45 protein-coding genes (1 of these 45 running past the window's edge) are annotated in these 57671 nt (G+C 61.0%); 22 read left to right on the top strand and 23 right to left on the bottom strand.

Annotated elements, in window-relative coordinates:
* Positions 1–1209, bottom strand: part of the annotated coding region (locus ACW9HX_RS19860; RefSeq protein ID WP_457381912.1) for a DUF6531 domain-containing protein (this coding region is incomplete at its 3' end). The annotated region extends 574 nt beyond the left edge of the window; 1209 of its 1783 annotated nt are in view.
* Between the two features lie 247 nt (positions 1210–1456).
* Between ACW9HX_RS19860 and ACW9HX_RS19855 the strand changes: the two genes are divergently transcribed.
* Entirely contained in the window at positions 1457–2152 is a 696-nt protein-coding gene (locus ACW9HX_RS19855; RefSeq protein WP_039769963.1) for an HAD-IA family hydrolase, read from the top strand.
* A gap of 76 nt (positions 2153–2228) precedes the next feature.
* Here the strand turns inward: ACW9HX_RS19855 and ACW9HX_RS19850 are convergent, their stop codons facing one another.
* Positions 2229–2975 carry a 3-oxoacyl-ACP reductase family protein gene (locus ACW9HX_RS19850; RefSeq protein WP_457381911.1) on the bottom strand — a complete coding sequence of 249 codons (747 nt, stop codon included), beginning with the start codon at positions 2973–2975 and terminating at the stop codon, positions 2229–2231.
* Positions 2976–3100: 125 nt separating this feature from the next.
* Between ACW9HX_RS19850 and ACW9HX_RS19845 the strand changes: the two genes are divergently transcribed.
* Complete coding sequence (locus tag ACW9HX_RS19845) at positions 3101–4042, top strand: LysR family transcriptional regulator (protein ID WP_457381910.1); 942 nt, start codon at positions 3101–3103, stop codon at positions 4040–4042.
* Here ACW9HX_RS19845 and ACW9HX_RS19840 read toward each other — a convergent pair.
* The 3 genes from ACW9HX_RS19840 to ACW9HX_RS19830 form a co-directional block, all read right to left on the bottom strand.
* Positions 4011–4739: an aspartate/glutamate racemase family protein gene (locus tag ACW9HX_RS19840; RefSeq protein ID WP_085711883.1), complete on the bottom strand. Its 729-nt coding sequence runs from the start codon at positions 4737–4739 to the stop codon at positions 4011–4013. The genes ACW9HX_RS19845 and ACW9HX_RS19840 overlap by 32 nt on opposite strands.
* A 54-nt stretch (positions 4740–4793) precedes the next feature.
* Complete coding sequence (locus tag ACW9HX_RS19835) at positions 4794–6338, bottom strand: NCS1 family nucleobase:cation symporter-1 (protein WP_457381909.1); 1545 nt, start codon at positions 6336–6338, stop codon at positions 4794–4796.
* Between the two features lie 479 nt (positions 6339–6817).
* The gene (locus ACW9HX_RS19830; protein WP_085711886.1) at positions 6818–7552 is read right to left on the bottom strand and encodes a phosphoadenylyl-sulfate reductase; all 735 of its coding nucleotides are present in this window, start codon (positions 7550–7552) and stop codon (positions 6818–6820) included.
* Between the two features lie 162 nt (positions 7553–7714).
* Here ACW9HX_RS19830 and thrH point away from each other — a divergent pair, with 162 nt between their 5' ends.
* Positions 7715–8332: a bifunctional phosphoserine phosphatase/homoserine phosphotransferase ThrH gene (thrH, locus tag ACW9HX_RS19825; RefSeq protein WP_457381908.1), complete on the top strand. Its 618-nt coding sequence runs from the start codon at positions 7715–7717 to the stop codon at positions 8330–8332.
* Positions 8333–8373: 41 nt separating this feature from the next.
* Here the strand turns inward: thrH and pabB are convergent, their stop codons facing one another.
* The 4 genes from pabB to rloA form a co-directional block, all read right to left on the bottom strand.
* Positions 8374–9717 carry an aminodeoxychorismate synthase component I gene (pabB, locus tag ACW9HX_RS19820; protein ID WP_457381907.1) on the bottom strand — a complete coding sequence of 448 codons (1344 nt, stop codon included), beginning with the start codon at positions 9715–9717 and terminating at the stop codon, positions 8374–8376.
* Between the two features lie 255 nt (positions 9718–9972).
* Positions 9973–10959: an alpha-L-glutamate ligase-like protein gene (locus ACW9HX_RS19815; protein ID WP_457381906.1), complete on the bottom strand. Its 987-nt coding sequence runs from the start codon at positions 10957–10959 to the stop codon at positions 9973–9975.
* Positions 10959–12494, bottom strand: a complete 1536-nt coding sequence (gene rloB, locus ACW9HX_RS19810) for an osmotic stress tolerance membrane protein RloB (RefSeq protein ID WP_096822529.1) — start codon at positions 12492–12494, stop codon at positions 10959–10961. Before rloB ends, ACW9HX_RS19815 begins: the two co-directional genes overlap by 1 nt.
* A gap of 5 nt (positions 12495–12499) precedes the next feature.
* Entirely contained in the window at positions 12500–13036 is a 537-nt protein-coding gene (gene rloA / locus ACW9HX_RS19805; RefSeq protein WP_096822528.1) for a retropepsin-like aspartic peptidase RloA, read from the bottom strand.
* A 298-nt stretch (positions 13037–13334) separates the two neighbouring features.
* On the opposite strand from rloA, the gene ACW9HX_RS19800 reads away from it, so the two are divergent.
* The 6 genes from ACW9HX_RS19800 to prpD all read left to right on the top strand — a co-directional run bounded on the left by ACW9HX_RS19800 (position 13335) and on the right by prpD (position 21966).
* Complete coding sequence (locus tag ACW9HX_RS19800; RefSeq protein ID WP_169432611.1) at positions 13335–14057, top strand: GntR family transcriptional regulator; 723 nt, start codon at positions 13335–13337, stop codon at positions 14055–14057.
* Entirely contained in the window at positions 14054–14944 is an 891-nt protein-coding gene (gene prpB, locus ACW9HX_RS19795; protein ID WP_007951973.1) for a methylisocitrate lyase, read from the top strand. Before ACW9HX_RS19800 ends, prpB begins: the two co-directional genes overlap by 4 nt.
* A gap of 43 nt (positions 14945–14987) precedes the next feature.
* Positions 14988–16115, top strand: coding sequence for a bifunctional 2-methylcitrate synthase/citrate synthase (gene prpC, locus ACW9HX_RS19790; protein ID WP_457381905.1), 1128 nt, complete (start codon positions 14988–14990; stop codon positions 16113–16115).
* Between the two features lie 218 nt (positions 16116–16333).
* On the top strand, positions 16334–18928 hold the full coding sequence (gene acnD / locus ACW9HX_RS19785; protein ID WP_457381904.1) for a Fe/S-dependent 2-methylisocitrate dehydratase AcnD: 2595 nt from the start codon (positions 16334–16336) through the stop codon (positions 18926–18928).
* Positions 18929–18983: 55 nt separating this feature from the next.
* Positions 18984–20174 carry a 2-methylaconitate cis-trans isomerase PrpF gene (gene prpF, locus ACW9HX_RS19780; protein WP_457381903.1) on the top strand — a complete coding sequence of 397 codons (1191 nt, stop codon included), beginning with the start codon at positions 18984–18986 and terminating at the stop codon, positions 20172–20174.
* 307 nt (positions 20175–20481) lie between these two features.
* Positions 20482–21966: a 2-methylcitrate dehydratase gene (gene prpD, locus ACW9HX_RS19775; RefSeq protein ID WP_457381902.1), complete on the top strand. Its 1485-nt coding sequence runs from the start codon at positions 20482–20484 to the stop codon at positions 21964–21966.
* Positions 21967–21986: 20 nt separating this feature from the next.
* Here the strand turns inward: prpD and ACW9HX_RS19770 are convergent, their stop codons facing one another.
* From ACW9HX_RS19770 to ppsR, 3 genes are all read right to left on the bottom strand, one after another.
* On the bottom strand, positions 21987–23309 hold the full coding sequence (locus ACW9HX_RS19770) for an ABC transporter ATP-binding protein (RefSeq protein ID WP_457381901.1): 1323 nt from the start codon (positions 23307–23309) through the stop codon (positions 21987–21989).
* A gap of 14 nt (positions 23310–23323) precedes the next feature.
* Entirely contained in the window at positions 23324–25069 is a 1746-nt protein-coding gene (locus ACW9HX_RS19765) for an ABC transporter permease (protein ID WP_457381900.1), read from the bottom strand.
* A 295-nt stretch (positions 25070–25364) separates the two neighbouring features.
* The gene (ppsR, locus tag ACW9HX_RS19760; protein ID WP_011333245.1) at positions 25365–26183 is read right to left on the bottom strand and encodes a posphoenolpyruvate synthetase regulatory kinase/phosphorylase PpsR; all 819 of its coding nucleotides are present in this window, start codon (positions 26181–26183) and stop codon (positions 25365–25367) included.
* A 174-nt stretch (positions 26184–26357) separates the two neighbouring features.
* On the opposite strand from ppsR, the gene ppsA reads away from it, so the two are divergent.
* The 8 genes from ppsA to ACW9HX_RS19720 all read left to right on the top strand — a co-directional run bounded on the left by ppsA (position 26358) and on the right by ACW9HX_RS19720 (position 34531).
* A complete protein-coding gene (gene ppsA, locus ACW9HX_RS19755) occupies positions 26358–28733 on the top strand; it encodes a phosphoenolpyruvate synthase (RefSeq protein WP_457381899.1) in 2376 nt (791 codons plus the stop codon).
* Positions 28734–28826: 93 nt separating this feature from the next.
* Positions 28827–29816, top strand: a complete 990-nt coding sequence (locus ACW9HX_RS19750; RefSeq protein ID WP_457381898.1) for an alpha/beta fold hydrolase — start codon at positions 28827–28829, stop codon at positions 29814–29816.
* A 226-nt stretch (positions 29817–30042) separates the two neighbouring features.
* The gene (gene rraA, locus ACW9HX_RS19745) at positions 30043–30534 is read left to right on the top strand and encodes a ribonuclease E activity regulator RraA (protein ID WP_457381897.1); all 492 of its coding nucleotides are present in this window, start codon (positions 30043–30045) and stop codon (positions 30532–30534) included.
* A gap of 24 nt (positions 30535–30558) precedes the next feature.
* Entirely contained in the window at positions 30559–31554 is a 996-nt protein-coding gene (locus ACW9HX_RS19740) for a zinc transporter ZntB (RefSeq protein WP_457381896.1), read from the top strand.
* Positions 31555–31617: 63 nt separating this feature from the next.
* Positions 31618–31866: a CrfX protein gene (locus ACW9HX_RS19735; RefSeq protein WP_085700244.1), complete on the top strand. Its 249-nt coding sequence runs from the start codon at positions 31618–31620 to the stop codon at positions 31864–31866.
* Positions 31867–31868: 2 nt separating this feature from the next.
* Positions 31869–32693: a mechanosensitive ion channel family protein gene (locus ACW9HX_RS19730; protein WP_065259736.1), complete on the top strand. Its 825-nt coding sequence runs from the start codon at positions 31869–31871 to the stop codon at positions 32691–32693.
* Between the two features lie 90 nt (positions 32694–32783).
* Positions 32784–33374 (top strand): RNA polymerase sigma factor SigX, encoded by a 591-nt coding sequence (gene sigX, locus ACW9HX_RS19725; RefSeq protein ID WP_011333251.1) that lies wholly within the window; start codon positions 32784–32786, stop codon positions 33372–33374.
* A 107-nt stretch (positions 33375–33481) separates the two neighbouring features.
* Positions 33482–34531, top strand: a complete 1050-nt coding sequence (locus ACW9HX_RS19720; protein WP_457381895.1) for an OmpA family protein — start codon at positions 33482–33484, stop codon at positions 34529–34531.
* A gap of 75 nt (positions 34532–34606) precedes the next feature.
* Here the strand turns inward: ACW9HX_RS19720 and cobA are convergent, their stop codons facing one another.
* The 8 genes from cobA to ACW9HX_RS19680 all read right to left on the bottom strand — a co-directional run bounded on the left by cobA (position 34607) and on the right by ACW9HX_RS19680 (position 46286).
* Complete coding sequence (cobA, locus tag ACW9HX_RS19715; protein WP_457381894.1) at positions 34607–35359, bottom strand: uroporphyrinogen-III C-methyltransferase; 753 nt, start codon at positions 35357–35359, stop codon at positions 34607–34609.
* 13 nt (positions 35360–35372) lie between these two features.
* Positions 35373–38087, bottom strand: a complete 2715-nt coding sequence (locus tag ACW9HX_RS19710) for a nitrate reductase (protein WP_457381893.1) — start codon at positions 38085–38087, stop codon at positions 35373–35375.
* Complete coding sequence (gene nirD, locus ACW9HX_RS19705; protein WP_007951992.1) at positions 38087–38404, bottom strand: nitrite reductase small subunit NirD; 318 nt, start codon at positions 38402–38404, stop codon at positions 38087–38089. The genes ACW9HX_RS19710 and nirD overlap by 1 nt, the downstream gene beginning before the upstream one ends.
* Entirely contained in the window at positions 38401–40854 is a 2454-nt protein-coding gene (nirB, locus tag ACW9HX_RS19700) for a nitrite reductase large subunit NirB (protein ID WP_457381892.1), read from the bottom strand. The genes nirD and nirB overlap by 4 nt, the downstream gene beginning before the upstream one ends.
* Positions 40855–41163: 309 nt before the next feature.
* Entirely contained in the window at positions 41164–42834 is a 1671-nt protein-coding gene (locus ACW9HX_RS19695; protein WP_457381891.1) for a protein kinase domain-containing protein, read from the bottom strand.
* 7 nt (positions 42835–42841) lie between these two features.
* Positions 42842–44053 (bottom strand): nitrate/nitrite transporter, encoded by a 1212-nt coding sequence (locus tag ACW9HX_RS19690; RefSeq protein WP_007952035.1) that lies wholly within the window; start codon positions 44051–44053, stop codon positions 42842–42844.
* Positions 44054–44483: 430 nt separating this feature from the next.
* On the bottom strand, positions 44484–45059 hold the full coding sequence (locus tag ACW9HX_RS19685; protein WP_457381890.1) for an ANTAR domain-containing response regulator: 576 nt from the start codon (positions 45057–45059) through the stop codon (positions 44484–44486).
* 15 nt (positions 45060–45074) lie between these two features.
* A complete protein-coding gene (locus ACW9HX_RS19680; RefSeq protein ID WP_457381889.1) occupies positions 45075–46286 on the bottom strand; it encodes a CmpA/NrtA family ABC transporter substrate-binding protein in 1212 nt (403 codons plus the stop codon).
* A gap of 222 nt (positions 46287–46508) precedes the next feature.
* On the opposite strand from ACW9HX_RS19680, the gene ACW9HX_RS19675 reads away from it, so the two are divergent.
* Positions 46509–47528, top strand: coding sequence for a quinone-dependent dihydroorotate dehydrogenase (locus ACW9HX_RS19675; protein WP_457381888.1), 1020 nt, complete (start codon positions 46509–46511; stop codon positions 47526–47528).
* Positions 47529–47666: 138 nt separating this feature from the next.
* On the opposite strand, the gene rmf is transcribed toward ACW9HX_RS19675, so the two are convergent.
* Complete coding sequence (gene rmf, locus ACW9HX_RS19670) at positions 47667–47882, bottom strand: ribosome modulation factor (protein ID WP_003223300.1); 216 nt, start codon at positions 47880–47882, stop codon at positions 47667–47669.
* A 530-nt stretch (positions 47883–48412) separates the two neighbouring features.
* Between rmf and rlmKL the strand changes: the two genes are divergently transcribed.
* Together rlmKL and ACW9HX_RS19660 are read left to right on the top strand one after the other, a co-directional pair.
* Positions 48413–50683 (top strand): bifunctional 23S rRNA (guanine(2069)-N(7))-methyltransferase RlmK/23S rRNA (guanine(2445)-N(2))-methyltransferase RlmL, encoded by a 2271-nt coding sequence (gene rlmKL, locus ACW9HX_RS19665; protein ID WP_457381887.1) that lies wholly within the window; start codon positions 48413–48415, stop codon positions 50681–50683.
* A 145-nt stretch (positions 50684–50828) separates the two neighbouring features.
* Positions 50829–53213, top strand: a complete 2385-nt coding sequence (locus ACW9HX_RS19660) for a sensor domain-containing diguanylate cyclase (RefSeq protein ID WP_457381886.1) — start codon at positions 50829–50831, stop codon at positions 53211–53213.
* A 126-nt stretch (positions 53214–53339) separates the two neighbouring features.
* On the opposite strand, the gene dacB is transcribed toward ACW9HX_RS19660, so the two are convergent.
* Positions 53340–54800, bottom strand: coding sequence for a D-alanyl-D-alanine carboxypeptidase/D-alanyl-D-alanine endopeptidase (gene dacB / locus ACW9HX_RS19655; RefSeq protein ID WP_457381885.1), 1461 nt, complete (start codon positions 54798–54800; stop codon positions 53340–53342).
* Between the two features lie 233 nt (positions 54801–55033).
* Here dacB and ACW9HX_RS19650 point away from each other — a divergent pair, with 233 nt between their 5' ends.
* Positions 55034–55378 (top strand): YggL family protein, encoded by a 345-nt coding sequence (locus tag ACW9HX_RS19650; protein ID WP_011333263.1) that lies wholly within the window; start codon positions 55034–55036, stop codon positions 55376–55378.
* Between the two features lie 61 nt (positions 55379–55439).
* Here the strand turns inward: ACW9HX_RS19650 and ACW9HX_RS19645 are convergent, their stop codons facing one another.
* Entirely contained in the window at positions 55440–56630 is a 1191-nt protein-coding gene (locus ACW9HX_RS19645) for a benzoate/H(+) symporter BenE family transporter (RefSeq protein WP_457381884.1), read from the bottom strand.
* Between the two features lie 224 nt (positions 56631–56854).
* Here ACW9HX_RS19645 and ACW9HX_RS19640 point away from each other — a divergent pair, with 224 nt between their 5' ends.
* Positions 56855–57619, top strand: coding sequence for a GntR family transcriptional regulator (locus ACW9HX_RS19640; RefSeq protein ID WP_064378756.1), 765 nt, complete (start codon positions 56855–56857; stop codon positions 57617–57619).
* Positions 57620–57671: the final 52 nt, after the last annotated feature.

Genomic DNA, 57671 nt, shown 5'->3' with positions numbered 1-57671 from the left:
CGCCGGATTGGGCACCGTCAGTACCAGCGAGTCGGCCGTGCGAATCTCCAGCGCAATGGCAGGTGTCGGCCGCAACGGTGCCGGACGTGCATTGACCATCAGCGGTTTCAAAGCGCTCGCATGCCGGGTCAGATCGGGTGCCGAAGTCAGCTCTGCCACCCGCAACGCCGACGCCGCCAGCCATTCCCGGGCGCGCGGCGACTTGATCTTGCCGAGTGCCTTGGTGCTCAAGCGCAGCGGTACGCCCATGCCACCCGACACACACATCAGCAAAAAACTGATCAGCAATTCGGCCCGGACTTCAGCGACCACCTCGGCCAGGTATTGCGGCGGCAGCATCTTCAGCCAACTGGTGAAGGCCGCCAGATAAATGAACAGCAGCGGCTCGTCGCTGAGCATCAGCAAGCCATTGGCGATAGTCTCGGAGGAGGCTTGGAGCAAGGCCTCCAGCTCGGCGGCGGACAGGTAATGCAGAAGTTTTTCACTGTTGACCTGCAAGTCGGCGAGCAGGGCAAACAGTTGCTTCACGTCATCCCAGACGCCGTTCAGGGCTTTTTCGAAGCTGCGCCAGTCGGCCTGTTGCAACTGACCGTAACGCTCGGTGAAGCCGGCGCTGGAAAACGTTGTCCATTGCGGTTGAAAACCTTTCCATTCCTCCCGCAGCCAGCTTTCGAGGCCCTCGATCAGTCCTTGATATGAGGCGTACAGCGTCTGGATATGCGAAGCGGAAACATCGGGAAAGAAGGTGATTCGATAACGCTGGCCCCGGTCGCAGTCACTGACCTCGAGAATGCCGCTGGGGCCGATGGTGTAATGCCGCGGTTCGCCGAATTCCAGGACACCGTCGACATCGGAAATGACCGGCTCCAGGGTCACCGGCGTATCGCCGATCGGGACGAAGCGCGCGGCTTCGAACATGTGTACCAGTGTCAGGGGCCCGGTGGCGGGACACATGGCCACGGAAGTGCTGACGGGCTTTCGACTGCCAACCGGCGCACTGAGCTGGACCTCGTTGCCGACTTTGAACACCTGGTCGACATCCAGCGCGGTTCCTGTCCAGAACTGCTCGGCCCAGTTTTCATAGTTGTTGAGGCAGAGGCGGAATTCCTGAAGCAGCGTTTCGACGTCAGGCTGGTCAGGATTCAGCGCAGCCACCACCAGCAAACCAATGCTGTTGTTCAGGGACAGGAGTCGATCGGATGGAAGCATTCGCAGTCACTCGCGCGCATCAGTGGAATGGCGCGAAACTTTGCGGGGGATCAAACAGGAAAGAAGTCAGGCAAGTAGGCGATGTCTGTAGGGCAATTCTTTAAATGTGCCTGGCAGCGTTCGGCTGGCAACCGACATTGCCCGTTGCTCAACCTCGGCTGCGCTCGTTATGCTGCTGAACCCTTTAATCAGATCCGAGCAGCGGCACCTCATGTCGCCTGGGATGTTTTTGATAACGGATCCGATGATGAATGCACCGCTGAAGGCGTTCGGCCCGATCAAGGCCGTGATTTTCGATATGGACGGTTTGCTGCTGGACACCGAGGGCATCTACACCGAGGTCACCTCACTGATTGCTGCGCGTTACGGGCGCACCTTTGACTGGAGCATCAAGCAGAACATCATCGGCCGTGGGGCTGGCGATCTGGCGCGCTACGTGGTCGAAGCACTGGATCTGCCGATCACCGCCGAAGAGTTTCTGGTGATCCGCGAGCCGCTGATGCGCGAGCGTTTTCCCACCGCGCAAGCCATGCCGGGCGCCGAGGAACTGATCCGCCATCTCAAGGCGCACAATATTCCGATTGCGGTCGGTACCAGTTCATCGCGCCAGTCGTTCGGTCAGAAAACCACGTTGCACCGCGACTGGTTTGCGTTGTTCGACTTCATCGTCACCGCCGACGACCCGGAAGTCGGCGCTGCGAAGCCTGCGCCGGACATTTTCCTCACCGCCGCTCGCCGTCTCGGTGTGGCGCCGGAAGATTGCCTGGTGTTCGAGGACTCGCCGTTCGGCGTGACGGCGGCGAAAGCAGCGGGCATGACCGCCATCGCGATTCCCGATGCAGCCATGGCCGATGAAAAATACGCACACGCTGACGGGATTCTTCGTACGTTGAAAGCGTTCACGCCGAGTGCTTGTGGTTTGCCGGCGCTGGACTGGGCCTGATCAAACTGCCGACATAAAAACGCCGCCCCTCTGTTAAAGGAGGGGCGGCGTTTTTCGTTATCGACAATCTGATCAATCAGGCGCCAAAACCACCGTCGATGGTCAGGCTGGCACCAGTGATGTAGCCGGCTTCCGGGCCTGCGAGGTAAGCCACGAAGCTGGCGATCTCTTCGGCTTTACCGTAGCGACCCACCGCCATCAGCGGGATCAGGCTTTCGGCAAAATCGCCGTGTGCCGGGTTCATGTCGGTATCGACCGGGCCGGGCTGTACGTTGTTGATAGTGATGCCGCGTGGGCCGAGGTCGCGGGCCAGGCCTTTGGTCAGGCCGACCAGCGCGGATTTGCTCATCGCATATACGCCGCCACCGGCGAAGGGCATGCGGTCGGCGTTGGTGCTGCCGATGTTGATGATGCGCGAGCCTTCGCCCATGTGTCTGGCGGCTTCCTGGCTGGCGATGAACACGCTGCGCACGTTGATTGCCAGGGTCTGGTCGAAGTCTTCCAGTTTGAAGTCTTCCAGCGGGGCGACAGCCAGCACGCCGGCGTTGTTGACCAGGATGTCGAGGCGGCCAAAGGTCTCGACCGTTGCGTTCACCGCGTTGCGGATGGCACTGGCATCGGCGCTGTCAGCCTTGATCGCCAGGGCTTTGCCGCCGGTCGCGGTGATGCTGTTTTGCAGTTCCTCAGCCTTGGCGGCCGAGCTGACGTAAGTAAAGGCAACCGCGGCGCCTTCAGCGGCCAGGCGTTTGACGATGGCGGCACCGATGCCGCGAGAGCCGCCTTGAATCAGAGCGACTTTACCGCTGAGGTGTTGAGTGGTCATGTTCGATCTCCAGAAGTTTCAAGGCAGGCTGCCTTGGTGTGGTGCCGAGTATCTGCCCCTCGCCAACAGGCGGGTAGACCGTGGTTGCTATAGTCTGTGTAAACCAAAAGTTTAGAGTGGCGGCCATGGAAACCTTCAGCAGTATCGAATGCTTTGTGCGCAGTGCCGAAGTCGGCAGCTTTGCCGAGGCCGCGCGCCGCCTGAGCCTGACACCGGCCGCGGTGGGTAAAAGCGTGGCGAAACTGGAAGTGCGCCTCGGCGTGAGGCTGTTCCAGCGTAGCACCCGCCGGCTGACCCTGACGGAAGCGGGGCAGCTGTTTCTGAGTGAGGTCAGTGGCAGTCTCACCACCATCCAGAACGCTGTGAACAATCTGGCCAGCGCCGGTGGTCAACCCGCTGGCACGTTGAAGGTCAGCATGGGTACGGTGTTCGGCCGCTTGTACATCGTGCCGTTGCTGGGGGAGTTCCTGACAAGGTTTCCGGCGATCAACCCGGACTGGCACTTCGATAACCGACAGGTCGATCTGATCGGTCAGGGGTTCGATGCGGCGATTGGCGGTGGCTTTGAGCTGCCCCAAGGCGTGGTGGCGCGCAGGCTGACGCCGGCGCATCGGGTGTTGGTGGCTTCCAAGGATTATCTGGATCGCCACGCGCCGATCAGCGAACCGGACGACCTCAAACTGCACGAGGGCATCCTGATCCGCTCTCCGCAGACCGGACGCATGCGTTCCTGGCAACTGACGCATCGCACGCAACAACACAGCCCGCTGACCCTCAAGGCGCGAATGACCATGAGCGATTCCGAAGCTGCCTGCGCCACGGCGGCGCAGGGGTTGGGGATTGCGTTGGTGAGTATGCCGTTTGCCGTCAGTTATCTTGAGGCGGGGACGTTGCAGCGAGTCTTGCCCGACTGGTACGTCGATGACGGCAACATCTCCATCTATTACGCCGAACACAAATTGCTGCCGGGCAAGACCCGGGCGTTCGTCGATTTTGTCATCGAGCAGTTTTCAGCCCAGGGTCTCGCCGAGCGGTTCAACGCGCAAAACGTGCTGGCCAGCCGATGATGGTTTTCGGTCGTGGCGTCGCATAAGTCCGCACTTTGGATGTCGACAGCCCTAGTCGAACCAGCGATTCGGCGATAGTTACCGCGGCGGTTACGCCATCGATTACCGGCACCCCGGTGCGCTGGCGGATTTTCTCGTCGAGCCCGGCCATGCCGCCGCAACCGAGGCAGATAACTTCGGCTTTATCCTGAGTGACCGCCAGTTCGGCTTGATGCACGATCGCTTCCAGCGCTCGTTGTGGTTCGTGTTCCAGTTCCAGTACCGCCAGACCACTGGCTCGCACCGAGGCGCAGCGATCCCACAGGCCGGAGAGTTTCAGGCGATCCTCGATCAGCGGCACGGTGCGATCCAGCGTGGTGACCACCGAATAGGCGTGGCCCAGAAACATCGCGGTGCTGGCGGCGGCATCGGTGATGTCGACCACGGGAACGTTGAGCAACTCCTGCAAACCTTCACGACCGTGCTCGCCGTAGCCGGCCTGGATTACCGCGTCGAACGGCTGGTCGTAGGACATCACCCGGTCCATCACGGCGATAGCCGCCAGATAGCTTTCGAAATTACCTTCGACTGAATCAGCGCCGAAGTACGGCGTCAGACCGACGATCTCCGTACCGGGGGAAGCCACAGCCTGTGCCGAGCGGGCGATGGCCTGGGTGATGGATTCGGTGGTGTTGACGTTGACCACGAGAATTCGCATGGGAAGTCCTTATTACGGTTGGTTCTGCGGCCCCTCGAAGGGCCGCCAAAGGATTCAGTGGCTGACGTTGTCGACGGCGATGGCTTCACCATCCACGTCGGCGTAGTGCGGCTGACGTTTGGCGATGATCAGGTAGAGCATCCCGGCAATGCCGGCACCGATCAGCCAGGAGAAGGGCGAAACGCTGTGGAAGCCCGGCACCAGCGCCAGGACGATGGCGATCAGCGCGGCCGGAATGAACGCCGCGACGGCTCGCAGATTGACCCCGCGGCTGTAGAAATACGCGCCGTTCGGATCTTCGCTGTACAGCTGCGGCACGTGGATCCGGCCTTTGCGGATCAACCAGTAGTCGACCATGATCACGCCGTACAACGGGCCGAGCAGGGCGCCCAGGCCGGACAGGAAGTACACGATGACCAGCGGGCTGTTGTAGAGATTCCACGGCAGGATCAGCACGGCAATCGTTGCGCTGATCAGCCCGGCGCGGCGGAAGGTCAGGTACTTCGGCGCCAGGTTGCTGAGCACGAAGGCCGGGGCGACGAAGTTGGCCATGATGTTCACCGCCACGGTGACGATCAGGAACGCCAGGCAGCCGAGCACCAGAAAGAACGTGTTGGGGATCGAAGCGATGATTTCGGTCGGGCTTTCGATGATCCGCCCGTTGATCTGAAATTGCGCACCGCACAGCAGGACGGTGATCCCGGCGAACACCAGAATATTCACTGGCAGGCCCCAGAAGTTTCCGACCTTGATGGTTTTGCGGCACGGCGAAGAACGGGCGAAGTCGCAGAAGTTGAGGATCAGCGTGCCGTAGATCGCCAGCCACAAGGCGCCGCCGGCAAAAATGTTGCGCCACATTTCGCCGCCGGTCAGCGGTTCGCGGATCGACCAGGCAATCGTTGCGTTGGCCTGGGTGTACATCCACACGGCGAGGCAGGCGACGGTCAGCAAAATCACTGGCCCAGCGAAGGCTTCGTAGCGGCGGACCATTTCCATGCCGTAGGCCAGAATCCCCAACTGCACGAACCAGATCGCCACGAAACACACCCAGCCCAGGCTCGACAGGCCGAGGATCGAGTTGTGGTCGTACTCGGCGAAACCGGGGTGGACAGCCGTGAGCAATACGCGAAACACCACCGACGCCAGGTATGTCTGAATCCCGAACCAGGCGATGGCGATGACTGCCCGGATCAACGCAGGAATCTGCGCCCCGTGAATGCCGAAACTGATCCGGCTGATCACCGGGAAAGGCACCCCGGTTTTTTGCCCCATGTAACCGGACAGGTTCATGAAGAAATACACCAGCGCCGCGCCGATCCCCAGCGACAGCAGAATCTGCCAGCCGCCCAGGCCCAAGGCGTACAGACCGATGGCAAACGAGTAGTTGGCGATGTTGTGCACATCGTTGGTCCACAGGGCGAAGATGCTGTATTTGCCCCAGCGCCGTCCTTCGACCTTGGTGGGCGCGAGGTCGCTGTTGTGCAGGCGCGGGCTCAGTTGCAGCGGTTCGGCGATGCCGTCACCGGGCACGGTGTGATCGAGGGTTGAGGAGGAGGGCAGATTCAGCGCGATGTTGTTGTTCGAAAGACTCGTACGCATTCCGGCAGGCTCCTGATGTTCGGGCCGCGATGACTGTGCATGAGCGCTCGGGCTCGGCAGATCTTCGTCGCGACGCTGAAACATCACTGGTTACGGGGCATCTGCAGCCTGTACGGGATAGGGCGCTTCAGGCTTGCGGATCGAAAGTGTGGGTTCATGTTTTGCGGTTTTGTATACAAAACATGTATGCACTAAAGCCAGATCTGTGCCAGTCAGCGATCTATGAAAACCACCGCTGATTTCGAAAAGTTATTGAACAGCGCTAAGTCGCTGAAAATCAGGCGATATAAATTGACCGTTTGAACAGGTATTTATTTTTCGGGAGGGATTTTGGCGGACGCCGTCAGGGATCGCTTTGGGAGTTGGATGTAACTTTTCAGGGCGCGGAAATGAAAAGTGCACACATAAATGGCACTGATGGTGACATTCGTGTGTACACATTTTTCATGTCTGGCAGAGACAACTGTGGGCCGAATGGTTTACGCCTTGCTGATGATATTCCCCGCGTGCAACCCGCATTCTTTCTGGGTGGCTTCTTCCCACCACCAGCGGCCTTCGCGCTCGTGCTGGTTTGGTAGCACAGGGCGGGTGCACGGTTCACAGCCGATGCTGATGAAGCCGCGCTCATGCAGGCTGTTGTACGGCAGCTCCAGCATGCGGATGTAGCCCCAGATTTCCTCGCTGGTCATCTGCGCCAACGGGTTGAATTTGTACAACGTACGCTCCGGGGTGGAGAACGCGCTGTCGATTTCCATTACCGCGACCGCGCTGCGGGTGCCCGGGCTCTGGTCGCGGCGCTGGCCGGTGGCCCAGGCTTTGACGCCGGACAGTTTGCGGCGCAGTGGCTCGATCTTGCGGATCCCGCAGCACTCGCCATGGCCGTCCTTGTAAAAACTGAACAGGCCTTTTTCTTTCACGAACGGTTCGAGTTTCGTGTAGTCCGGCGAGACCAGTTCGATGTCGATCTTGTAGTGCTCGCGCACCTGATCGATGAAGCGGTAGGTCTCCGGGTGCAGGCGGCCGGTGTCGAGACTGAACACCTTGACGTTCTTGTTCAGCTTCCAGGCCATGTCCACCAGCACCACATCCTCGGCGCCGCTGAAAGATATCCACAGGTCATCGCCGAACTCGGCGAACGCGAGTTTGAGGATGTCCTGGGCGGATTTGTTGGCATAGGTCGTGGCGAGTTCCACGACGTCGAACGTTGGGCTCATCAGGGCGGCTTCCTACAGGTCGGTGGCGCTGGGCGCTCTATATGGCGGCGATATTAACAAAAAGCGGCGCAGGCCGGGGGGCACTCTGCGTTGCGTGGCCCGGAACGAGCCGCTAGAGTTCGGGCTCGCTCGACTCAATAAACATTACAAATGGAGTGTCCTGTGGAAATTGCCTGTCTTGATCTTGAAGGGGTGCTGGTACCGGAAATCTGGATCGCCTTCGCCGAAAAAACCGGAATCGAATCGCTCAAGGCCACCACCCGGGACATTCCCGACTACGACGTGCTGATGAAACAGCGCCTGCGCATTCTCGACGAGCATGGCCTCAAACTTTCGGACATTCAGGAAGTGATCGCCGCGCTCAAGCCGCTGGACGGCGCGGTGGAATTCGTCAACTGGCTGCGCGAGCGGTTTCAGGTGGTGATTCTGTCGGATACTTTCTACGAATTTTCCCAGCCGCTGATGCGTCAACTGGGCTTCCCGACCTTGCTCTGCCACCGTCTGATTACTGACGAAAGCGGGCGGGTGACAAACTATCAGTTGCGTCAGAAAGATCCGAAGCGTCAGTCGGTCCTGGCCTTCAAGAGCCTGTATTACCGGGTGATTGCGGCGGGGGATTCCTACAACGACACCAGCATGCTGGGCGAAGCGGATGCGGGGATTCTGTTCCACGCGCCGGATAACGTGATTCGGGAGTTTCCGCAGTTTCCGGCGGTGCATACGTTTGCCGAGTTGAAGCAGGAGTTTCTCAAGGCTTCGAATCGCGAATTGAGCCTGTAAGTCATGCTGTGGCGAGGGCGCAACCGCCGTCGCCACACTCGTCAGAGGTTCTGCAGGGTTTCGAGCAGGACTCTGACCTTGGTGATCGACTCCTGATACTCCGCCTCCCAGTCCGAATCGGCCACAATCCCGCCACCGCCCCAGCAGCACACCTGCCCATCCTTCACCAACAGACTGCGAATGGCGATGGAACTGTCCATCTCTCCGCGCACGTCCAGGTACAGCAACGAGCCGCAATACAAACCGCGTCGAGTCGGTTCCAGTTCGTCGATGATCTGCATCGCACGAATCTTCGGCGCGCCGGTGATCGAGCCGCCGGGGAAGCTGCCGGCGATCAGGTCAAGGGCATCGCGATCCTCCGCCAGCTCACCGGTCACGCTGCTGACCAGGTGATGCACGTTCGGATAGCTTTCCAGGCTGAACAACTCCGGCACCCGCACCGAGCCGATGCGGCAGGTGCGGCCCAGGTCGTTGCGCAGCAAGTCGACGATCATCAGGTTTTCCGCGCGATCCTTGGGGCTGGCCAGCAGTTCGGCGGCGTTGGCGGCGTCTTCGGCCGGGTTCGCGCCACGGGGGCGGGTGCCCTTGATCGGACGGGTTTCCACCTGACGCTGGCTGACTTTGACGAAGCGCTCGGGCGAGAGGCTCAGCACCGCGTTGCCGTCGGGCAGGCTCTGGAACCCGGAAAACGGCGTCGGGCAGGCTTCGCGCAACTTGCAGTAGGCCAGCCATGGATCGCCCTCGCACGGTGCACGGAAACGCTGGGCGAAGTTGACCTGATAGCAGTCGCCGGACTGAATGTAATGCTGGATGCGTTCGAATGCCTGACGGTACGCGTCGGCTGAAAGATCAGCCGCCATCGGGCTGTTGAGCTTGAACGGGGTCAGTCTGGCGACCGCCGGTTGGCTGAACACATCGATCAGCCGTTGTTTTTCGCTGTCGCTGACCGACGGGTGAAACACCAGTTGGCAGGTGGCCGATTGGTGATCGCTGATCAAGGCCCAGTCGTACAGACCAAAACGCGCATCCGGCAGTTGCAGATCATCCCTGGCCTGACTCGGCAGGTGTTCCAGATGCCGACCGAAGTCGTAGCTCAGGTAACCGATCAGGCCGCCGGCGAACGGCAGATCATAGGCGTCAGGCAATTGCGCTTTGCCCAAACGCGTCAGATTTTCCCGCAGGCGTTGCAGGAAATCGTCGCCGCGCTCGTCCGGCAGCACCGCCAGTTGTTCCAGCGGCCAGGCGCTGAGCAAGTCATAACGGCCACGGTCGGCATTCGGCCGGCCGCTGTCGAGCAGCACGGCGCCGGGCGCATGGCGGACGGCCGCAAAATAGTCGGCGGGGTTGGCGCGGTAGGGCAGCGGGTGTACGGAACAGGTCAACATGGGCGGGGCAGATCGGCCATCGAGGCGGGGTGGGGATTGTAGTCCTCTCCTTGGATTGCTCCTAGATCAAAATCAAGAGCAACCCCCTCACCCCAGCCCTCTCCCCCAGGGGGGCGAGGGGGAAAGGGGGCAGATCGGGGGCTTTTCAAGTCCTGAGTTCGACTCCGGATTTTCAGGTCGATGGAGTGGGAACATCCAACTCGGTCAGTTCCCTCTCCCTCGGGGAGAGGGCTAGGGTGAGGGGCTTTTCAGCTTTTAGCCTTCAACAGCCGGAATATGCCCAAACAACTCCTGAGCAAACGCCACCCGCTCTTCAACCGACTCAGTCACACCACGCGCCTTGAGATCCTCCAGATGCGCTTCCACCGCATGGGTACGTGACGTCAGCCCACAATCATTGGCAATCTGGATATTCAGCCCCGGCCGCGCATTCAGCTCGAGAATCAGCGGGCCTTTCTCCTGATCCAGCACCATGTCCACGCCGATATAACCCAGCCCGCACAGTTCATAACAACCGGCCGCGAGCTTCATGAAACCGTCCCAGTAGGGCAGTTGCACGCCGTCCACCGCGTTGGTGGTGTCCGGGTGTTTGGCGATGATGTTGTTCAGCCAGGTTCCGCGCAGGGTCAGGCCGGTGGCCAGGTCGACCCCGACGCCGATGGCTCCCTGGTGCAGGTTGGCCTTGCCGCCGGACTGCCGGGTCGGCAGACGTAGCATCGCCATCACCGGATAGCCCATCAGCACGATGATGCGGATGTCCGGCACGCCTTCGTAGCTGATGCTCTTGAAGATCTGATCGGGAGTCACCCGGTATTCGATCAGCGCCCGGTCGCGGTGGCCACCGAGCGAATACAGGCCGGTGAGGATGCTGGAGATGTGATGCTCGAGCTCTTCGTGTGTGAGGATCTTGCCCGACACCGTGCGATAGCGACCCTCGAAACGGTCAGCGATCACAATGATGCCGTCACCGCCGGCACCCTGGGCCGGCTTGATCACGAAGTCGTTGCGCCCGCCGATGATCTCGTCGAGCTTGTCGATTTCCTTCTCCGTGGAAATCACGCCATACAGTTCCGGCACATGAATGCCGGCCTTGATTGCGCGTTCCTTGGTGATGATCTTGTCATCGACGATCGGGTACAGGCTGCGCTTGTTGTACTTGAGCACGTAGTCCGCGTTACGCCGATTGATGCCCATGATGCCCCGGGCTTCCAGGGCCTTCCAGGTCTTCCAGAAACCGAACATCAGGCGTCAGCCTTCTTCAGGAAAGCCTTGAAGCGCACCAGTTCGGTCAGGCGATAACCGCGATAGCGACCCATGGCCAGCATGAAGCCCACCAGGATCAGCAGGATCGCCGGGAAGGTAAACACGAAGTACACCAGCTCCGGAACGGTCATGATCAGGTGCGCCAGGGAGGCTGCGAACAGCGTGCCGATCGCCACTTTCAAGGCATGGCTGGCGCCGCGTTCTTCCCAGGTGATCGACAGGCGTTCGATGGTCATGGTCAGAATCACCATCGGGAACAGCGCCACCGACAGGCCACGTTCCAGACCAAGCTTGTGACTGAACAGGCTGATCGCCGCAATCAGCACCACCACGAACGTCAACACCACCGACAGACGCGGCAGCATTTGCAGCTTCAGGTGTTCCAGATACGAACGCAGCGACAGCCCCAGCGCCGTAATCACGGTAAACAGCAGGATGCCGAAGCCCAGTTGCGTCTCGCGGAAGGCCAAAGCGATCAGCACCGGGGTGAACGTGCCGAGGGTCTGCAGGCCGATCAGGTTGCGCAGGATCAGGATCACCAGCACGCCGATCGGGATCATCACCATGATCATGAAAGTCTGCTGGGTTTGCAGCGGCAGGCCGTACAGCGAGTATTCGAGGAAGTTGGCGTCGGTGTTTTCGTCGGTCAGCTTGGCCAGACGAATCGCGTTCATCTCGCTGTTGTTCAGGCTGAAGGTCACGTTGGCTTTCTTGCCGCCGTCGACGGTGATCAGGTTTTCATCGCCGCTCCACCACAGCAGGCGATCGGTCGGCAGGCCTTGTTCGCCGGTTTCCGGGTTGAAGTACAGCCAGTCGGTGCCATTGAAGCTGCGCAGCCACAGTTCAGGGGTTTGCGGCTGATCGGCGACGAGGCGGATGGTGTGGACCTTTTCCACCGGCACGTGGGCGATGGACAGCAGCAGTTCGACGATTTTCGCTTTGTGCGGCGTCGACGGATCGCCGGCCAGCAGCAGTTTCACGTTGTCGTCGTTGACGTTGTTGACGCGTTTGATCGCCTCGCCAATGAAGGTTTCGACGTCGGCCGAGTGTTGGCGGATCGGCGCGAGCAGGGCTTCGGCGGCGATTTTTTCCGGACCTTCGATGGCGATGCTGTCGCGGAAGGTCGGGCCTTTGATCTTGGTTTTTTCAGCGGTGTAGCGCTTGGTCAGCACCAGACGGTAATAAAGAGTCTGGTTGCCCTTGGCCCGACGCGCCGACCAGGTGACCTTGCGGTTGCCGTCGACACGGTTGACCGCCACGCCGTAGTTATTGGAGATGAAGCTTTCATTGAGGCTGACGTAATCGCGGCTCAGGGGCGGCACGAACATCTGGATCTTCACCGGATCTTTGGTGCTGGCGACGAACTCGACCTTGGCGTCGATGTTCCACAAGTCGTCGGTGGCGTCTTCGGTTACCGGAATACCGAGCACGAAAATCTGATAGGCCGTAACCGAAACGCCCAGGAGCACCAGAATGGTGATCAGGATTTTCAGGTGGAAGGTTAGAGAACGCATGGAAATTACTCGGCGGTATGAGCGGCGATGGCGCAGGCGGGTTTGCCGGCAGCGTATTTAAGACTGGGATCGACCAGCGCATCGAAGCGTTTCAGCGCCTCGGAGCCGATCAAAAGCGGGTATTGGAACGCACTGCGGTCGGTCAGGTTCACTTCGATGCTGCGCATCGCCGTGCCCATGCAGATATCCAGTTCGATCACCGGGCGCGCGGTGTACTTCTTGCCTTCTTCCGGGTCGTAGTCGCCGGCGCGGCGTTTGATCTTGCTGACCCGGGCCAGCGGCCGTTCGATCGGGTGCGAATGCGCGGCGTCGATGGCCAGGTAGAAACGTACCCAGGATTCGCCGTTGCGCTTGAAGCGTTTGATGTCACGGGCGCTCAGGGAGGCGGTTTTCGCCCCGGTGTCGAGTTTCGCCGCCACTTCCAGGTTGATCCCGTCGAGGGCGGCGTATTCGTTGAGGCCGTACACAGTCTTTTCCCCCGCCACAGCCAGGCTGGGCAGGCAAAACAGATAGAAAAAGGTGGGGAAGGGCTTGAGTCTCATAAATCCTGGCGAGCAGCGGTCCGTTCTCGGTTCAGGGCCACGGCATCAGGAGATCCTGCCTGCGCGCGCCTTCGTGTGCCTATCAGCTTTTTATGACAAGCCGTGCAAGTGACTGGCAAATGCGGGCGGCATTCTAGCACGGTGGTTTTATGGCGCCAGCGCCCGAGGGGGTCTATAACCCTTGGGGTTGATGCTGAGGGTTATTAGACGATTGTCGACAATGTCTATTTATCCTTTGACTGATGCGGGCTGATTCGCTAGTTTTTGCCGCATTGGATTTAAAGGTGTCGACAATATGCTGGATCAACTCGATCCCCCGGTCATCAGCGGCGACGATTCGGAAACCCTGTCCGAAAACGTCTTCCGGCGCATCCAGGCCGCTATCGTCAAAGGCGAGATCGCCCCGGGCAGCAAGATCTCCGAGCCGGAGCTGGCGCGCACCTACGGCATCAGCCGGGGCCCGTTGCGCGAGGCGATCCACCGGCTCGAAGGCCAGCGCCTGCTGGTGCGCGTGCCGCACGTCGGTGCGCGGGTGGTCTCGTTGAGCCACGCCGAACTGCTCGAACTCTACGAAATCCGCGAATCCCTCGAAGGCATGGCCTGTCGTCTGGCGGCCGAACGCATGAGCGTCGAAGAAATCGACGAACTGCGCCGGGTGCTGGAAACCCATGAGCGCGATGCCGCGTTTCAGGCCGGCGTCGGCTATTACCAGCAGGAAGGCGATTTCGACTTTCACTACCGGATCATCCAGGGCAGCGGCAACCGTACCCTGACCCAGATGCTCTGCGGCGAGCTCTATCAACTGGTGCGCATGTACCGCATCCAGTTTTCCACCACGCCCAACCGCCCGCGCCAGGCCTTTGCCGAACACCACCGGATTCTCGATGCCATCGCCGACCGTGACGGCGAACTCGCGGAATTGTTGATGCGCCGTCACATCGGCGCCTCGAAACGCAACATCGCCCGTCATTACCAGGACGGCGCCGACAATAAGACAGCCACTGAACGAGGTGAGTCATGAGTTCCAACAAGAGCACTCCAGGCCAGCGTTTCCGCGATGCGGTCGCCAGCGAGCATCCATTGCAGGTGGTCGGCGCGATCAACGCCAACCACGCGCTGCTGGCCAAGCGCGCCGGTTTCAAGGCGATTTACCTCTCGGGTGGCGGGGTGGCTGCCGGCTCCCTCGGCGTGCCGGACCTGGGCATCACCGGCCTGGATGACGTGCTGACCGACGTGCGCCGCATCACCGACGTCTGCGACCTGCCGCTGCTGGTGGACGTGGACACCGGTTTCGGCGCCTCGGCGTTCAACGTGGCTCGCACCGTGAAGTCGATGATCAAGTTCGGCGCGGCGGCGATCCACATCGAAGACCAGGTCGGCGCCAAGCGCTGCGGTCACCGTCCTAATAAGGAGATCGTGACCCAGCAGGAAATGGTCGACCGCATCAAGGCTGCCGTCGATGCCCGCACTGACGACAGCTTCGTGATCATGGCCCGCACCGACGCGCTGGCCGTTGAAGGTCTGGAGTCCGCACTGGATCGCGCCGCCGCGTGCATCGAGGCCGGCGCCGACATGATCTTCCCGGAAGCCATCACCGAACTTGAGATGTACAAGCTGTTCGCCAGCCGCGTGAAAGCGCCGATCCTGGCCAACATCACCGAATTCGGCTCGACGCCGCTGTACACCACCGAGCAGCTTGCTGGAGCGGATGTGTCGCTGGTGCTGTATCCGCTGTCGGCGTTCCGCGCGATGAACAAGGCGGCGGAAAACGTCTACACCGCGATCCGCCGCGACGGCACCCAGCAGAATGTCATCGACACCATGCAGACTCGCATGGAGCTTTACGATCGCATCGATTACCACACCTTCGAGCAGAAGCTCGACGCGTTGTTTGCGGCGAAGAAGTAAGCCGCAACCGTACTCCCTAACAAATTCAAGATTGGAGACAACAATGGCCGAAGCAAAAGTACTCAGTGGCGCCGGACTCCGGGGCCAGGTTGCCGGGCAAACCGCACTGTCCACCGTGGGCCAGGCCGGTGCCGGGCTGACCTATCGCGGCTACGATGTGCGCGAACTGGCGGCAGACGCACAGTTTGAAGAAGTGGCGTACCTGCTGCTCTACGGAGAGCTGCCGACCCAGGCACAGCTCGCCGACTATCAAGGCAAACTGAGCAAGCTGCGTGACCTGCCGCAAGCGCTCAAGGAAGTGCTGGAACGCATCCCTGCCGACGCCCACCCGATGGACGTGATGCGCACCGGTTGCTCGTTTCTGGGCAACATCGAGCCGGAGAAAGACTTCTCCGAGCAACGCGACAAGACCGACCGCCTGCTGGCCGCGTTCCCGGCGATCATGTGCTACTGGTATCGCTTCAGCCACGACGGCAAGCGCATCAATTGCGTAACCGACGAGCAGTCCATCGGCGGCCACTTCCTGCACCTGCTGCACGACAAGAAGCCGAGCGAACTGCACGTCAAAGTGATGAACGTGTCGCTGATCCTCTACGCCGAGCACGAGTTCAACGCCTCGACCTTCACCGCTCGCGTGTGTGCGTCGACCCTTTCCGATCTGTACTCGTGCGTCACGGCAGCCATCGGCTCGCTGCGCGGCCCGCTGCACGGTGGCGCCAACGAAGCGGCGATGGAAATGATCGAGCGCTTCTCGTCGCCGGAAGAGGCGATCAAAGGCACCCTCGGCATGCTCGAGCGCAAGGACAAGATCATGGGCTTCGGCCACGCGATCTATAAGGACAGCGATCCGCGTAACGAGGTAATCAAGGGCTGGTCGAAAAAACTCGCCGACGAGGTGGGCGACAAGGTGTTGTTCGCGGTCTCGGAAGCCATCGACAAAACCATGTGGGAGCAAAAGAAACTGTTCCCCAACGCCGACTTCTACCATGCCTCGGCGTACCACTTCATGGGCATCCCGACCAAGCTGTTCACCCCGATCTTCGTCTGCTCGCGCCTGACCGGCTGGGCGGCGCACGTGTTCGAACAGCGCGCCAACAACCGCATCATCCGTCCAAGCGCCGAGTACGTCGGCGTCGAACAGCGCAAGTTCGTGCCAATCGAACGTCGCTGAATGGTGGAGGCTACCCCGCAAGTTGCTGAATGAACCGGAAACCCATGTGGGAGCGGGCTTGCTCGCGAAGACGGACTGACATCCAACATTGATGTCGACTGATATATCGCTTTCGTCGGATCGCCGCCCGGAGCAAGCCCGCTCCCACATTTGACCGAGTTCATTCAGTACTGGTGCCGCGCCTACCCCTTGTTATCACCGTGACCGAGTCCTGACCGATGAACACAGAATTTCGCAAGAACCTGCCCGGCACGCCGCTGGACTTTTTCGACGTCCGTGCGGCTGTCGATGCGATCCAGCCGGGCAGCTACGACACCCTGCCGTACACCTCTCGCGTGCTGGCGGAAAACCTCGTGCGTCGCTGCGACCCGGCCACGCTCACCGATTCCCTGAAGCAACTGATCGAGCGCAAACGCGATCTAGACTTTCCGTGGTTCCCGGCCCGCGTGGTGTGCCACGACATTCTCGGCCAGACCGCGCTGGTGGATCTGGCCGGCCTGCGCGACGCGATTGCCCAGCAGGGCGGCGACCCGGCGCAGGTCAACCCGGTGGTGCCGACGCAACTGATCGTCGACCACTCGCTGGCGGTGGAGGCGGGCGGTTTTGACAAGCAGGCGTTCGAGAAGAACCGCGCCATCGAAGACCGTCGCAACGAAGACCGTTTCCACTTCATCAACTGGACCAAAAAGGCGTTCAAGAACGTCGACGTGATCCCGCCGGGCAACGGCATCATGCACCAGATCAACCTGGAGAAAATGTCTCCGGTGATCCAGGTACGTGACGGTGTGGCATTCCCGGATACCTGCGTCGGCACCGACAGCCACACCCCGCATGTCGACGCGCTGGGCGTGATTGCCATTGGTGTCGGTGGCCTCGAAGCCGAGAGCGTGATGCTCGGCCGTGCGTCGTGGATGCGCCTGCCGGAAAGCGTCGGCGTCGAACTGACCGGCAAGCTGCAACCGGGCATCACCGCCACCGACATGGTGCTGGCGCTGACCGAGTACCTGCGCAAACAGAAAGTGGTCGGCGCCTGGCTGGAATTCTTCGGCGAAGGCGCCTCGGCGCTGACCCTCGGCGACCGCGCGACCATCTCCAACATGGCTCCGGAATACGGCGCTACTGCCGCGATGTTTTACATCGACCAGCAGACCATCGATTACCTGAAACTCACCGGTCGCGAAGACCAGCAAGTGCAGCTCGTCGAGCAATACGCCAAGCAGATCGGTCTGTGGGCCGACAGCCTGAAAGGCGCGCAATATGAGCGCGGCCTGACCTTCGATCTGTCCTCGGTGGTGCGCAACATGGCCGGCCCGAGCAACCCGCACGCCCGTGTGGCGGTGTCGGATCTGGCGGCCAAAGGCATCGCCGGCCAGTGGGAAGACGTGCCGGGGCAAATGCCCGACGGCGCGGTAATCATCGCCGCCATCACCAGTTGCACCAACACCAGCAACCCGCGCAACGTGATCGCCGCCGGCCTGCTGGCGCGCAACGCCAACAAGCTCGGCCTGACGCGCAAACCGTGGGTCAAGTCGTCGCTGGCGCCCGGTTCGAAAACCGTGGCGCTGTACCTCGATGAAGCGGGGCTGACCACGGAGCTGGAGCAACTCGGTTTCGGCGTCGTCGCCTTCGCCTGCACCACCTGCAACGGCATGTCCGGCGCGCTGGATCCGGTGATTCAGCAAGAGATCATCGACCGCGATCTGTACGCGACTGCCGTGCTGTCCGGTAACCGCAACTTCGACGGCCGGATTCACCCGTACGCCAAGCAAGCGTTCCTCGCCTCGCCGCCGCTGGTGGTGGCCTACGCAATTGCCGGCACCATCCGTTTCGACATCGAAAAAGATGTGCTGGGCGTGGTCGACGGCAAGGAAATCCGCCTGAAGGACATCTGGCCGAGCGACGAGGAAATCGACGCTGTGGTGAAATCCTCGGTCAAGCCGGAGCAGTTCCGTCAGGTCTACATCCCGATGTTCGCCATCCATGAAGACACCGGCCCGAAAGTCACGCCGCTGTACGACTGGCGCGAAATGAGCACCTACATCCGCCGTCCGCCGTACTGGGAAGGCGCGCTGGCCGGGGCCCGTCCGCTCAAGGGCATGCGCCCGCTGGCGGTGCTGCCGGACAACATCACCACCGATCACCTGTCGCCTTCGAACGCGATCATGCTCGACAGCGCCGCCGGCGAATACCTGGCGAAAATGGGCCTGCCGGAAGAGGACTTCAACTCTTACGCGACCCACCGTGGCGACCACCTGACCGCGCAGCGCGCGACGTTTGCCAACCCGAAACTGTTCAACGAAATGGTCGTGGAAAACGGCAAGGTCAAGCAGGGCTCGTTGGCGCGTGTGGAGCCGGAAGGCAAAGTGATGCGCATGTGGGAAGCCATCGAAACCTACATGGAGCGCAAGCAGCCGCTGATCATCATCGCCGGCGCCGACTACGGCCAGGGTTCGTCTCGTGACTGGGCGGCCAAAGGCGTGCGTCTGGCGGGTGTGGAAGCGATTGCCGCCGAAGGTTTCGAGCGCATTCACCGCACCAACCTGGTGGGCATGGGCGTGTTGCCGCTGGAATTCAAACCGGGCACCGACCGCAAGACACTGGGCATCGACGGCAGCGAAACCTACGACGTGATCGGCGAGCGCACGCCGCGCGCCGACCTGACGCTGGTGATCCATCGCAAGAACGGCGAGCGCGTCGAAGTGCCGGTGACCTGTCGCCTCGACACCGCCGAAGAAGTGTCGATCTACGAGGCTGGCGGCGTGTTGCAGCGCTTCGCCCAGGACTTCCTCGAAGAGTCGGCGGTTGCCGTTTAAATCACGTTGTGCGAACGCGGGCCGAACGGCCCGCATTTGCTGAAAAGGAGCATCCATGGCTCACGCACCACAGATCAAAATCCCCGCCACCTACATGCGCGGCGGCACCAGTAAAGGCGTGTTTTTCAGCCTCAAGGATCTGCCCGAAGCCGCGCAGATTCCCGGCCCGACCCGCGATGCTCTGTTGCTGCGGGTGATCGGCAGCCCCGACCCGTACGACAAACAGATCGACGGCATGGGCGGCGCCACGTCGAGCACCAGCAAAACCGTGATCCTGTCGAAAAGCATCAAGGCCGATCACGACGTCGATTACCTGTTCGGTCAGGTGTCCATCGACAAGCCGTTCGTGGACTGGAGCGGCAACTGCGGCAACCTGTCGGCGGCGGTCGGTTCATTCGCCATCAGCAACGGTCTGGTGGACGCCAGCCGCATTCCGCATAACGGTGTGGCGGTGGTTCGTGTGTGGCAGGCCAACATCGGCAAGACCATCATCGCCCACGTGCCGATCACCAATGGCGAAGTCCAGGAGACCGGTGATTTCGAACTCGACGGCGTGACCTTCCCGGCTGCCGAAGTCCAGGTCGAATTCATGGACCCGGCAGCGGAAGAAGAGGGCGGCGGTGGTTCGATGTTCCCCACCGGCAACCTGATCGATGAGCTGGAAGTGCCGGGCGTCGGTACGTTCAAAGCCACGATGATCAACGCGGGTATCCCGACGATCTTCGTCAACGCCGAAGACATCGGCTACGCCGGCACCGAACTGCAGAGTGCGATCAACAGCGATCCGAAAGCGTTGCAGATGTTTGAGACCATTCGTGCCTATGGCGCGCTGCGCATGGGCCTGATTTCCAGTCTGGACGAAGCCGCCAAGCGTCAGCACACGCCGAAGGTTGCCTTCGTCGCCAAACCTGCGGATTACGTGGCGTCCAGCGGCAAGGCGATTGCTGCCGGGGATGTGGATCTGCTGGTGCGGGCGTTGTCCATGGGCAAGCTGCACCACGCGATGATGGGCACGGCGGCGGTGGCGATTGGCACGGCGGCGGCGATTTCCGGCACCTTGGTGAATCTGGCGGCTGGTGGTGTTGAACGTAACGCGGTGCGGTTCGGGCATCCGTCCGGGACATTGCGCGTCGGGGCCGAAGCCAGTCTGGAGAATGGTGAGTGGGTTGTGAAGAAGGCGATCATGAGCCGAAGTGCGCGGGTTCTCATGGAAGGTTACGTCCGCATTCCTGGCGACTCTTTCTGATCCGAAATCGATGCCCTCACCCCAGCCCTCTCCCGGAGGGAGAGGGAGCCGACCGAGTCGTAATCAGATGTCCTGCGACCTGAAGCATCTTGGCGATTATGGATTCACCGAAAAGCATCCAGGTCGATGTCACTCGAAAGATCATCTCGGTCAGTTCCCTCTCCCTCCGGGAGAGGGCTAGGGTGAGGGGAAAAACTCACTGAAGAAACACCCCAAAGCAGACACCCACGATCTGCTCTAAACAAAAAACCAACCAGCCCCTGAGGAAGACCCCACCACTCATCATTCCCCACCCAGGAGAACCGCAATGAGCGCCAACGTCGACCTGAACAACCGCCCCGACTACGACCGTGTCCTGCAGGACATCGCCGATTACGTCCTCAACTACAAAATCGAATCCGCCGAAGCCCTCGACACCGCTCGCAACTGTCTGATGGACACGTTGGGCTGCGGCCTGCTGGCCCTGCGCTTTCCCGAATGCACCAAGCATCTGGGGCCCATCGTCGAAGGCACCGTCGTGCCATTCGGCGCGCGAGTCCCTGGCACGTCCTATCGCCTGGACCCGGTAAAAGCCGCGTGGGACATCGGCTGCATCGTGCGCTGGCTGGATTACAACGACACCTGGCTCGCCGCTGAATGGGGGCATCCGTCGGATAACCTCGGCGGGATTCTCGCGGTGGCCGATCACTTGTCGCAAAAGCGTCTGGCCAATGGCGAAGCGCCGCTGACGGTACGCGCCGTGCTCGAAGCGATGATCATGGCCCACGAGATTCAAGGCGTGATCGCGCTGGAAAACTCCTTCAACCGCGTAGGACTCGACCACGTGATCCTGGTGAAAGTAGCCTCGACGGCGGTTGTCGCCAAACTGATGGGCGCCAATCGCGAGCAGTTGTTGTCGGCATTATCCCAGGCGTTTGCCGATGGTCAGGCGTTGCGCACTTACCGTCATGCGCCGAACGCCGGTTCGCGAAAATCCTGGGCGGCGGGGGATGCATCGAGCCGGGGTGTACGTCTGGCGGATATCGCGATGCGCGGCGAAATGGGGATTCCCGGTGTGTTGACGGCCAGGCAGTGGGGGTTCTACGACGTGCTGTTCAGCCACACCAACAACGATCTGGCGCTCAAGCCTGAGGATAAACGTGCCTTTAGCTTCTCGCGTCCGTTCGGCAGTTACGTGATGGAAAACGTGCTGTTCAAGATCAGTTTTCCCGCCGAATTCCACGCGCAAACCGCCTGCGAAGCCGCCGTGACCCTGCATCCGCAGGTGCGCAATCGTCTGCATGAAATCGACCGGATTGTCATCACCACCCACGAATCGGCGATCCGAATCATTTCCAAGGTCGGACCACTGGCCAACGCCGCCGACCGCGATCACTGCCTCCAGTACATGACCGCCGTGCCGCTGGCGTTCGGCAATCTGGTGGCGGAGCAGTACGAAGACGATTTCCACGGGGCCCATCCGGTCATCGATGTGCTGCGCGAGAAAATGGTCATCGTCGAAGATCCGCGCTTCACCCGCGAATATCTCGAAGCCGACAAACGCTCGATTGCCAACGCGGTGCAGGTGTTTTTCAAGGACGGTTCCAGCACGCAGAACGTGGTGGTGGAATACCCGATCGGTCACCGTCGGCGCCGGGCCGAGGGCATTCCGTTGCTGGAGGACAAGTTCAAGGCGAACCTGGCCACGCGTTTCACCGGCCAGCGCAGCGCCGAGATCCTTGCGCTGTGCAAGGATCAGGCGCGGCTTGAGGCGACGCCGGTCAACCGCTTTGTCGACCTGTTCGTGATCTGAAACGCCGGGATGGTCGAGGGCTACATGCTGCCCTCGACGTCCTCCAGGCTGAACGTTTCGGTGTGGTCGTCGTAGGAGAAGATCTCCGCATAGCGGCCCCAGGCAATCACGATCTCCAGGTTTTTCTCGACGAAGGCTTCGGTCAGCGAATCTTCCAGTTCCTGCTCGAAACGCACCCGTGGCGCCCGGTGGCCGTTGCGTTCCAGCAACACCTGGCGGATACGTGCGGCCAGCGGTATGTAGCGGATCAGGTGTTCGGCGAACAGGGTCTTGCGCTCTTGCGTGCCGTAGTCAGCGAACAGTTTGCCGGCGTCGGTCAGGGTGATGTCGGCACCCTTGAGTTCGGCGAAACCCAGGTATTCGAGCATCTCGGCGACCGGAAACAGATCGTCCACTTCCAGCAGGCGCCGCTCGGCCACGGTGGGCAGGCCGGCGTGGCCGTTGTAGGGTTCGGCCGCGAGGGTTTCGATCAGGCCCGCCATGAGGTTGGTGGACACTTCCTGCAGCGGACTGCTGATCTTCAGCTCAGGTTTGCCGGTACTGGCGTCTGCCGTGCGGCGATCGGTCATCTGCGCGTAAATATCATCGACCATCTGCCGGAAGGCCGGGTCCAGGCGATTGCGCGGATGGGCGAAGGGCACCTTGATTTCCGCCACCAGCCGACCGGGGTTGGACGACAGCACCAGAATGCGGTCGCACATCAGCACCGCTTCTTCGATGTTGTGGGTGACGATCAGGATCGATTTGATCGGCAGTTGCTTGCCGCTCCACAGGTCCAGCAGATCGTTTCTCAGGGTTTCGGCGGTCAACACGTCCAGCGCCGAGAAGGGTTCATCCATCAGCAGCAGCGTCGGGTTGACCACCAGCCCGCGAGCGAACCCCACGCGCTGGCGCATGCCGCCGGACAACTCGCGAGGGTAGGCGTTTTCGAAACCGTCCAGGCCGATCAGGTCGATGGCGGCCAAGGCACGCTTGCGCGCTTCCTTGCGTTCGACCTGCAGGGCTTGCAGGCCGGCCTCGACGTTTTCCAGCACGGTCAGCCACGGGAACAGCGCAAAGGTCTGGAACACCATGGCCACGCCTTCGGCCGGGCCGTCCAGCGGCTTGCCGTTGTACAGGACTTCACCCGACGAAGGCTGGATCAGGCCGGCGATGATCCGCAGCAATGTGGACTTGCCTGAACCTGAGCGGCCAAGCATGCCGACAATCTCGCCTTCGTGCAGCGCCAGGTTGACTCCGCTGAGCACTTGCAGCTCGTCCTTGCCCTTGCCAAACACCCGGTTGACGTCGGTGAGCGAGTAGATTTCGGGTGTGGCGCCAGCGTGTTCGGTAAAGGTATTCATCACATCGAATCCCGTCAGTTCAGGCGAAGTTTGTTTTCGGCCATGGCGTACATCGGTCGCCAGACCACGCGATTGAAGGCCACGACAAAGAACGACATCACCACCACGCCGAGGGTGATTTTCGGGAAGTCGCCGGCGGCCGTGGTTTGCGCGATGTAGGCGCCCAGGCCATGGGCGACGACTTTGTCCTGCCCCCAGGAAACGAATTCGGAGACGATGCTGGCGTTCCATGCACCACCCGAGGCGGTGATGGCGCCGGTCACGTAGTACGGGAAGATCCCGGGGAGCATGACCTTGCGCCACCACAGCCAGCCGCGAATGCGGAAGTTGGCGGCGGCTTCCTTGAAGTCATTGGGGAAGGCGCTGGCCCCGGCGATCACGTTGAACAGGATGTACCACTGGGTGCCCAGCACAATCAGCGGGCTCAGCCAGATATCCGGGTTCAACTGGTAACGCAGGATCACGATGACGAACACCGGGAACAGCAGGTTCGCCGGGAACGCTGCGAGGAACTGCGCCAGCGGCTGGATCTTTTCCGCCAGCGCCGGACGCAGGCCGATCATCACGCCCAGCGGCACCCAGATCAGTGAGGCGATGAAGATCAGCCCGGCCACCCGCAACAGGGTGAACAATCCCATCAACAACACATGCCCGACCTCGGCAAACGTCACTTCGGTGCCGACATACAGCACGATGTGATAGAGCGCATACGCGGTCAGCAACCCGATCAGCGAGCCCCAGATCCAGTCAATGGCCTTGGTGGTGGCGGGGCTTTCCGAGGCCATGACCTTGCGCGCGGTGCGCGGCAGGTTCAGGCGCATGTTGCCGAGGCGGCTGATGACGCGGGTGATGGGGCGCAAAATGCGCTGGATCAACCGGGTGCGCTGGATCAGATTCAGTACCCAGGACTCCGGAGCGGCGGTCTGCGATGCGGTGTTTTCCATGCGGAACTTGTCGGCCCAGGCCACCAGGGGGCGGAACAGGAACTGGTCATAAATCAGGATGACCGCGACCATCGTCAGGATCACGTAGCCCACGGCGTGCATGTCTTTCTGCGCGATGGCCAGGGCCAGGAACGAGCCGATCCCCGGCAGGGTGATAGTCTGGTCACCCACGGTAATTGCTTCGGACGCCACCACGAAGAACCAGCCGCCGGACATGCTCATCATCATGTTCCAGACCAGCCCGGGCATGGCGAAGGGGACGTCGAGCTTCCAGAACTTCTGCCAGCCGGACAGTTGCAGGTTGGTCGACACTTCCACCAGGTCACGCGGCAGCATGCGCAGCGACTGGTAGAAGCTGAAGGTCATGTTCCACGCCTGGCTGGTGAAAATGGCAAAGATCGCGGCCAGTTCCGCACCCAGCACCCGGCCCGGAAACAACAATAGAAAGAAGGTGACGGTGAAGGAGATGTAACCCAGCACGGGCACCGATTGCAGGATGTCCAGCACCGGCACCAACAGTTTTTCGGCCCGGCGGCTTTTCGCGGCCAGTGTGCCGTAGAGCAGGGTGAACACCAGTGCCGCGACCATCGCCGCGAGCATGCGCAGGGTGGTGCGCATGGCGTATTCGGGCAGGTTGCCCGGGTCGAGGGACACCACTTCACTTTGCAGAGAGCCGATCGGGGCCCAGGTTTCCCGGGCACCGATGGAGAAAAACAGCAAAAAGCCGATCACCAGCGGCAGGGCGATCAAGTCCCAGCGATTGGGCAACAGGCGCCGTGTCGAGGCCGGGATGTAGTGGCGGAACACTTTGTTCATAGGCAGTGAGTCCTGCAGCGTTCTGAGTGGAGGCGCGGCTGTCTGAGCGTAGCTTCTGTCTGCATTGCGCACCCGGGAATGAGCGGGCGCTCATTCCATGACTTCAAGCAGGAAGTGGATGCTGCGGACCCGGTGAATTCACCGGGTCGAGAGGGTTGGCGCATCCGGTTTAGGGCCGGATACGCAACTTGCGCGGATTGTATATTTCGGAATGTTACAGAGGCGTAAAAAACACGGTCTGCGAGGACTTTGCGTTACTTCATTCAGCGTGCGGACAGGTTGAGGGACGTGGGGCTTACTTGAACCGCCGCTCGACGCCTTTTTCCACGAGAATCTTCGCCGAAATCTCTTCCACCGAAAAATGCGTGGAATTGATATGCGGGATGTTCTCGCGGCGGAACAGGTTCTCCACTTCGCGCACTTCGAACTCGCACTGGGCGTAGCTCGAATAGCGGCTGTTGGGCTTGCGCTCGTTGCGGATCGCGGTGAGGCGGTCCGGGTCGATGGTCAGGCCGAACAGTTTGTGCTGGTGGGCGCGCAGGGCGGCCGGCAATTGCAGGCGTTCCATGTCGTCTTCGGTCAGCGGATAGTTGGCCGCGCGGATGCCGAATTGCATCGCCATGTACAGACACGTCGGCGTCTTACCACAACGCGACACGCCCACTAGTATCAGGTCGGCCTTGTCGTAATAGTGGGTGCGGGCGCCGTCGTCGTTATCGAGGGCGAAGTTCACCGCCTCGATCCGCTCCATGTAGTTGGAGTTGTGACCGATCGAATGGGATTTGCCGACGGTGTAGGAAGAGTGCTCGGTCAGTTCCTGCTCGAGCGGGGCGAGGAAGGTCGAGAAGATGTCGATCATGAAACCATTGGAGGTTGCGAGAATCTCACGAATGTCCTGATTGACGATGGTGTCGAAGATGATCGGCCGGAAACCGTCGGTTTCAGCGGCTTTGTTGATTTGTTGTACCATGGCCCGCGCTTTTTCCACGCTGTCGATGTAGGGCCGCGTGAATTTGCTGAAGGTAATGTTTTCGAACTGCGCCAGAAGGCTTTGACCCAGGGTTTCGGCGGTAATGCCGGTGCCATCGGAGATAAAGAAAGCAGATCGTTTCATTTGCACCTTGGGCCTTAAGCTAATGAGTATTTCTGGATATGATAGGCGCGATTTGCCGGCCGCCATTGGCCCGCATTCTCACTTATTTTCCAGGTCCAGGCCATACAGCCGGCCAAGGCTCCCCCGAGCCGCCGGTTTCTGAGCTTTTCCAACACAGTTAGTGGAGAGATCACCTTGGTAGAGTACGTAGTTTCCCTCGATAAGCTCGGCAAACACGATGTTGAGCATGTGGGGGGCAAGAACGCATCCCTGGGCGAGATGATCAGTAACCTGGCCGGTGCCGGTGTTTCGGTCCCCGGCGGCTTCGCCACCACGGCGCAGGCCTATCGCGACTTCCTGGAACTGAGCGGTCTGAACGATCAGATCCACAAGGCCCTCGATGCGCTGGACGTCGATGACGTCAATGCCCTGGCCAAGACCGGCGCCCAGATCCGCCAATGGATCATGGAAGCCGAATTCCCTGAAAAACTGAATACCGAGATCCGCACCGCCTTCGCCGCGCTGTCGGCCGGTAATCCTGACGTGGCCGTGGCCGTGCGTTCCTCCGCCACCGCCGAAGACTTGCCGGACGCTTCGTTCGCCGGTCAGCAGGAAACCTTCCTGAACATCCGTGGCGTGGAAAACGTCATCCGCGCGGCCAAGGAAGTGTTCGCTTCCCTGTTCAACGACCGTGCCATCTCCTACCGCGTGCACCAGGGCTTCGACCACAAACTGGTCGCCCTGTCGGCCGGCGTGCAGCGCATGGTGCGTTCGGAAACCGGCACCGCCGGCGTGATGTTCACCCTCGATACCGAATCCGGCTTCCGTGACGTGGTGTTCATCACCGGCGCCTACGGCCTGGGCGAGACCGTCGTACAAGGCGCGGTGAACCCGGACGAATTCTATGTCCACAAGGGCACGCTGGAGGCCGGTCGCCCGGCAATCCTGCGCCGCAACCTGGGCAGCAAGGCCATCAAGATGATCTACGGCGACGAGGCCAAGGCCGGTCGCTCCGTGAAGACCGTCGATGTCGACAAGGCCGAGCGCGCGCGTTTCTGCCTGACCGATGCTGAAGTCAGCGAACTGGCCAAGCAGGCGATGATCATCGAGAAGCATTACGGCTGCCCGATGGACATCGAGTGGGCCAAGGACGGTGACGACGGCAAGCTGTACATCGTGCAGGCCCGTCCGGAAACCGTGAAGAGCCGCACCCAGGCCAACGTCATGGAGCGTTACCTGCTGAAAGAAACCGGCACCGTGCTGGTTGAAGGCCGTGCGATCGGCCAGCGTATCGGCGCCGGCAAGGTGCGGATCATCCGCGACGTGTCCGAAATGGACAAAGTGCAGCCGGGTGACGTGCTGGTCTCCGACATGACCGACCCGGACTGGGAACCGGTGATGAAGCGCGCCAGCGCCATCGTCACCAACCGTGGCGGCCGTACCTGCCACGCGGCGATCATCGCCCGTGAACTGGGGATTCCAGCCGTTGTAGGTTGCGGCAACGCTACTCAGCTGTTGAAAGATGGCCAGGGCGTGACCGTGTCCTGCGCCGAAGGCGACACCGGTTACATCTTCGAAGGCGAACTGGGCTTCGACATCAAGAAAAACTCCGTGGATGCCATGCCGGAGCTGCCGTTCAAGATCATGATGAACGTCGGCAACCCGGACCGCGCCTTCGACTTCGCGCAGCTGCCGAACGCCGGTGTGGGCCTGGCCCGTCTGGAGTTCATCATCAACCGCATGATCGGCGTCCACCCGAAAGCGCTGTTGAACTACGACGGCCTGCCACAGGAAATCAAGGACAGCGTCGACAAGCGCATCGCCGGTTACGACGATCCGGTCGGCTTCTATGTCGAAAAGCTGGTTGAAGGCATCAGCACCCTGGCCGCTGCGTTCGCACCGAAGAAGGTCATCGTGCGTCTGTCGGACTTCAAGTCCAACGAGTACGCCAACCTGATCGGCGGCAAACTGTACGAGCCGGAAGAAGAAAACCCGATGCTGGGCTTCCGTGGCGCTTCGCGTTACATCAGCGAATCGTTCCGCGACTGCTTCGAGCTCGAGTGCCGTGCGCTGAAACGCGTGCGCAACGAGATGGGCCTGACCAACGTCGAAATCATGGTGCCGTTCGTCCGTACCCTCGGCGAAGCCAGCCAGGTGGTCGATCTGCTCGCCGAAAACGGCTTGAAGCGCGGCGACAACGGCCTGCGCGTGATCATGATGTGCGAACTGCCGTCCAACGCGATCCTGGCTGAAGAATTCCTCGAATTCTTCGACGGCTTCTCGATCGGTTCCAACGACCTGACTCAGCTGACACTGGGTCTGGACCGTGACTCCGGGATCATCGCGCACCTGTTCGACGAGCGTAATCCGGCGGTCAAGAAGCTGCTGGCCAATGCGATTGCCGCGTGCAACAAGGCCGGCAAGTACATCGGCATCTGCGGTCAGGGTCCTTCGGACCACCCGGATCTTGCCAAGTGGCTGATGGAGCAGGGCATCGAAAGCGTGTCGCTGAACCCGGATTCCGTACTGGAAACCTGGTTCTTCCTGGCTGAGGGTCAGGCGCAGGCCTGATCGGTGAGTGAAGAGGCCGGTCCCTGACCGGCCTCTTTAGGATTCAAGTAGGGCGAGCTCTCCGGATGCCGCCCTTTTTTGTGCAAGAGCATTATGCAAAGCAGCAGTGACCTATTTCCTGTCGCCCTGATCAGCGCCGAACGACGCGGTGATCTGAGCGAAGACGTATACCGCTTGAAACCGGGCAACAGCCCTGACTGGTCCGTGGAAATCGCGGTGACCCGTCTCGGCATGGCCGATGAACCGGCGACACGCGGCGTACCAGTGATTTTGCTGCATGGCAGCTTTTCCAATCGACGCTTCTGGTTCTCGCCGAAAGGTTTGGGGCTGGGCGCGTATCTGACGCGTCTGGGATTCGATGTGTGGATCCCGGAAATGCGCGGCCACGGCCTGTCCCAGCGCAACGAGGACTACCGCCGCAACCGCGTTGCCGACTACGCCCGATACGATCTGCCGGCCATTGCCGCGTTCGTACGCGAGCAGAGTGGTCAGGTGCCGCACTGGATCGGCCATTCGCTGGGCGGTATCACCCTGGCGGCAGCGCTGGGCGGAGAGTACCTCGGTGAACCGGCCGTGGCGTCGGCGGCGTTTTTCGGCACGCAGGTCAGCCGCACTTACTGGCCGCTGAAGATTCCACCGGTGGAGTGGAGCGGACGTTTCATTCTCAAGCGTTTTGCGCAGTTGTCCGGTTCGCGGCTCAAGCGTGGCCCTGAGGACGAGCCGATCGGCCTGGCCCTGGAAAGCATGCGCTGGTACGGCCTGTTCGGGCGTTTCGGTGACAAGGACAAGGATTGGTGGGCGGGACTCGCCGACGTTCAGGTGCCTGTTTTGGCGGTGACGGCGGCCGGGGACCATCAGGATCCGGCGTGGGCCTGCCGCAAACTGTTCGATCAGATTGGCTCCGAGCAAAAGCAGTTCATCAACCTGGGGCGCGAGCAGGGTTTCAACGACAATTTCGGTCATGTCGAGATGTTGGTGAGCAAGGCCGCCCAGGCTGAAGTCTGGCCGCTGGTGGCGCGCTGGTTGACTGACCAGCACACGCCATTACTCGGCGAAAAGGTGGATCTGGCTGCGGCGGGATGAGCGGACGGCTCTGAAAAGGGCATTTCGTTCAAGTCGGCTTGCGGCTAAGATATGACGCATTGGGCGGTTCTGGTCATATTTGGTGACTGTTTCGCTATTACGTTTCAGCCTTTGTTCAGGTTCGGTCAGCGACCATTGCATGGACTAAGGTAAACAGCGACCGCCGGGACTCGTTTCAAAAGAGTGCGACATCCTTGATCGTCTTCCTTGTTACAGGAGTTTTTCGATGAACCATTACCTTACGCCTGACCTGTGCGACGCCTATCCGGAGCTGGTGCAGGTGCTGGAACCGATGTTCAGCAATTTCGGCGGCCGTGATTCCTTCGGCGGCGAAATCGTGACCATCAAGTGCTTCGAAGACAACTCGCTGGTCAAGGAACAAGCCGAACTCAAGGGCAACGGCAAGGTGCTGGTGGTCGATGGTGGTGGTTCCCTGCGCTGCGCGCTGCTGGGCGACATGATTGCCGAGAAAGCCGCGAAAAACGGTTGGGAAGGGCTGGTGATCTACGGCTGCATCCGCGATGTGGATGTCATTGCCCAGACTGATCTCGGCGTCCAGGCGCTGGCCAGCCACCCGAAGAAAACCGAAAAACGCGGTCTTGGCGACCTTAACGTGCCGGTGACTTTCGCGGGTGTCACTTTTCATCCGGGCCAATACATCTATGCGGACAACAACGGCGTGATCATTTCGCCGAGCCCGCTGACGATGCCTGAATAAAACGCGGCAAGCACTGGGGTGAGGATGTTCGAGGAAGAAAACGCGCAATGGGGGCTGGTGCATGCCCTGGTGCTGGACGGTAAAGGCGGTGCGCGTTCGATAGCCCGGACTGATCTCGACAGTTTGCAGCTGCAGGCACACGAAAGCCTGTGGCTGCACTGGGATCGCAGTCACCCGCAGACTCAGACGTGGTTGCGCAAATCCAGTGGGCTCAACGAGTTCACCTGCGATCTGCTGCTGGAAGAGAACACCCGTCCACGGCTGTTGCCGCTGCCCGATTCCGAATTGCTGCTGTTTTTGCGCGGTGTCAACCTCAATCCTGGGGCCGAGCCGGAGGACATGGTCTCGGTACGGATTTTCGCTGCGGCCCAGCGTGTGATTTCCCTGCGTTTGCGCCCGTTGCGCGCCACCGATGAACTGTTGGCGATGCTGGGGGAGGGCAAAGGTCCGAAAACCTCGTCCGAACTCATTCTCTATCTCGCTCAATACCTCACCAACAAGGTGCAGGATCTGGTCACTTGCCTCTCGGAAGTGGTCGATGAAGAGGAAGAAAAGCTGGATGCCGACGAACGGTATACCCCCGAGCATGGTGCCGTTTTGCACATCCGTCGCCGGGCGGCCGGACTGAAGCGTTTTCTTGCGCCGCAGCGGGACATTTTCGGACAGCTGACGCGGATAAAACTGCCCTGGTTCGTCGATGACGACGCCGACTACTGGAACGAATTGAACAACAGCCTGACCCGCTATCTCGAAGAGCTCGAATTGACCCGAGAGCGCGTGGGGCTTGTGCTGGACACCGAAGACCGGCGTTTGAGCGTGCGCATGAATCGCACCATGTACCGCTTCGGGATCATCACCGGGATCTTTTTGCCAATGAGTTTTCTCACCGGCTTGCTGGGGATCAATGTGGGCGGAATTCCGCTTTCGGGAAGCCCCTACGGATTCCTTGTGGCGTGCCTGCTGATGGTCTCGGTGGCACTCGGACAATGGTGGTTGTTCCGCCGTTTGCGCTGGGTATGACGATGCGCCATGTGACCCGACCAAATTTGCCCGCGTCTTTCACAGACATCACGAGAGGTGCGTATGCACGATCCGTTTGAACAGTCTTTGCGCGACATGCTCAACGCCTCGCCGTCCGGCCGCGACGACGACGCATGCCTGGGCCGCGTACTCAAAACCGCCAACCGCCAGGTCGGCGCCGGCGATCTGTTCAGCCTGCTGGGCCGCTGGCTGCCCGCGCTGATGATCGCCCTGAATAACGGCTCGGCTCATGTCGCGCCGGTTTCCCGTCTCCGTAAACCTACCGCTCGCACTGCTGATAAGGCTGATTGAATATGGAACTTGATCTCTGGACTCAGAGCCTCGTCACGGCAATGACTGCGTTGTGGACCAAAGTCGCTAATTTCATCCCGAACCTGTTCGGCGCACTGGTGGTGCTGCTGTTGGGCTTCGTCGTGGCCAAGTTGCTGGACACCCTTTTGTCCAAGCTGCTCGCCAAGCTGGGTCTGGATCGCCTGATGGGCGGCACCGGGCTGACAAAATTGATGTCCCGTGCGGGACTGCAAGTGCCGATCTCGACCCTGATCGGAAAAATCGTCTATTGGTTTGTTCTGCTGATTTTCCTGGTATCTGCGGCAGAATCCCTTGGGCTTGAGCGTGTTTCAGCTACGCTGGACATGCTGGCGTTGTATGTACCGAAAGTATTCGGCGCCGCGCTGGTGCTGCTGGTCGGTGTATTGCTGGCGCAACTGGCCAACGGGCTGGTGCGCGGGGCGGCAGAAGGCGTTGGTCTGGACTACGCTTCAGGGCTTGGGCGAATTGCCCAGGGCCTGGTGATCATCATCAGCATCTCGGTCGCGATCAGTCAGCTCGAGGTCAAGACCGACCTGCTGAACCATGTGATCGTCATCGTATTGATTACCGTTGGTCTGGCGGTTGCGCTGGCCATGGGCCTGGGAAGCCGGGAAATTGCCGGTCAGATTCTTGCGGGAATCTATGTGCGTGAGTTGTATCAGGTTGGGCAACAAGTGCGTGTTGGCGAGGTCGAAGGCCAGATCGAAGAGATCGGCACGGTTAAAACCACATTGCTGACCGATGAGGGTGAGCTAGTCTCTCTCTCCAATCGGATCCTGCTGGAGCAGCATGTGAGTAGCCGCTAACCCGGCAAACCCTGCTAATGTATGCCGCCGCAAAATGCCAGCTGATGCTGGCAGCGGTGGACATTGACCTGACTGTCGGCACGACTTGTTTTGAATAAAGCCCAAACGCTATCCACGCGCTACGACCCCCGCGAGCTCTCTGATGAGGAGTTGGTCGCGCGCTCGCATACCGAGCTGTTTCACGTGACGCGCGCCTATGAAGAACTGATGCGGCGTTACCAGCGAACATTATTTAACGTCTGTGCGCGGTATCTTGGGAACGATCGCGACGCAGACGATGTCTGTCAGGAAGTGATGTTGAAGGTGCTGTACGGCCTGAAGAACTTCGAGGGGAAATCGAAGTTCAAGACATGGCTATATAGCATCACTTACAACGAATGCATCACGCAGTATCGGAAGGAACGGCGAAAGCGTCGCTTGATGGACGCATTGAGTCTTGACCCCCTTGAGGAAGCGTCCGAAGAAAAGGCGCCGAAACCCGAGGAGAAGGGCGGACTCGATCGCTGGCTGGTGTATGTGAACCCGATTGACCGTGAAATTCTGGTGCTACGTTTTGTCGCAGAGCTGGAATTTCAGGAGATCGCAGACATCATGCACATGGGTTTGAGTGCTACAAAAATGCGGTACAAACGTGCTCTAGATAAATTGCGTGAGAAATTTGCAGGCATTGCTGAAACTTAGTTCGGCGCAAATATCTCTTACGTGTAGGCAAGTTCTGATAGACTTGCCGCCGAGTTGTCCCCCGGTTTGCGGGACTGCTTCACAATCACCAGATGGGGATTTAACGGATGAAACTGAAAAACACCTTGGGCTTGGCCATTGGTTCTTTGATTGCCGCTACTTCGTTCGGCGCACTGGCACAAGGCCAAGGCGCAGTTGAAGGCGAACTGTTCTACAAGAAGCAGTACAACGACAGCGTTAACCATGTCGAAGACGGCTTCAACCCAGGCGCCTCTATCGGTTACTTCTTGACCGACGACGTGTCGTTGAACTTCACCTACGACAAGAACAACCACACCCGTTCGAACGACGGCACTGGCAGCCAGAAGCTGGAAGGCGACAACTTCGGCCTGATCGCTCAGTACCACTTCAACAACGCTGGTGACGCTCTGCGTCCTTACGTTGCTGGCGGTGTGAAGCACGGCAGCCTGACCAACGTAGCCGCTGACGGCCACACCGGTCGCGACCAGTCGACCTACCTGAACGCTGGCGCTGGCGTTAAGTACTACTTCGCTGAAAACTTCTACGCCCGTGCTGGTGTAGACGCTGACTACAAACTGGACAACGGTCGCTGGAACTACGCTCCAGTAATCGGTCTGGGCGTGAACTTCGGTGGCGGCAACAAGCCTGCTGCTGCTCCAGTTCCAGCACCAGCTGAAGTCTGCTCCGACAGCGACAACGATGGCGTTTGCGACAACGTTGACAAGTGCCCGAACACTCCAGCCAACGTAACTGTTGACGCTGATGGCTGCCCGGCAGTTGCTGAAGTTGTTCGTGTAGAGCTGGACGTGAAGTTCGACTTCGACAAGTCGGTCGTCAAGCCAAACAGCTACGCTGACATCAAGAACCTGGCTGACTTCATGAAGCAGTACCCAGCGACTCACACCACTGTTGAAGGTCACACTGACTCCGTCGGTCCTGACGCTTACAACCAGAAACTGTCCGAGCGTCGTGCAAACGCCGTTAAGCAAGTTCTGGTTAACCAGTACGGTGTTGAATCGTCCCGCGTTCAGTCGATTGGCTACGGCGAAACCCGTCCAGTTGCTGACAACAAAACCGAAGCTGGCCGCGCCGTTAACCGTCGCGTAGAAGCTCAGGTTGAAGCTCAAGCTAAGTAATTAGCTCGCTGCTTTGAGAAAAGCCCGGCTCAGGCCGGGCTTTTCTTTGTCTGCGATTTGGTGAAAACCAGATGCTCAGGCTGACTGATCGGCGGGCCAGGCGAGCAAACCGGATCGGTCCGCAAAAGCTGCCACCGCTCCAATCACCAGAATGGCAGGGCTCTTGAGCTCAAACCTGCCGGCGTCTTCCTCCATTCGCGTCAGATCGCTCCGGCATTCCCGTTGTTGTGGCAGGGAGGCGTTCTCGATCATCGCCACCGGCGTCTCCATCGCCATCCCGCCTGCCAACAACTGTTCACGAATCTCGCTGAGCTTGGCTACCCCCATGTAGATCACCAGCGTTGTGCCGCTTTGCGCCAGTGCCTGCCAGTTCAATTGGCTATCGTCCTGAGTGTGCGCGGTGACCAGCGTCACGCCCCGCGCCACGCCGCGCAACGTCAGCGGAATGTCACACTGCGTCGCCCCGGCCAGCCCGGCAGTGATGCCATTGACCAGCTCCACTTCAACCCCGTGTTCACGCAACCACTGCGCTTCCTCGCCGCCACGACCGAAGATGCTCGGATCGCCCCCCTTGAGGCGAACCACGCATTTGCCCTGGCGCGCATAACGCAGCATCAGCCGATGAATGAATGCCTGTGGCGTCGAGCGACAGCCGCCGCGTTTGCCGACCGGAATGATCCGCGCAGCCGGGCAGTGCTCCAGCACTGCGTCGTTGACCAGATCGTCAATCAGCACCACATCCGCTTCGCGCAAGGCACGCACGGCTTTGAGCGTCAGCAGTTCAGGATCGCCGGGACCTGCGCCCACCAGCCAGACTTTTGCGTTCATGGTGTTTTCCTCTTCAGATGACGGCAACCGGCCGCGCTTCGGCGGTCAGCAAACGCTTGATTTCCGGGACGCAGGAGCCGCATTGCGTGCCGCAGCCCAATTTGTTTTTCAAACCCTGCAAATCCAGACCTTCACGAATCCCGGCGCAGACCGCGCTGTGACTGACGTTTTTGCAATTGCACAAGGTCTTGTCGGCAACATTCCGCACGCCGGCATTGCCTGGCGGTGCACTCATCGGCGCCAACAGCCAGCGCCGCAGTTCTTCGTCTGCGCGGCCCTCCAGCCACAAGCCTTGCAGCCAATGTTGGGCGAGGGTTTCGCCGGCGAGGCGGATTGTAGTGATTCGTCCGTTCTCGATGCGTACCCGTTTGCCAATGGCCCGGCGCGGATCGTCATAGGCCAGTACCGGGCCGTCGATCAGGGCCAGGCACTGGTCGATTTCGCGCAGCAATTGCGGATCGGGTGCGGCGGCGCTGGCGGCGCGTAACAGCAGCGCCGGACGTTCGCGACCGACAAGGCTGAGGCTGACGTAGGAAAACGCCTCACACAGCGGTCGAAGCGCCTCAAAGTGCCGTTGAACATTGCCCTCGATCAAGGCGAACAATTGCCAGGGTAGATTTACGGGTTCCAGGCGTACCCCGCTGTGCTTGAGTTCCGGTTGTTTCGACAAGGGATCGAAGGCGGGCAGGGTCAGGCAGTTCACGCCGCCCTTGAGAAAGCGATCGCCCCAGTGCATCGGCAGAAAAGCCTGGCCCGGACGCACACTGTCATCGCTGGCGACCGCCATGATTACCGCTCCCCGGCGGCTCTTCAGATTCACCAGATCCCCCGGCTGCAAGCGGTGCCGACGCAATTCGTCCGGGTGCAGGCTCAGCACAGCTTCGCTGACATGCCCGAACAACTGCGCCGCCGTGCCGGTGCGGCTCATACCGTGCCATTGATCGCGCAGGCGACCGGTGATCAGGGTCAGTGGAAAACGCGCGTCCCGTTGCTCTTTTGCAGCGCGATAGGGATCGGCAACAAACTGTGCGCGACCGTTGGCCGTAGGAAATATGCCATCGCAGTACAGGCGCGGTGTGCCTTGCCGGGATCCCTCAGGAAACGGCCATTGCTGCGGGCCGATTTCATCGAGCAACTCATGGCTGATACCGGACAAATCCAGATCGCGGCCACTGGTCAGCCCTTTGAATTCATCGAATAACTGCGCGGGGCGGTTAAACGCAAACAGGCCCGGCTGTTGCGGGCGCAGACGTTTTTCCAAACGTTGTGCGAAATCCACCGTGATCGCCCAGTCCGGTCGCGCTTCACCCGGTGCGGCGATGGCTTTGCGGACGTGGGAAATCCGCCGTTCGGAGTTGGTCACCGAGCCTTCTTTCTCGCCCCAGCTGGCCGCCGGCAACAGCAGGTCGGCAAACGCTGCAGTTTCGGTGGTGCGAAACGCTTCCTGCAACACCACGAACGGACAAGCCTCCAGCGCAGCTCGCACAGCATTCTGGTCCGGCATCGATTGCGCGGGGTTGGTGCAGGCAATCCACAACGCCTTGATCTGGCCGTTGCGTACCTGTTCGAACAATTCGATGGCGCTGAGTCCGGTGTTTTCCGGCAGCGAGTCCACGCCCCAATACGCCGCCACTTCGGCGCGATGCTCTGGGTTGGCTACTTCACGATGGCCGGGCAACAGGTTGGAAAGGCTGCCGGTTTCCCGCCCGCCCATGGCATTCGGCTGACCGGTCAGGGAGAAAGGTCCTGCGCCCGGCCGGCCTATTTGCCCGGTGGCCAGATGCAGATTGATCAGGGCGCTGTTCTTCGCACTGCCGGCGGTGGACTGGTTCAGGCCCATGCACCACAGCGACAGAAAGCTCGGCGCGGTTCCGATCCACTCGGCGCATTGCTGCAACTGCTCGACGCTGATCCCGCACAGCTGCGACACCATGGTCGGGGTGTAATCACGCACCAGATTTTTCAGCTCGGCGAGGCCTTCGGTGTGAGCCTTGATGAAGTCACGGTCGATCCAGTCTTCCCACAACAACAGATGCAAAATCCCATGGAACAACGCGACATCAGTGCCAGGCAGAATCGCCAGATGCAGGTCGGCGAGGTCGCAAGTGTCGGTGCGCCGAGGGTCGATGACGATGACTTTCATCTGCGGGCGGCGGGATTTGGCTTCTTCCAGGCGGCGAAAAAGTACCGGATGGGCGTAGGCCATGTTGCTGCCGACGATCATCACGCAATCGCTCAGCTCCAGGTCTTCATAGCTGCACGGTGGGGCGTCGGCGCCGAGGCTGCGCTTGTAGCCAACCACTGCCGAAGACATGCACAACCGCGAGTTGCTGTCGATGTTGTTGGTGCCGACCAGCGCCCGCGCCAGCTTGTTGAAGGCGTAGTAGTCCTCGGTCAGCAGCTGTCCGGAGATGTAGAACGCCACGCTGTCCGGGCCGTGTTCGGCGATGGTTTCGGCGAACACATTGGCGGCATGTTCCAGCGCGGTGTCCCAGTCGCAGCGACTGCGCGCCAGGCCTTTGCCCAGGCGCAATTCCGGGTACAACGCCCGTGCCGCCAGATCACCGGTCAGGTGCAGGGCCGAGCCTTTGCTGCACAATTTGCCGAAGTTGGCCGGGTGCGCCGGATCGCCGCTGACGCCGAGGATGCGCTCGCCGTCATGCTCGATCAGCACGCCGCAGCCGACCCCGCAATAACAGCAGGTCGAGGCGGTCGTCTGGCGGTTCATCAGACGGCGTCCCGCAGGGCCAGTTGCACGCGGCCGTTTTCGACCCGGGCCGGGTGATGGTGCGCGCAGCCGACGTCCGGCGCCTGGGCTTCACCGGATTGCAGGTCGATCTGCCAGTTGTGCAACGGGCAGGCCACGCGTTTGCCGTAGATCAGGCCCTGGGACAGTGGACCGCCCTTGTGCGGGCAGCGGTCGTCGAGTGCGAAAACTTCGTCGTCGCTCGTGCGAAAGATCGCGATGTCACCTTTGGGCCCGGCGATGATCCGCGAACCGAGGGCGTTGATCTCTTCCAGGGCACAGATATCGAGCCAGTTCATGCCGGCACCTCCAGGTTTTTCACGGGGATCACTTCGAACTCTTTCTTCAGTTGCGGCTGGGCGAGGCGTTCTTTCCACGGGTCCTGTTCGAACGACAGGGAGAATTGCAGGCGTTCGTTCAGGGCCTTGCGACGCTCGGGATCTTCCAGCACGGCTTTTTTGATGTGCTCCATGCCGACACGTTGCAGGTAGTGCACGGTGCGTTCGAGGTAGAAGGCTTCCTCGCGATACAACTGCAGGAACGCGCCGTTGTATTCGCGCACTTCCTCGGCGGTCTTGAGCTTGACGAAGAACTCGGCGACTTCAGTCTTGATCCCGCCGTTGCCACCGATGTACATCTCCCAGCCGGAATCGACGCCGATGATTCCTACGTCCTTGATCCCCGCTTCCGAACAGTTGCGTGGGCATCCGGAGACCGCCAGTTTCACTTTATGCGGCGACCACATGTTGAACAGGTCATGTTCAAGGTCGATGCCCAACTGGGTCGAATTCTGTGTGCCGAAGCGGCAGAACTCGCTGCCGACGCAGGTTTTCACGGTGCGGATCGATTTGCCGTAGGCGTGGCCGGACGGCATGTCGAGGTCTTTCCAGACCCCCGGCAGATCCTGCTTCTTGATCCCCAGCAGGTCGATGCGCTGGCCGCCAGTGACCTTGACCATCGGCACCTGGTATTTGTCCGCCACATCGGCGATCCGCCGCAGTTCCGACGGGTTGGTCACGCCGCCCCACATCCGTGGCACCACCGAATAAGTGCCGTCCTTCTGGATGTTGGCGTGGGCCCGCTCGTTGATCAGGCGCGACTGCGGATCGTCCTTGGCTTCGCCGGGCCAGGTTGAAATCAGGTAATAGTTGAGGGCCGGGCGGCAAGTGGCGCAGCCGTTCGGGGTGCGCCAGTTGAGGTAGCTCATGGTGCCGGCGATGGTCAGCAGATGCTGTTCGCGGATGGCCTGGCGGATCTGGCCGTGGTTGAGATCGCTGCAACCGCAGATGGCTTTTTCGCTTTTCGGTTTGACGTCCGCCGCGCCGCCGACGGTGTTGATCAGGATCTGCTCGACCAGACCGGCGCAGGAGCCACAGGAACTGGCCGCCTTGGTGTGTTTCTTCACTTCGTCGACGCTGAACAGCCCGTGCTCCTGAATCGCCTTGACGATGGTGCCCTTGCACACGCCGTTGCAGCCGCAGACTTCGGCGTTGTCGGCCATGCTCATGGCTTTGTCCTGGCCCTGATGTCCTACATCGCCGAGTGCGTTTTCTCCGAACATGAGGTGATCGCGGATCTCGCCGATGGCGTGATTCTCACGAATCTGCCGGAAATACCAACCGCCATCTGCCGTATCGCCGTACAGACAGGCGCCGACCAGCACGTCATCCTTGATCACCAGTTTTTTGTACACCCCGCCGATCGGGTCAGAGAGGGTGATGGTCTCGGTGCCTTCGCCGCCCATGAAGTCGCCGGCGGAAAACAGGTCGATGCCGGTGACTTTCAATTTGGTCGACGTCACCGAGCCCTGATAACGGGCGAAACCCAGTTGCGCCAGGTGATTGGCGCAGACCTTGGCCTGTTCGAACAGTGGCGCGACCAGGCCGTAGGCGATGCCACGGTGGCTGGCGCATTCGCCGATGGCATAGATGCGTGGGTCGTAGGTTTGCAGGGTGTCGTTGACCAGAATCCCGCGATTGCACGGGATGCCGGCCTTTTCCGCCAGTTCGGTATTGGGGCGGATGCCGGCGGCCATGACCACCAGATCGGCGGGGATGATGTCGCCGTTCTTGAATTGCACCGAGCCGACCCGACCATTGCCGGCGTCATGCAGGGCCTGGGTCTGTTCGCACAGGCGAAAGTGCAGGCCACGGGATTCGAGGGCGGTTTGCAGGAGCTGGCCGCTGGTCTTGTCCAGTTGCCGTTCCAGCAGCCATTCACCGAGGTGCACCACGGTGACGTGCATGCCGCGCAGCATCAGGCCGTTGGCCGCTTCGAGGCCGAGCAGGCCGCCGCCGATCACTACGGCGTGCTTGTGGGTCTTGGCGGTGTCGATCATCACCTGGGTGTCGGCGATGTCGCGGTAACCGATCACACCCTGCAAGGTGTTGCCGGGGATCGGCAGGATGAACGGGGTCGAGCCGGTGGCGATCAGCAGACGATCGTATTCGGCCTCGGTGCCGTCTTCGGCGATCACCCGGCGCTTGACCCGGTCGATCTCCACTACTTTGCGGTTGAGCAGCAATTTGATGTTGTTTTGCAGATACCAGTCGAGGTCGTTGAGCACGATCTCTTCGAAGGTCTGTTCGCCGGCCAGCACTGGCGACAGCAGGATGCGGTTGTAGTTGGTGTGCGGTTCGGCGCCGAAGACCGTGATGTCATACAGCTCGTTACTCAGCTTGAGCAGTTCTTCCAGGGTGCGGACCCCGGCCATGCCATTGCCGATCATCACCAGTTTGAGTTTTTTCATCAGGTTCTCCGCAAGCTTCGGGTTTGCCTCTTGAGGGCAGTCAGGCCTTGCTCGACAAATATTGCGCAAACAAAAAAGGCGTCCCGCCAGTTGCCTAGCGAGGACGCCTTTGTCCTTGTCCCGTTCTCTCGGGAAGTCCGGCCTTCGTCGTTGAAGGTCGGTCTTTATGTCAGTTGAAACCGATAATGCAGCGGTTGTGCCAAGTCGCGCTGAGCCTCGAATTCATTGAGGTGGCGCAGACATAGGCCGGAAAGTCATCGTGGTTTTTGCACCGATTGGATGCGGCTTGCCCGCTAATGGAGCGACGAGTCAGCCATGAAAAAGCATGAACAACAGCACCAGATTGCCCAGCAGCGCCAGCAATGCCAATGTCCGCCAGACCTTCAGCGGCTCCCGTTCGAGCAACGGGCGAGGGCGTACATTCAGGCTGCGGCGTTCACCCTGTTCCAGCGTGAGCAGCCATTCCTCGGCGGTTTCGTAACGTTGCAATGGATCGGCCGAGACGCCACGTTCCAGACACTGCGCCAGCCATTCCGGCAGATCCGGGCGATAACGAGCCGCACTCACCGGCACCCCGAAACGCGGACGCTGGAAGGCTTCAATCTCTCCGTAGGGGAAATGCCCGGTGAGCAGGAAATACAACGTCACGCCCACCGCATACAGATCCTGACGAGCCTCGGGCGCATCCCCCCGAAAGGATTCCGGCGCGATATAGCTCGGAGTTCCCGGCAGCGTCGACGGTGTGTCCTGCGAAAGACCGGGGCAATACGCGAGGCCGAAATCCAGCAGGCGCAACTCGCCGTCGTCCCCCAGCAGCAGGTTCTCCGGCTTGATGTCGCGGTGCAGAATCTGCCGCCGATGCAGCAGGCCGACGGCCCGCAACAGGCGTTCGGCCACGTCCTGCCACTGAGGCAGCGGCAGCGGGCCGTTTTGCTCGAACCGCTGTGCCAGGGTGATCCCCGAATATTCACGCATCACGTAGTACAGATGCTGACGCTGACTGGCGCTGTGGACTTCAGGGAAATGTCGCCCGGCCACGCGTTTGAGAAACCATTCTTCCGCCAGCAGGGCCTGACCTGCGTGGGCATCGTCCGCCAGCCGTGTGGGCAAGGTCTTCAGCAGCCATGCCTGACCCTGGCTATCCAATACCCGATACAGCAACGATTGCTGGCTTTGGCCGACGATGCCTTGCACCTGCCAGCCTTCGAAGGCCTGGCCCGGTTTGAGCGTCGATGGCAACGGCCATTGCTGCAACTGGATCAGCGCATCGCCAATGCTCGCTTCCCCCACGGCGTCCACCCGCACCAGCAAGGCGCTGGCGTTGTCCTGGCTGCCGGCCAGATGCGCGGTGTTGACCAACGTTTGTGCTGCACTGTGCAGATCCGGTTGATCACGCAGAATCCCGGCGATGGCCGTGTCGCCGAGCGCGGCCCAGACACCGTCGCTGAGCAGCACGAAGCTTTCGCCCTCACGCAGTTCGCCGTCGAGAAAATCCAGCACCAGATGCTGGTCCAGGCCTAGTGCGCGTTTGAGCACGTGCTGCATGCCCGGTTGCTCCCAGACGTGATCCTCGGTGATGCGCTGCAGGGTGTCGGCGTGCCAGCGATAGACCCGGCAATCCCCCACATGCGCCAGCGTGAAGCGCCTGCCGCGCAGGACCAGCGCGCTGACGGTGGTCAGCAACGGCTGGCCGCCGCCATTGGCCTGCAACCAGCGGTTTTGCGCGAGCAACAGGCGATCCAGCGCCTGGGCCACGCTCCAGGTCTGCGGGGTGGCGTAGTAGTCCAGCGCCAGCGCCTGTAAGGTCGAACGCGCGGCCAGGCCGCCATCGGCGCACTGGCTGACGCCGTCGGCGATGGCGAACAGAAATCCTTTGCTGGCGGCCAGCGCCGGGGCCGGAGTGACCAGGCGCAAGGCGTCCTGATTCTCCGCGCGTGGTCCGGTGGCGCTGGCTTCGGCAAAGCTCAGTTGCAGAGCCATGCAGGCCTCAGACCCGGGCAGCGGTCACGGCCGCCGAACCCCAGGTGGTTCTCCAGCGACGTTTGACGCCGTGCAGGCCGAACCACGCCAACACACCAAGACTGGCAAACAACCACAGCGCCAGCTGATAGCTGCCGGTGCTCTGTTTGATCGCGCCCATACCGGCGGCGAGGGCAAAACCGCCGATGCCGCCGGCCATGCCGATCAGCCCGGTCATCACACCGATCTCCCGGCGAAAGCGCTGCGGCACCAGTTGGAACACCGCGCCGTTACCCGCGCCGAGACCGAGCATCGTGCAGACGAACAGTGCCAGCGCCGCATAGGAACTCGGCAGGTTGAACCCGACGGCCGCGATGCAGACCGCTGCCACCGTGTACATCGCCAGCAACGTGCGAATCCCGCCGAAACGGTCAGCCAGCGCGCCACCGAGGGGACGCATCAGGCTGCCACCGAACACGCAGGCGGCGGTGTAATAACCGGCGGTCACCGGGCTCAGGCCGTATTGATCGTTGAAGTAACCGGGCAGGGCGCTGGCCAGGCCGATGAAGCCGCCGAAGGTGACGCTGTAGAAAAACATGAACCACCAACTGTCGCGATCACCCAGGGCCTTGAAGTAGTCGGCCATGGATTTGGCTTTTGGTCGCTCCGGGGCGTTTTTCGCCAGCCAGGCAAACAGCACCAGCGTCAGGATCAGTGGAATCAGGGCGAAACCGAACACGTTGCTCCAGCCGAACGCCGCCGCCAGTACCGGGGCGATCAACGCGGCGAACACGGTGCCGGAGTTGCCGGCGCCGGCAATCCCCATCGCCTTGCCCTGATGCTCCGGCGGATACCACTGCGAGGCCAGTGGCAATGCCACGGCGAACGAAGCACCGGCCATGCCGAGGAACAAACCGAGCAGCAAGGCCTGTTCGTAGCTGTGGATACCGAGTTTCCAGGCGCCGAACAGCGCGCAGATCACGATCACCTGACCGATCAGCCCGGCGGTTTTCGGCGACAGGCGATCGGCGAGCATGCCCATCGCAAAGCGCAGTACCGCACCAGCGAGAATCGGCGTGGCCACCACGAGGCCGCGCTGTTGGGTGGTCAGGTGCAGGTCGGCGGCGATCTGCACCGCCAGCGGGCCGAGCAGGTACCAGACCATGAAACTCAGGTCGAAATACAGGAAGGCCGCGAACAGGGTCGGGGTGTGGCCGGATTTCCAGAAGCTTTTATTCATCGCGCACCTCAGCGGTAGAGAATCTCGAGAAGGAGTCAGAACCAGCACAGTGGGGCGCCGCCACGGCCGCACCACCGGCCCCGGTCGATGGGGCCAAAACGCAAAAACGCCGCTACCCGGATCGCCGAAGGTGGCGAAATAGGTGAGCGACGTCTTTGTCGTGGGTGGGGCAACCGCCGTTGGTTACCTGTAGGGATTGCTTAGCGAGATTTGTGCCAAGTCAAAATCAAAAGCCCCTCACCCTAACCCTCCCGAAACGTCGGACCGCCCGGAGGGAGAGGGGACCGACCGCAGTGTCTTGCGTCGTACTTCGACCTGAAAAAACCAGTCGATTATGGATTCAAAGCCGATCGTTCACGTCGGCGTATCTCTGGAATATCCCCCGGTCGGTTCCCTCTCCCTCCGGGAGAGGGTTAGGGTGAGGGTTTTTTCAGCCAAGCAACTCGCTCATGGCAATTATCTGCTCCGCCACCTGGATCAGTTTCTGCTGGCGGCTCATGGCCTGGCGGCGCATCAGGGTGTAGGCCTCTTCTTCGTTGCAGTCCTTCATTTTCATCAGCAGTCCCTTGGCCAGTTCGATGCGCTTGCGCTCGGCCAGTTGCTGGACGCGGGCCTGAAGCTGGGCGCGCAAGGCCTGGTCGCTCTCGAAGCGGGCCATGGCCACATCGAGAATCGGCTGCAGGCGTTGTGCGTGAATGCCTTCGACGATGTAGGCGCTGACCCCGGACTTGATCGCCTGACGCATCACGCCGGGGTCGTGCTCGTCGGTGAACATCACGATCGGCCGGGGCTGGTCGCGGCTGACCAGCACCACTTGTTCCATCACATCGCGGCTCGGTGACTCGGTATCGATCAGAATCACGTCCGGACGCACCGTTTCGACGCGTGCAGGCAGGTCGATGGTCAGGCCGGACTCATCGATCACCTCAAAACCGGCCTCGGTCAGCGCAGCTTTCAGGCGCCCGACTTTTTTCGCGGTGTCGTTGATCAGCAGAATGCGCAGCATGTTCGCGGTCTCCTGTCAGCGGCGGGCGAGAAGAGGGGGTGTGTCGTTCAAGGCGTGCAAGTTGAAGCTTTGCGCGTAAGCGGCCGGGTCGCTGCCGTCCCAGAGTTTGCCGTCGATCAACTGGCTGCTGCGCATGTCCTCGGCGCCGACCGGTACACCGACAGCGTTGGCGGCGTCGCGGTACAGCGCCAGTTGTTGCACATGACGGGCGACGGCGAGGTAATCCGGGTCGTCACGCAGCAGACCCCAGCGACGGAACTGGGTCATGAACCACATGCCATCCGACAGATAAGGCAGGTTCACTGCCCCATCGCCGTGAAAACGCAGGGCGTGCGGGTCCTGCCAGCGATTGCCCAGACCATCGTCGTAATCACCGAGAAAGCGCGGTTCGATGCATGACACCGGGGCGTCGAGGTACTCGGCGGCGCTGAGCAGGTGCGCGGTGCTGCGGCGGTTTTCCGGGCTCTCTTCGATGAAACGGCTGGCCTCGAGGATCGCCATCACCAGCGCCCGGGCAGTGTTGGGGTATTGCTCGACAAAGGCACGGGTGCAGCCAAGAACTTTTTCCGGGTGATCGGGCCAGATCGTCTGGCTGGTGGCCAGGGTGAAGCCGAGATTCTGCTGCACGGCGCTGGCCGCCCACGGCTCGCCGACGCAGAACCCATCGATGCGACCGGCCTGCAGGTGGGCGACCATTTGCGGCGGTGGCACCACTACGCTGTCGACATCCTGCAACGGATGGATGCCTTGGCTTGCGAGCCAGTAATAAAGCCACATGGCATGGGTGCCGGTGGGGAAGGTCTGGGCAAAGGTCAGCCTTGCGCGGGTTTGGTGCACATGCCGGTCCAGCGCCTCAGGACCGGTCACGCCCAGGCTCTGCAAACCGTGGGACAGGTTGAGGCTCTGGCCGTTCTGGTTCAGCCCCATCAACACCGCCATATCGGTGGACGCGACGCCGCCGATGCCCAGGTGCACTGCGTAGATCAGGCCGTAGAGGCTGTGCGCCGCATCGAGTTCGCCGCTGACCAGATTGTCCCGCAGATTGGCCCATGAACTCTGGCGCTTGAGGTTCAGGGTCAAGCCGTAAGGCTGGGCAAAGCCCTGCGTGGCGGCGACCACCACTGAAGCACAGTCGCTCAGGGCCATGAAGCCGAGGTTGATCGTGCTTTTTTCCGGGGCATCGCTGCCGTTGACCCAGGCCAGCGGCCCGACGGAGGTTTGAGTCATGAAAGCCACCCTCAAAAAAAACGCCGCCCCAGGCTTTGCCCGCGCAAAACCGAGAGACGACGCCATTGTCCTTGCCTGCACACCACCATTGGCCTGCGGGCTGATGCCGAGGAGGGTGCAAGGCATATGCCATGCGCACGGATTTACCCGTGCGCCTCGCGCGGCGGGGCGATGCCCGGCTATAATCGCCGCCTCTTTTCGCCGCCCGAGTCATAGCCGCCCATGTACACCCTGGCCCGTCAGCTGTTGTTCAAACTTTCCCCGGAAACCTCCCACGATCTGTCGCTGGATCTGATCGGCGCGGGCGGGCGTTTGGGCCTCAACGGCTTGCTGTGCAAGGCGCCGGCGTCGCTGCCGGTGAATGTCATGGGCCTGGACTTCCCGAACCCTGTCGGTCTGGCGGCCGGTCTGGACAAGAACGGCGCAGCCATCGACGGCTTCGCGCAGCTGGGTTTCGGTTTTGTCGAAATCGGCACCGTGACTCCACGTCCACAGCCGGGCAACCCGAAACCACGGATCTTCCGCCTGCCGGAAGCCGAGGCGATCATCAACCGCATGGGGTTCAACAACCTGGGTGTGGATAACCTGCTGGCGCGGGTTGCGGCGGCCAAATACAAAGGCGTGCTGGGGATCAACATCGGCAAGAACTTCGACACGCCGGTCGAGCGCGCGGTCGATGACTACCTGATCTGCCTGGACAAGGTCTACGCCCACGCCAGTTACGTCACGGTCAACGTCAGTTCGCCGAACACTCCGGGCCTGCGCAGCCTGCAATTCGGCGACTCGCTCAAGCAATTGCTGGCGGACCTGGCCACGCGCCGCGCCGAACTGGCCCTGCGCCACGGCAAACATGTACCGCTGGCGATCAAGATCGCCCCGGACATGACCGACGAAGAAACCGCGCAAGTCGCCCAAGCGCTGATCGAAACCGGGATGGACGCGGTGATCGCCACCAACACCACCCTGAGCCGCGTGGGCGTCGAAGGCATGGAACACGGTGACGAGGCGGGCGGTCTGTCCGGTGCGCCGGTGCGTGAGAAGAGCACCCACACCGTGAAAGTGCTGGCGTCCGAGCTGGGTGGCAAGCTGCCGATCATCGCGGCGGGCGGTATCACCGAGGGCAAGCATGCGGCCGAGAAGATCGCTGCCGGCGCGAGCCTGGTGCAGATCTACTCCGGCTTCATCTATAAAGGCCCGGCGCTGATTCGCGAATCCGTGGACGCGATCGCCGCCAAGCGCTGATCTTCGGACATAAAAGGCAGGCATAAAAAAGGGCTCCTCGAAGGAGCCCCTGGGCCGTAGCCCGCCGTCCGGGAAGGACGTGCATGGTGATCAGGGTGTTGCGAAATCAGATTGTCGTGTCGGAATAAGTGCCCTGTGTCAGCCGACGGCGTGAAGTTCGTTGAGTCTGTGGATTCCCGCAGTGCCGGTCATACCGTCCCAGTTGTCGCCGCGTCCTTCTCGCCAGCCGTTGATCCAGGCTTGACGTACCGACGGTAGAGTAAATGGGCAAAGCTCACGGGATTTGCCACCAACGCCATATTGATATCCGCGCAAAAATGCTCTTTCCAACGGATCACGCTTAAGTCTTCTCATAGGGTGTTTCCCTCACTTGTTGACTGTTTTTGTCGCGTCGACCTCAATTGAGGTCTGGCAGAAAAACTCTGCCGTTGGCGGCTCGCTGCCGGCGTGGCGAGCCAAGGTGTTGACGCCGTTGCGACGTCAACCTGTGTCCAGTTCTAACCAATGAGTCACATCGAGGGAATGACCGTTTTGTCATAAGGACGTAACGAAAAGGATGCTATGGCGATAAGTAACGCCAGGTTTCATGAATGTTTATTCACCAAACCCCGGTATGATCGGCCCTGCACTGTATGACAGGTTTAATTCCTTAGTGAGAATGACCCACGTTTATCGTCGGGTACTTTTCGACGAAGGGTTGCTTTGAGTCATTTTGTTGCACCAACTTTTTTATCTGTCCCGGCATCTAAGCTCTTTTAACCCGAGCAGCGGGGATGGAACGGCACACCTTCGTGCCACGCGGGCGCTCTTGTAGAAAAGCGCCTGATTGAAAACCGGATCGGCAATGCGTTGCCGGTTCATTAGCCAAAGGCTCTGGAAAAACCATGTCCGACCGTTTCGAACTCTTCCTCACTTGCCCCAAAGGCCTTGAAGGCCTGCTCATCGAGGAAGCCGTCGGGCTTGGCCTTGAAGAAGCCCGCGAGCACACTTCCGCCGTGCGTGGCATGGCGACCATGGAAACCGCTTATCGCCTGTGCCTCTGGTCGCGTCTGGCCAACCGCGTGTTGCTGGTGCTCAAGCGCTTCCCGATGAAAGACGCCGAAGACCTGTACCACGGCGTACTCGACGTCGAGTGGCAGGACCACATGCTCGCCGACGGCACCCTGGCCGTTGAGTTCAGCGGCCACGGCTCGGGCATCGACAACACCCACTTCGGCGCCTTGAAGGTCAAGGACGCCATCGTCGACAAACTGCGCACCCCGCAGGGCGATCGCCCAAGCATCGACAAGCTCAACCCGGACCTGCGCATTCACCTGCGTCTGGATCGCGGCGAAGCGATCCTGTCCCTCGACCTTTCCGGCCACAGCCTGCACCAGCGCGGTTACCGCTTGCAGCAGGGCGCGGCGCCGCTGAAGGAAAACCTGGCGGCGGCGATCCTGATCCGTTCCGGCTGGCCGCGCATTGCCGCCGAAGGTGGCGCGCTGGCTGACCCGATGTGCGGTGTCGGCACGTTCCTGGTCGAAGCCGGCATGATCGCCGCCGATATGGCGCCGAACCTGCGTCGCGAGCAGTGGGGCTTCACCGCCTGGCTCGGTCACGTCCCGGCGCTGTGGAAGAAACTGCACGAAGAAGCCGTCGAGCGCGCCGCTGCCGGTCTGGCCAAGCCGCCGCTGTGGATTCGTGGTTATGAAGCCGACCCACGGCTGATCCAGCCGGGCCGCAATAACGTCGAGCGCGCCGGCCTGAGCGAGTGGATCAAGATCTATCAGGGCGAAGTGGCAACCTTCGAACCGCGTCCGGACCAGAACCAGAAAGGCCTGGTCATCTGCAACCCGCCGTACGGCGAGCGGCTGGGCGACGAAGCCAGCCTGTTGTACCTCTACCAGAACCTCGGCGAGCGTCTGCGTCAGGCCTGCCTGAACTGGGAAGCGGCGGTGTTCACTGGCGCGCCGGACCTGGGCAAGCGCATGGGCATCCGCAGCCACAAACAATATTCGTTCTGGAACGGCGCTCTGCCGTGCAAGCTGCTGTTGATCAAAGTGCTGCCGGACCAGTTCGTCACTGGCGAGCGCCGTACTCCGGAGCAACGTCAGGCCGAGCGCGAACAAGCCGCTTACGATCAGACGCCGGACGAGCCGCAAGAGCGCAAGTACAACAAGAACGGTAACCCGATCAAGCCGACGCCGGCCCCGGCTCCGGTGATCGAGCAGCCACGCCTGAGCGAAGGCGGGCAGATGTTTGCCAACCGCCTGCAGAAGAACCTCAAGGCGATGGGCAAATGGGTCAAGCGCGAAGGCATCGACTGCTACCGCGTCTACGATGCGGACATGCCGGAATACGCCATGGCCATCGACCTGTACCACGACTGGGTGCACGTTCAGGAATACGCCGCGCCGAAGTCGATCGACCCGGAAAAAGCCTCGATCCGCATGTTCGATGCTCTGGCGGCCATTCCGCAGGCGCTGAACATCGACAAGAGCCGCGTGGTGGTCAAGCGCCGCGAGCGTCAGAGCGGCACCAAGCAGTACGAGCGTCAGGCGGCCCAGGGCAAGTTCAACGAAGTCACCGAAGGCGGCGTGAAGCTGCTGGTGAACCTCACCGACTACCTCGACACCGGGCTGTTCCTCGATCACCGGCCGATGCGCATGCGGATCCAGAAAGAGGCGGCCGGCAAGCGCTTCCTCAACCTGTTCTGCTACACCGCGACCGCCAGTGTGCACGCGGCCAAGGGCGGCGCGCGCAGCACCACCAGCGTCGACCTGTCGAAAACCTACCTCGACTGGGCGCGCCGCAACCTGTCGCTCAACGGTTTCTCCGACAAGAACCGTCTGGAGCAGGGCGACGTGATGGCATGGCTGGAAAGCTGCCGGGAAGAGTACGACCTGATCTTCATCGATCCGCCGACCTTCTCCAACTCCAAGCGCATGGAAGGGATCTTCGACGTGCAGCGTGACCAGGTGCAGTTGATCGACCTGGCCATGGCGCGTCTGGCAGCGGGCGGGGTGTTGTACTTCTCCAACAACTTCCGCAAGTTCCAGCTGGAAGACAACCTGGCCGAGCGTTATGCGGTCGAGGAAATCACCGCCAGCACCATCGATCCGGATTTCGCCCGCAACGGCAAGATCCACCGCGCCTGGAAAATCACGGCGCGTTGACACTCTGCCCAATTGGATCCACAGAGCCTTGATTTTTAAAGGCTCTTGGATCCGATCAGAGCTAGCCAAATTAGTGGCTAATAGCTATAACTCACTCACGGCCAATGGGGTTATCCCGCAAGTACTGGCGTAGTGAGTGGCCCTTATGTCGTTGCACCCCGTGCGCCCAAAGATACTGGGTTTTATCAGCGAAGAAGTCTCGGCCTGGCTGGTCGCGCTGCTGGTATTGCTTGCCGGCGGGATTCTCACGGGGCTGCTCGCCTGGGCCACCCTCAATCAGTTTCACAGCCAGTTGCGCCAGCGTTTTCAACTGCTGGCCAATGAGCGCTACAGCCGCATCGAAGAACGTTTTCAGGATCAGGAGCAACGCCTCGATGGCCTGCGCCGGTTCTTCGCCAACTCCGAATCGGTGTCTCGCGCCGAATTCGACGGCTACACCCAACCTTTATTACTGCGCACCCAGGCCTATTCGTTTGCCTTGCGGGTGAGCGGTTCCGAGCGCGCCGCGTTCGAGCAACGGGTGCGTGACGAAGGCCTGAGCACCTTCAGCGTGCGCGAACTCAATGCCCGTGGTGAGTTGCAATTGGCCGGTGCTCGCGATGAATACGTCGTGGTTGTGTACAGCCAGACCCAGAGCCGGCTCGGTTCGCCGCTGGGTTATGACTTGCTCGCCCAGCCGTTGCGCCGTTCGACGCTGGAGCGTGCCGATCAGCTCGGCGGCCTGGCAGTGTCGCAGCCGATGCACCTGGTCAGCATCGAGCCGGCCTATGCGCGGGGCGTGCTGCTGGTGGCGCCGGTGCTGCGTGAGGGCGAGCGTAAATCGTTCGGTTATGTGATGGCGGTGATCAGCATGCGCCAGTTGCTTGCCGATGGGCTGCCGGACGCCCTGCATGATTACCTCTCGGTGCGCATCCTCGATCTGTCGACCAATGATCAGCACGAGGTGTTGTTCGAGTCGACCAATGACCCGGCGCCCAGCGATCTGTCGACCACGCGGCTGGTGCGGATGGCCGATCACGACTATCAGGTCGATATCTCACCCAGCGAGGCCTTCCTGCAAGCCAACCATTCGTCGGTTGGCAGCGTAGTGATTCTCGGCGGTTTGCTCAGCCTGCTGCTCAGCGCATTGTTGTATGTGCTGGTCAGCCAGCGTCAGCGCGCTTTGCGCATGGTCGAGTTGCGTACTCAGGAATTGCATGAGCGTGAACAGGAACTCAGAGGCACCCATGGCCAGTTGCGCGGGGTGCTCAATGCGGCAACTCAAGTGGCGATCATCGCCACCGATCTGCGCGGCGTGATCAACACTTTCAACCCCGGAGCGGAGCAGATGCTCGGTTATCGCAGCGCTGAGGTGGTCGGCCACATGACCCTGGAAAACCTGCATTTCCCCCGGGAGCTGATCACCCGTGCGGCGGAACTGAGCGCCCGCTATGGCAAGGCTATCCCGACCTGTCAGGCGATGTTGGTGGAGGGCGGCGAAGTCGGCGGGCATGAGGCGCGCGAGTGGACGCTGGTGCGCAAGGATGGCAGTCATCTGCCGGTGAACATGCTCGCCACGCCGGTGCTGGATGAGCAGGGCTTGTGGGTCGGGCACCTGGCGATCTGCATCGACATCACCGAGCGCAAGCGCGTGCACGAGGCCTTGGCGGCGCGGGACGTGTTGCTGAAGAAGCTCAGCGCCCACGTTCCTGGCGGGATCTATCAGTTCAAGATGGAGTTCGACGGACGCTTCAGTGTGATCTACGCCAGCGACGGCATCCGCGAGATCTACGAGCTGGAGCCGGATGTGTTGCTGCTCAATGCCGAATCAATCTTCACCCGCATTCATCCACAAGACGTCAGCCGCGTGCGCAAGTCGATCCGCGCCTCGGCGGACCATCTCAGCCCATGGCGCGAGGAATACCGCGTGCTGTTGCCCGAGCGCGGTCTGCGCTGGGTACGCGGCGAAGCGACGCCCGAGGAACTGCCGGGCGGCGGCGTGCTGTGGCATGGCTACATCTCGGACATCTCCGACCTCAAACGGGTGGAGGAAGAATTGCGCGCCTTGTCGGTGACGGATTCGTTGACCGGCATCCACAACCGGCGTTATTTCCAGGAGCGCCTGACGACGGAAATGGCGCGGGTCGAGCGTGGCGGCGGCGAATTGTCGGTGATCATGCTCGACATCGATCACTTCAAACGGATCAACGACCAGTACGGCCATGCGGTCGGCGACCGGGTATTGCAGGCCGTGTGCGAGCGCATCGGCCATCGTCTGCGGCGTACGGACGTGTTCTGTCGCCTGGGCGGTGAGGAGTTCATGGTGCTGTGCCCGGACATCGACAGCGATCACGCATACATGCTGGCCGTGGAATTGTGGCAAGGCCTGCGCGGTGCGCCGGTGGACGTGGTGGGCGTGGTGACGGCGAGTTTCGGCATTGCCAGCTGGCGGCCGGGAGAGGGCGCGGATGCGCTGTTATTGCGGGCTGACTCGGGCGTCTACGCGGCAAAGCAGGGCGGGCGGGACCGGGTCGAACGGCAGATGAACTGAGTCGGTCAGCCGCTGAACCCCTGTGGGAGCGGGCTTGCTCGCGAAGGCGTCCATTCAGTCGATGAAGATGTCGACTTTGATGGCCCCTTCGCGAGCAAGCTCGCTCCCACAGTGTTTTGTGGCGGCTTACAGAACCGAAGCGGTCTGCGGCGCTCGCGGTTGTTTATAGAGGTCCAGCAGCACCTGATCCAGCACCGACGATGCACCGAACGGCGCCTTGTCGTTGAGGATCGCCACCACCGCCCAGGTGTTGCCGTTGACGTCGCGGCTGAAACCGGCGATTGCCCGCACGGTGTTCAGGGTGCCGGTCTTGACGTGGGCTTCACCGCGCATCGCGGTGGTCTTCAGGCGTTTGCGCATGGTGCCGTCGGTGCCGGCGATCGGCAGCGAGCTGATGTACTCGGCGGCGTATGGGCTGTGCCACGCGGCTTGCAGCATGGCGGCCATTTCCCGGGCGCTGACGCGCTCGGCACGGGACAGGCCGGAGCCGTTCTCCATCACCAGGTGCGGCGCGGTGATGCCTTTCTTCGCCAGCCACTGACGTACCACGCGCTGCGCAGCCTTGGCGTCATCACCGTCGGCGTCGTTGCGGAATTTCTGGCCGAGGCTCAGGAACAGCTGCTGAGCCATGGTGTTGTTACTGTATTTGTTGATGTCGCGGATGATTTCCGCCAGGTCCGGCGAGAACGCACGGGCCAGCACCTTGGCACTACTCGGCGTCGGGGCCAGACGATCCTTGCCCTGGATGCTGCCACCCAGTTCCTTCCAGATCGCCCGCACGGCGCCGGCGGTGTAGGTCGCGTGATCGAGCAGCGACAGGTAAGTCTGCGAGCTGCAGCCTTCGCCCAACTGGCCGGCAACGGTCACGGTCACGCTGCCATCGGCCTGTGGCACCGGGTTGTAGCGCACGCCGCCGGTGCACTGTTTGGAGTTGACTGCCTTGACGGTGTTTTCGATGTTGATGCTGGCAATCGGCGGTTCGACCGAGACCAATACCCGACCATTGTCATTGCGGGCCACGAAACGCAGGGCCTTGAGGTTGACCAGCAGCGAATCCGGCTTGACCAGGAACGGCTTGTTCTCGTCATTGCCGTCATCGTTGAATTCCGGCAGTTGCGGTTGAATGAAGAAACTGCGGTCCAGCACCAGGTCACCGGTGACCTGGGTCACGCCGTTGGCGCGCAGGTCGCGCATCAGCAGCCAGAGTTTTTCCATGTTCAGCTTCGGATCGCCGCCACCCTTGAGGTAGAGGTTGCCGTTGAGAATGCCGCTGTTCAGGTCGCCGTCGGTGTAGAACTCGGTTTTCCACTGATGGTTGGGGCCGAGCATTTCCAGCGCCGCATAGGTGGTCACAAGCTTCATGGTCGAGGCCGGGTTGACCGACACATCAGCGTTGTACACGGTCGGCGTGCCCTGGCCTTCCAGCGGCACCATCACCAGCGACAGGGCGCTGGGCGGCAGTTTGCTGGCCTTGAGGGCTTTTTCGACGTTGGGCGTCAGGGCGGTGTTGATGGTGGCAGCGGAGACGGGCAGGGCCAGGGGAAGAAGAAGGCCGGCCAGGAGCAGAGGACGCAACGATTTGATCATATGAAATAAAACCCTACAGCCGAGGGGAAAAAGACGAGGACATGGATGAAAAGGCCCTCAGTGGTCATGAAAGTGTCGGCATTATGCCCCAAGGTGTAACAGCTTGTGCCTTTCCCAAGGGTGCCAATTCGTTATTTTTTTACGGGCGGTCGCACGCACGTCCCGGATAGGCGGGCAATCGCCGGCTTAAACTGGTAAAGTGCCGGCCGTTATTACTTAAGAGGATTGTTCCAATGGCGACTAACCGTTCCCAGCGTCTGCGCAAAAAACTGTGCGTCGATGAATTTCAAGAGCTGGGTTTCGAACTGAACCTGGGCTTCAAAGAAGACCTGTCCGAAGAAGCCATTGACGCTTTCCTCGAAGCATTCATCAAAGAAGCCATGGAAGCCAACGGTCTGGGCTATGTCGGCGGCGACGACTTCGGTCTGGTATGCCTGCAGAAGCGTGGCTCGGTTTCCGAAGAGCAGCGCGCTGCTGTTGAAGCCTGGCTGAAAACCCGCTCCGAGCTGACCACCACTGAAATCAGCCCGCTGCTGGACGTCTGGTATCCGGAAAAGCCGATCAACGCGGCCAAGTGATACTGAAAAAAACGGCGACCTGAGGGTCGCCGTTTTTTTATGCCTGCTTTTTAACGAGGCCTCAGGCCTTGCGCCAGTTCAGGATCAGCAAGGTCAGCACCCCCGCGACAATCCCCCAGAACGCCGAACCGATGGAAAACAGCGTCAGCCCCGACGCCGTGACCATGAAGGTGATCAGCGCCGCTTCCCGTTCCTTCACCTCGGTCATGGCAATGCTCAAACCGTTGATGATCGAACCGAACAGTGCCAGCGCAGCAATCGACAGCACCAGTTCCTTGGGCAGCGCTGCAAACAGCGCCGCCAGCGTGGCGCCGAACACCCCGGCAATCCCGTAGAAAATTCCGCACCACACCGCCGCGGTGTAGCGTTTGTTGCGATCTTCGTGGGCGTGGGGGCCGGTGCAGATCGCGGCGCTGATCGCTGCCAGGTTGATGCCGTGGGAACCGAACGGCGCCAGTATCAGTGACGCGATGCCGGTGGTGGTGATCAACGGCGAGGCCGGAACGTTATAGCCATCGGCGCGCAGCACGGCGACGCCGGGCATGTTCTGCGAGGTCATCGCCACCACGAACAGCGGAATACCGATGCTGATGGTCGCGGCGAGGGAGAAGTGCGGCGTGGTCCATACCGGCGTCGCCACTTCCAGGTGGAAGCCGCTGAAGTCCAGCAGGCCCATGAAGCCCGACAGCGCGGTGCCGATCAGCAGCGCGGCGAGCACCGCATAACGCGGCGTCAGGCGTTTGACCAGCAGATAAGTGAAGAACATCCCCAGTACCAGCCCGGTACGGTGCTGCGCGGCGACGAAGATTTCGCTGCCGATCTTGAACAGAATCCCCGCCAGCAGTGCTGCCGCGAGGGACGCCGGGATCTTTTTCACCAGACGTTCGAAGCTGCCGGTCAGGCCACAGATCGTCACCAGCAGCGCGCAGGTGATGTAGGCGCCGATGGCCTCGCCGTAGGTGACGCCGCCAAGGCTGGTAATCAGCAAGGCTGCGCCGGGCGTCGACCAGGCAATCGTGATTGGCGTGCGATAGCGCAGGGACAGGCCGATCGAACACACCGCCATGCCGATGGAAATCGCCCAGATCCACGAGGAAATCTGCCCGCTGGTCAGGCCCGCCGCTTGTCCGGCCTGGAACATCAGCACCAGCGAACTGGTGTAGCCGGTCATCATCGCGATGAATCCGGCGACAATGGCAGAGGGCGATGTGTCCGCGAAGGGGCGCAGTCGGGTGTGGGTGATTTCGTTCATGACAGCGGCGTTCCTTGTTCAAGCCACGGATTTCGGGTTTAAGCCTAAACTCAAACGTAACGATGCGTTGCAATACAGCCGAAGTCACAAACAGCCGTACAGTCGTGTTGCCACCTTCCATTGTGTACAATCGCGCTGTTTTTTACGCGATACTTGCCAGCGACCCACTGTGCCGTATTACAGTCACGGTCAATTCGCCGCAGTTCTTCCCGACTCGAGTGCCCATGAACGAACAGTTGCAACCCCTCAAGAAACAACCGCGAGCAGGCAAAGCCGGCCGCAGCGGAACCCAGGACGATATTGTCTATGCGCATATCTTCGAGGCCATCCTCGAACAGCGCCTGGCGCCCGGTACAAAGTTGAGCGAAGAAGCGCTGGGGGAAATTTTCGGGGTCAGCCGCACCATCATTCGTCGCGCGCTCTCGCGTCTGGCTCATGAAGGCGTGGTGCTGTTGCGGCCGAACCGTGGCGCAGTGGTGGCGAGCCCGAGCGTCGAAGAGGCGCGTCAGGTGTTCCTCGCCCGGCGTCTGGTGGAGCGCGCGATCACTGAACTGGCGGTGCAGCACGCCACGGCCGAGCAGATCGCCGAATTGCGCCAGATGGTCAACGACGAACGCGACAGTTTCTCCCGTGGCGATCGCGGCGCCGGCATCCGTCTTTCGGGCGAATTCCACCTGAAGCTGGCCGAAGCGGCGAAGAACGCACCGCTGATCAGTTTCCAGCGCAGCCTGGTTTCGCAGACTTCGCTGATCATCGCCCAATATGAAAGCGGCAACCGCTCGCACTGTTCCTACGACGAACACACCCAGTTGATCGATGCCATCGAAGCGCGCAACGGTGAGCTGGCAGTGGACCTGATGATGCATCACATGGATCACATCGACAGCAAACTCAACCTCGACGAGGAAAGCGCTTCGGACGATCTGCATGCGGTGTTCTCGCATCTGTTGCAGACCAAGAAGCCGGGGCGGCCGGCGGCCAAGCTCTGACCGGCACCGAGTCGCGGCATTCGCGAGCAAGCCCGCTCCCACATTTGAAATG

The organism is Pseudomonas sp. SDO52101_S400 (assembly GCF_054071635.1).
Note: the sequence above shows the minus strand (reverse complement) of the source record. Positions and strands in the feature narration are given on the sequence as shown.

What these genes read in the sequence shown, in the direction of transcription:
- ACW9HX_RS19855 (WP_039769963.1), top strand. Translation starts at nt 1,457, where the DNA reads ATGAATGCACCGCTGAAGGCGTTCGGCCCGATCAAGGCCGTGATTTTC.
- ACW9HX_RS19850 (WP_457381911.1), bottom strand. Translation starts at nt 2,975, where the DNA reads ATGACCACTCAACACCTCAGCGGTAAAGTCGCTCTGATTCAAGGCGGC.
- ACW9HX_RS19845 (WP_457381910.1), top strand. Translation starts at nt 3,101, where the DNA reads ATGGAAACCTTCAGCAGTATCGAATGCTTTGTGCGCAGTGCCGAAGTC.
- ACW9HX_RS19840 (WP_085711883.1), bottom strand. Translation starts at nt 4,739, where the DNA reads ATGCGAATTCTCGTGGTCAACGTCAACACCACCGAATCCATCACCCAG.
- ACW9HX_RS19835 (WP_457381909.1), bottom strand. Translation starts at nt 6,338, where the DNA reads ATGCGTACGAGTCTTTCGAACAACAACATCGCGCTGAATCTGCCCTCC.
- ACW9HX_RS19830 (WP_085711886.1), bottom strand. Translation starts at nt 7,552, where the DNA reads ATGAGCCCAACGTTCGACGTCGTGGAACTCGCCACGACCTATGCCAAC.
- pabB (WP_457381907.1), bottom strand. Translation starts at nt 9,717, where the DNA reads ATGTTGACCTGTTCCGTACACCCGCTGCCCTACCGCGCCAACCCCGCC.
- ACW9HX_RS19815 (WP_457381906.1), bottom strand. Translation starts at nt 10,959, where the DNA reads ATGTTCGGTTTCTGGAAGACCTGGAAGGCCCTGGAAGCCCGGGGCATC.
- rloB (WP_096822529.1), bottom strand. Translation starts at nt 12,494, where the DNA reads ATGCGTTCTCTAACCTTCCACCTGAAAATCCTGATCACCATTCTGGTG.
- rloA (WP_096822528.1), bottom strand. Translation starts at nt 13,036, where the DNA reads ATGAGACTCAAGCCCTTCCCCACCTTTTTCTATCTGTTTTGCCTGCCC.
- prpB (WP_007951973.1), top strand. Translation starts at nt 14,054, where the DNA reads ATGAGTTCCAACAAGAGCACTCCAGGCCAGCGTTTCCGCGATGCGGTC.
- prpC (WP_457381905.1), top strand. Translation starts at nt 14,988, where the DNA reads ATGGCCGAAGCAAAAGTACTCAGTGGCGCCGGACTCCGGGGCCAGGTT.
- acnD (WP_457381904.1), top strand. Translation starts at nt 16,334, where the DNA reads ATGAACACAGAATTTCGCAAGAACCTGCCCGGCACGCCGCTGGACTTT.
- prpF (WP_457381903.1), top strand. Translation starts at nt 18,984, where the DNA reads ATGGCTCACGCACCACAGATCAAAATCCCCGCCACCTACATGCGCGGC.
- prpD (WP_457381902.1), top strand. Translation starts at nt 20,482, where the DNA reads ATGAGCGCCAACGTCGACCTGAACAACCGCCCCGACTACGACCGTGTC.
- ACW9HX_RS19770 (WP_457381901.1), bottom strand. Translation starts at nt 23,309, where the DNA reads ATGAATACCTTTACCGAACACGCTGGCGCCACACCCGAAATCTACTCG.
- ACW9HX_RS19765 (WP_457381900.1), bottom strand. Translation starts at nt 25,069, where the DNA reads ATGAACAAAGTGTTCCGCCACTACATCCCGGCCTCGACACGGCGCCTG.
- ppsR (WP_011333245.1), bottom strand. Translation starts at nt 26,183, where the DNA reads ATGAAACGATCTGCTTTCTTTATCTCCGATGGCACCGGCATTACCGCC.
- ACW9HX_RS19750 (WP_457381898.1), top strand. Translation starts at nt 28,827, where the DNA reads ATGCAAAGCAGCAGTGACCTATTTCCTGTCGCCCTGATCAGCGCCGAA.
- rraA (WP_457381897.1), top strand. Translation starts at nt 30,043, where the DNA reads ATGAACCATTACCTTACGCCTGACCTGTGCGACGCCTATCCGGAGCTG.
- ACW9HX_RS19740 (WP_457381896.1), top strand. Translation starts at nt 30,559, where the DNA reads ATGTTCGAGGAAGAAAACGCGCAATGGGGGCTGGTGCATGCCCTGGTG.
- ACW9HX_RS19735 (WP_085700244.1), top strand. Translation starts at nt 31,618, where the DNA reads ATGCACGATCCGTTTGAACAGTCTTTGCGCGACATGCTCAACGCCTCG.
- ACW9HX_RS19730 (WP_065259736.1), top strand. Translation starts at nt 31,869, where the DNA reads ATGGAACTTGATCTCTGGACTCAGAGCCTCGTCACGGCAATGACTGCG.
- ACW9HX_RS19720 (WP_457381895.1), top strand. Translation starts at nt 33,482, where the DNA reads ATGAAACTGAAAAACACCTTGGGCTTGGCCATTGGTTCTTTGATTGCC.
- cobA (WP_457381894.1), bottom strand. Translation starts at nt 35,359, where the DNA reads ATGAACGCAAAAGTCTGGCTGGTGGGCGCAGGTCCCGGCGATCCTGAA.
- ACW9HX_RS19710 (WP_457381893.1), bottom strand. Translation starts at nt 38,087, where the DNA reads ATGAACCGCCAGACGACCGCCTCGACCTGCTGTTATTGCGGGGTCGGC.
- nirD (WP_007951992.1), bottom strand. Translation starts at nt 38,404, where the DNA reads ATGAACTGGCTCGATATCTGTGCCCTGGAAGAGATCAACGCCCTCGGT.
- nirB (WP_457381892.1), bottom strand. Translation starts at nt 40,854, where the DNA reads ATGAAAAAACTCAAACTGGTGATGATCGGCAATGGCATGGCCGGGGTC.
- ACW9HX_RS19695 (WP_457381891.1), bottom strand. Translation starts at nt 42,834, where the DNA reads ATGGCTCTGCAACTGAGCTTTGCCGAAGCCAGCGCCACCGGACCACGC.
- ACW9HX_RS19690 (WP_007952035.1), bottom strand. Translation starts at nt 44,053, where the DNA reads ATGAATAAAAGCTTCTGGAAATCCGGCCACACCCCGACCCTGTTCGCG.
- ACW9HX_RS19685 (WP_457381890.1), bottom strand. Translation starts at nt 45,059, where the DNA reads ATGCTGCGCATTCTGCTGATCAACGACACCGCGAAAAAAGTCGGGCGC.
- ACW9HX_RS19680 (WP_457381889.1), bottom strand. Translation starts at nt 46,286, where the DNA reads ATGACTCAAACCTCCGTCGGGCCGCTGGCCTGGGTCAACGGCAGCGAT.
- ACW9HX_RS19675 (WP_457381888.1), top strand. Translation starts at nt 46,509, where the DNA reads ATGTACACCCTGGCCCGTCAGCTGTTGTTCAAACTTTCCCCGGAAACC.
- rmf (WP_003223300.1), bottom strand. Translation starts at nt 47,882, where the DNA reads ATGAGAAGACTTAAGCGTGATCCGTTGGAAAGAGCATTTTTGCGCGGA.
- rlmKL (WP_457381887.1), top strand. Translation starts at nt 48,413, where the DNA reads ATGTCCGACCGTTTCGAACTCTTCCTCACTTGCCCCAAAGGCCTTGAA.
- ACW9HX_RS19660 (WP_457381886.1), top strand. Translation starts at nt 50,829, where the DNA reads ATGTCGTTGCACCCCGTGCGCCCAAAGATACTGGGTTTTATCAGCGAA.
- dacB (WP_457381885.1), bottom strand. Translation starts at nt 54,800, where the DNA reads ATGATCAAATCGTTGCGTCCTCTGCTCCTGGCCGGCCTTCTTCTTCCC.
- ACW9HX_RS19650 (WP_011333263.1), top strand. Translation starts at nt 55,034, where the DNA reads ATGGCGACTAACCGTTCCCAGCGTCTGCGCAAAAAACTGTGCGTCGAT.
- ACW9HX_RS19645 (WP_457381884.1), bottom strand. Translation starts at nt 56,630, where the DNA reads ATGAACGAAATCACCCACACCCGACTGCGCCCCTTCGCGGACACATCG.
- ACW9HX_RS19640 (WP_064378756.1), top strand. Translation starts at nt 56,855, where the DNA reads ATGAACGAACAGTTGCAACCCCTCAAGAAACAACCGCGAGCAGGCAAA.